Source organism: Actinomadura madurae, from assembly GCF_047130825.1.
GTDB lineage: Bacteria > Actinomycetota > Actinomycetes > Streptosporangiales > Streptosporangiaceae > Spirillospora > Spirillospora madurae.
The window spans coordinates 3,173,239-3,229,143 of sequence record NZ_CP083237.1 but is presented as its reverse complement, the minus strand read 5'-3'; the positions used below and the strand labels follow the sequence as shown (position 1 = coordinate 3,229,143).

52 protein-coding genes and 1 pseudogene (1 of these 53 only partly in view) are annotated in these 55,905 nt (G+C 72.0%); 30 read left to right on the top strand and 23 right to left on the bottom strand.

The genetic code is table 11. From position 1 onward, the window contains the following. Positions 1-51: 51 nt before the first annotated feature. The 5 genes from K8Z49_RS14585 to K8Z49_RS14565 form a co-directional block, all read right to left on the bottom strand. Positions 52-1,584 carry a TY-Chap domain-containing protein gene (locus tag K8Z49_RS14585; RefSeq protein ID WP_412519215.1) on the bottom strand — a complete coding sequence of 511 codons (1,533 nt, stop codon included), beginning with the start codon at positions 1,582-1,584 and terminating at the stop codon, positions 52-54. Between the two features lie 97 nt (positions 1,585-1,681). Continuing rightward, positions 1,682-3,220, bottom strand: coding sequence for a hypothetical protein (locus K8Z49_RS14580; protein ID WP_412521059.1), 1,539 nt, complete (start codon positions 3,218-3,220; stop codon positions 1,682-1,684). 186 nt (positions 3,221-3,406) lie between these two features. Further along, positions 3,407-3,655, bottom strand: a complete 249-nt coding sequence (locus K8Z49_RS14575; RefSeq protein ID WP_021594729.1) for a hypothetical protein — start codon at positions 3,653-3,655, stop codon at positions 3,407-3,409. Positions 3,656-3,790: 135 nt separating this feature from the next. After that, complete coding sequence (locus K8Z49_RS14570; RefSeq protein ID WP_412521057.1) at positions 3,791-4,498, bottom strand: cytochrome b/b6 domain-containing protein; 708 nt, start codon at positions 4,496-4,498, stop codon at positions 3,791-3,793. After that, positions 4,485-5,192 (bottom strand): molybdopterin-dependent oxidoreductase, encoded by a 708-nt coding sequence (locus tag K8Z49_RS14565; RefSeq protein WP_024936156.1) that lies wholly within the window; start codon positions 5,190-5,192, stop codon positions 4,485-4,487. Before K8Z49_RS14565 ends, K8Z49_RS14570 begins: the two co-directional genes overlap by 14 nt. A 94-nt stretch (positions 5,193-5,286) precedes the next feature. On the opposite strand from K8Z49_RS14565, the gene K8Z49_RS14560 reads away from it, so the two are divergent. From K8Z49_RS14560 to K8Z49_RS14550, 3 genes are all read left to right on the top strand, one after another. Further along, positions 5,287-5,877 (top strand): HhH-GPD-type base excision DNA repair protein, encoded by a 591-nt coding sequence (locus tag K8Z49_RS14560; protein ID WP_021594732.1) that lies wholly within the window; start codon positions 5,287-5,289, stop codon positions 5,875-5,877. A gap of 452 nt (positions 5,878-6,329) precedes the next feature. Next, entirely contained in the window at positions 6,330-8,417 is a 2,088-nt protein-coding gene (locus tag K8Z49_RS14555) for a SpoIIE family protein phosphatase (protein ID WP_177287901.1), read from the top strand. A 253-nt stretch (positions 8,418-8,670) separates the two neighbouring features. After that, positions 8,671-10,344: an RNA polymerase sigma factor gene (locus tag K8Z49_RS14550; protein WP_075024343.1), complete on the top strand. Its 1,674-nt coding sequence runs from the start codon at positions 8,671-8,673 to the stop codon at positions 10,342-10,344. A 120-nt stretch (positions 10,345-10,464) separates the two neighbouring features. On the opposite strand, the gene K8Z49_RS14545 is transcribed toward K8Z49_RS14550, so the two are convergent. Further along, on the bottom strand, positions 10,465-11,217 hold the full coding sequence (locus K8Z49_RS14545; RefSeq protein ID WP_111829725.1) for a YaaA family protein: 753 nt from the start codon (positions 11,215-11,217) through the stop codon (positions 10,465-10,467). A gap of 24 nt (positions 11,218-11,241) precedes the next feature. On the opposite strand from K8Z49_RS14545, the gene K8Z49_RS14540 reads away from it, so the two are divergent. Continuing rightward, positions 11,242-11,967: a GNAT family N-acetyltransferase gene (locus K8Z49_RS14540; protein WP_412519212.1), complete on the top strand. Its 726-nt coding sequence runs from the start codon at positions 11,242-11,244 to the stop codon at positions 11,965-11,967. Positions 11,968-12,150: 183 nt separating this feature from the next. On the opposite strand, the gene K8Z49_RS14535 is transcribed toward K8Z49_RS14540, so the two are convergent. The 3 genes from K8Z49_RS14535 to K8Z49_RS14525 form a co-directional block, all read right to left on the bottom strand. Then, the gene (locus tag K8Z49_RS14535; RefSeq protein ID WP_021594737.1) at positions 12,151-12,381 is read right to left on the bottom strand and encodes a DUF7455 domain-containing protein; all 231 of its coding nucleotides are present in this window, start codon (positions 12,379-12,381) and stop codon (positions 12,151-12,153) included. Positions 12,382-12,500: 119 nt separating this feature from the next. Next, a complete protein-coding gene (locus K8Z49_RS14530; protein WP_083598456.1) occupies positions 12,501-13,574 on the bottom strand; it encodes an ABC transporter permease in 1,074 nt (357 codons plus the stop codon). Beyond that, positions 13,571-14,473, bottom strand: a complete 903-nt coding sequence (locus tag K8Z49_RS14525; protein WP_021594739.1) for an ABC transporter ATP-binding protein — start codon at positions 14,471-14,473, stop codon at positions 13,571-13,573. The genes K8Z49_RS14530 and K8Z49_RS14525 overlap by 4 nt, the downstream gene beginning before the upstream one ends. 212 nt (positions 14,474-14,685) lie before the next feature. Between K8Z49_RS14525 and K8Z49_RS14520 the strand changes: the two genes are divergently transcribed. From K8Z49_RS14520 to K8Z49_RS14505, 4 genes are all read left to right on the top strand, one after another. Beyond that, positions 14,686-16,776 carry a DNA gyrase/topoisomerase IV subunit B gene (locus K8Z49_RS14520; RefSeq protein ID WP_412519209.1) on the top strand — a complete coding sequence of 697 codons (2,091 nt, stop codon included), beginning with the start codon at positions 14,686-14,688 and terminating at the stop codon, positions 16,774-16,776. Between the two features lie 154 nt (positions 16,777-16,930). Then, the gene (locus tag K8Z49_RS14515; RefSeq protein WP_021594741.1) at positions 16,931-18,067 is read left to right on the top strand and encodes a sensor histidine kinase; all 1,137 of its coding nucleotides are present in this window, start codon (positions 16,931-16,933) and stop codon (positions 18,065-18,067) included. 14 nt (positions 18,068-18,081) lie between these two features. Continuing rightward, positions 18,082-18,741: a response regulator gene (locus K8Z49_RS14510; RefSeq protein WP_021594742.1), complete on the top strand. Its 660-nt coding sequence runs from the start codon at positions 18,082-18,084 to the stop codon at positions 18,739-18,741. Between the two features lie 73 nt (positions 18,742-18,814). Beyond that, positions 18,815-19,177, top strand: a complete 363-nt coding sequence (locus tag K8Z49_RS14505; RefSeq protein WP_412519206.1) for a hypothetical protein — start codon at positions 18,815-18,817, stop codon at positions 19,175-19,177. A gap of 46 nt (positions 19,178-19,223) precedes the next feature. Here K8Z49_RS14505 and K8Z49_RS14500 read toward each other — a convergent pair whose 3' ends face one another. Next, positions 19,224-19,790, bottom strand: a complete 567-nt coding sequence (locus K8Z49_RS14500; protein ID WP_412519204.1) for a thioredoxin family protein — start codon at positions 19,788-19,790, stop codon at positions 19,224-19,226. Positions 19,791-19,843: 53 nt separating this feature from the next. Here K8Z49_RS14500 and K8Z49_RS14495 point away from each other — a divergent pair, with 53 nt between their 5' ends. Together K8Z49_RS14495 and K8Z49_RS14490 are read left to right on the top strand one after the other, a co-directional pair. Then, positions 19,844-20,209, top strand: a complete 366-nt coding sequence (locus K8Z49_RS14495) for a nuclear transport factor 2 family protein (protein ID WP_021594745.1) — start codon at positions 19,844-19,846, stop codon at positions 20,207-20,209. A gap of 34 nt (positions 20,210-20,243) precedes the next feature. Beyond that, positions 20,244-20,792 carry a flavoprotein gene (locus K8Z49_RS14490; protein ID WP_021594746.1) on the top strand — a complete coding sequence of 183 codons (549 nt, stop codon included), beginning with the start codon at positions 20,244-20,246 and terminating at the stop codon, positions 20,790-20,792. 193 nt (positions 20,793-20,985) lie between these two features. On the opposite strand, the gene K8Z49_RS14485 is transcribed toward K8Z49_RS14490, so the two are convergent. Next, positions 20,986-23,475, bottom strand: a complete 2,490-nt coding sequence (locus K8Z49_RS14485) for a DNA gyrase/topoisomerase IV subunit A (RefSeq protein ID WP_075024337.1) — start codon at positions 23,473-23,475, stop codon at positions 20,986-20,988. 147 nt (positions 23,476-23,622) lie between these two features. Here K8Z49_RS14485 and K8Z49_RS14480 point away from each other — a divergent pair, with 147 nt between their 5' ends. The 5 genes from K8Z49_RS14480 to K8Z49_RS14460 all read left to right on the top strand — a co-directional run bounded on the left by K8Z49_RS14480 (position 23,623) and on the right by K8Z49_RS14460 (position 28,605). Further along, positions 23,623-24,786, top strand: coding sequence for a lactate 2-monooxygenase (locus tag K8Z49_RS14480; protein ID WP_075024336.1), 1,164 nt, complete (start codon positions 23,623-23,625; stop codon positions 24,784-24,786). A gap of 35 nt (positions 24,787-24,821) precedes the next feature. After that, positions 24,822-26,099, top strand: a complete 1,278-nt coding sequence (locus tag K8Z49_RS14475) for an alpha-amylase family glycosyl hydrolase (RefSeq protein ID WP_412519201.1) — start codon at positions 24,822-24,824, stop codon at positions 26,097-26,099. Positions 26,100-26,191: 92 nt separating this feature from the next. Further along, on the top strand, positions 26,192-26,836 hold the full coding sequence (locus K8Z49_RS14470) for an ABC transporter ATP-binding protein (RefSeq protein WP_021594750.1): 645 nt from the start codon (positions 26,192-26,194) through the stop codon (positions 26,834-26,836). 42 nt (positions 26,837-26,878) lie between these two features. Further along, complete coding sequence (locus K8Z49_RS14465; RefSeq protein ID WP_075024334.1) at positions 26,879-28,003, top strand: sensor histidine kinase; 1,125 nt, start codon at positions 26,879-26,881, stop codon at positions 28,001-28,003. Next, positions 28,000-28,605: a response regulator transcription factor gene (locus K8Z49_RS14460; protein ID WP_021595642.1), complete on the top strand. Its 606-nt coding sequence runs from the start codon at positions 28,000-28,002 to the stop codon at positions 28,603-28,605. Before K8Z49_RS14465 ends, K8Z49_RS14460 begins: the two co-directional genes overlap by 4 nt. 394 nt (positions 28,606-28,999) lie before the next feature. Here the strand turns inward: K8Z49_RS14460 and K8Z49_RS14455 are convergent, their stop codons facing one another. The 4 genes from K8Z49_RS14455 to K8Z49_RS14440 form a co-directional block, all read right to left on the bottom strand. Continuing rightward, entirely contained in the window at positions 29,000-29,689 is a 690-nt protein-coding gene (locus K8Z49_RS14455) for a class I SAM-dependent methyltransferase (RefSeq protein ID WP_412519198.1), read from the bottom strand. A gap of 37 nt (positions 29,690-29,726) precedes the next feature. Further along, positions 29,727-30,476, bottom strand: coding sequence for an SDR family NAD(P)-dependent oxidoreductase (locus K8Z49_RS14450; RefSeq protein WP_412519196.1), 750 nt, complete (start codon positions 30,474-30,476; stop codon positions 29,727-29,729). An 81-nt stretch (positions 30,477-30,557) separates the two neighbouring features. Continuing rightward, positions 30,558-31,139, bottom strand: a complete 582-nt coding sequence (locus tag K8Z49_RS14445) for a TetR/AcrR family transcriptional regulator (protein ID WP_412519194.1) — start codon at positions 31,137-31,139, stop codon at positions 30,558-30,560. Between the two features lie 33 nt (positions 31,140-31,172). Next, on the bottom strand, positions 31,173-31,748 hold the full coding sequence (locus K8Z49_RS14440) for a hypothetical protein (protein WP_021595638.1): 576 nt from the start codon (positions 31,746-31,748) through the stop codon (positions 31,173-31,175). A 543-nt stretch (positions 31,749-32,291) separates the two neighbouring features. On the opposite strand from K8Z49_RS14440, the gene K8Z49_RS14435 reads away from it, so the two are divergent. The 10 genes from K8Z49_RS14435 (at position 32,292) to K8Z49_RS14390 (ending at position 41,334) form a co-directional block, all read left to right on the top strand. Then, on the top strand, positions 32,292-33,296 hold the full coding sequence (locus tag K8Z49_RS14435; protein WP_111829731.1) for a methionine ABC transporter ATP-binding protein: 1,005 nt from the start codon (positions 32,292-32,294) through the stop codon (positions 33,294-33,296). Then, positions 33,293-33,949 carry a methionine ABC transporter permease gene (locus K8Z49_RS14430; protein WP_075024330.1) on the top strand — a complete coding sequence of 219 codons (657 nt, stop codon included), beginning with the start codon at positions 33,293-33,295 and terminating at the stop codon, positions 33,947-33,949. Before K8Z49_RS14435 ends, K8Z49_RS14430 begins: the two co-directional genes overlap by 4 nt. Before the next feature lie 20 nt (positions 33,950-33,969). After that, entirely contained in the window at positions 33,970-34,785 is an 816-nt protein-coding gene (locus K8Z49_RS14425; protein WP_412519191.1) for a MetQ/NlpA family ABC transporter substrate-binding protein, read from the top strand. An 87-nt stretch (positions 34,786-34,872) separates the two neighbouring features. Continuing rightward, positions 34,873-35,844, top strand: coding sequence for an STM4015 family protein (locus K8Z49_RS14420; RefSeq protein WP_021595632.1), 972 nt, complete (start codon positions 34,873-34,875; stop codon positions 35,842-35,844). Then, on the top strand, positions 35,841-36,794 hold the full coding sequence (locus tag K8Z49_RS14415) for an STM4015 family protein (protein WP_412519189.1): 954 nt from the start codon (positions 35,841-35,843) through the stop codon (positions 36,792-36,794). The genes K8Z49_RS14420 and K8Z49_RS14415 overlap by 4 nt, the downstream gene beginning before the upstream one ends. Beyond that, the gene (locus K8Z49_RS14410) at positions 36,791-37,873 is read left to right on the top strand and encodes an STM4014 family protein (protein WP_021595630.1); all 1,083 of its coding nucleotides are present in this window, start codon (positions 36,791-36,793) and stop codon (positions 37,871-37,873) included. The genes K8Z49_RS14415 and K8Z49_RS14410 overlap by 4 nt, the downstream gene beginning before the upstream one ends. Beyond that, entirely contained in the window at positions 37,861-38,661 is an 801-nt protein-coding gene (locus tag K8Z49_RS14405) for an STM4013/SEN3800 family hydrolase (RefSeq protein WP_181663074.1), read from the top strand. The genes K8Z49_RS14410 and K8Z49_RS14405 overlap by 13 nt, the downstream gene beginning before the upstream one ends. Next, positions 38,658-39,953: an STM4012 family radical SAM protein gene (locus K8Z49_RS14400; protein ID WP_412519186.1), complete on the top strand. Its 1,296-nt coding sequence runs from the start codon at positions 38,658-38,660 to the stop codon at positions 39,951-39,953. The genes K8Z49_RS14405 and K8Z49_RS14400 overlap by 4 nt, the downstream gene beginning before the upstream one ends. Then, positions 39,953-40,807: an STM4011 family radical SAM protein gene (locus K8Z49_RS14395; protein ID WP_412519184.1), complete on the top strand. Its 855-nt coding sequence runs from the start codon at positions 39,953-39,955 to the stop codon at positions 40,805-40,807. The genes K8Z49_RS14400 and K8Z49_RS14395 overlap by 1 nt, the downstream gene beginning before the upstream one ends. A 140-nt stretch (positions 40,808-40,947) precedes the next feature. Further along, entirely contained in the window at positions 40,948-41,334 is a 387-nt protein-coding gene (locus K8Z49_RS14390; protein ID WP_033333332.1) for an ATP-binding protein, read from the top strand. 82 nt (positions 41,335-41,416) lie between these two features. Here the strand turns inward: K8Z49_RS14390 and K8Z49_RS14385 are convergent, their stop codons facing one another. Genes K8Z49_RS14385 through K8Z49_RS14375 form a run of 3 tightly spaced genes read right to left on the bottom strand, consistent with a single transcriptional unit; the run spans position 41,417 to position 44,273 of the window. Beyond that, entirely contained in the window at positions 41,417-42,568 is a 1,152-nt protein-coding gene (locus K8Z49_RS14385; protein WP_412519182.1) for a DUF6745 domain-containing protein, read from the bottom strand. A gap of 10 nt (positions 42,569-42,578) precedes the next feature. Beyond that, complete coding sequence (locus tag K8Z49_RS14380; RefSeq protein WP_021595624.1) at positions 42,579-42,905, bottom strand: hypothetical protein; 327 nt, start codon at positions 42,903-42,905, stop codon at positions 42,579-42,581. 39 nt (positions 42,906-42,944) lie between these two features. Continuing rightward, positions 42,945-44,273, bottom strand: coding sequence for a threonine/serine ThrE exporter family protein (locus tag K8Z49_RS14375; protein WP_021595623.1), 1,329 nt, complete (start codon positions 44,271-44,273; stop codon positions 42,945-42,947). A gap of 196 nt (positions 44,274-44,469) precedes the next feature. On the opposite strand from K8Z49_RS14375, the gene K8Z49_RS14370 reads away from it, so the two are divergent. Continuing rightward, positions 44,470-46,563, top strand: coding sequence for a RecQ family ATP-dependent DNA helicase (locus K8Z49_RS14370; RefSeq protein ID WP_412519180.1), 2,094 nt, complete (start codon positions 44,470-44,472; stop codon positions 46,561-46,563). Positions 46,564-46,746: 183 nt separating this feature from the next. On the opposite strand, the gene K8Z49_RS14365 is transcribed toward K8Z49_RS14370, so the two are convergent. Beyond that, on the bottom strand, positions 46,747-47,253 hold the full coding sequence (locus tag K8Z49_RS14365; RefSeq protein ID WP_021595621.1) for a pyridoxamine 5'-phosphate oxidase family protein: 507 nt from the start codon (positions 47,251-47,253) through the stop codon (positions 46,747-46,749). 6 nt (positions 47,254-47,259) lie between these two features. Further along, positions 47,260-48,378 (bottom strand): serine hydrolase domain-containing protein, encoded by a 1,119-nt coding sequence (locus tag K8Z49_RS14360; RefSeq protein WP_075024323.1) that lies wholly within the window; start codon positions 48,376-48,378, stop codon positions 47,260-47,262. Positions 48,379-48,848: 470 nt separating this feature from the next. On the opposite strand from K8Z49_RS14360, the gene K8Z49_RS14355 reads away from it, so the two are divergent. Next, the gene (locus tag K8Z49_RS14355; protein WP_200871946.1) at positions 48,849-49,874 is read left to right on the top strand and encodes a LysR family transcriptional regulator; all 1,026 of its coding nucleotides are present in this window, start codon (positions 48,849-48,851) and stop codon (positions 49,872-49,874) included. Positions 49,875-49,920: 46 nt separating this feature from the next. Here the strand turns inward: K8Z49_RS14355 and K8Z49_RS14350 are convergent, their stop codons facing one another. Further along, positions 49,921-50,109 (bottom strand): hypothetical protein, encoded by a 189-nt coding sequence (locus tag K8Z49_RS14350; RefSeq protein WP_021599642.1) that lies wholly within the window; start codon positions 50,107-50,109, stop codon positions 49,921-49,923. 149 nt (positions 50,110-50,258) lie between these two features. Beyond that, a complete protein-coding gene (locus K8Z49_RS14345) occupies positions 50,259-51,182 on the bottom strand; it encodes a carbohydrate kinase family protein (protein WP_021599641.1) in 924 nt (307 codons plus the stop codon). Positions 51,183-51,350: 168 nt separating this feature from the next. On the opposite strand from K8Z49_RS14345, the pseudogene K8Z49_RS14340 reads away from it, so the two are divergent. Continuing rightward, positions 51,351-53,787 (top strand): annotated as a pseudogene (locus K8Z49_RS14340) (GNAT family N-acetyltransferase). Positions 53,788-53,789: 2 nt separating this feature from the next. Here K8Z49_RS14340 and K8Z49_RS14335 read toward each other — a convergent pair. Next, complete coding sequence (locus K8Z49_RS14335; protein ID WP_143118799.1) at positions 53,790-54,095, bottom strand: hypothetical protein; 306 nt, start codon at positions 54,093-54,095, stop codon at positions 53,790-53,792. Positions 54,096-54,180: 85 nt separating this feature from the next. Between K8Z49_RS14335 and K8Z49_RS14330 the strand changes: the two genes are divergently transcribed. Together K8Z49_RS14330 and K8Z49_RS14325 are read left to right on the top strand one after the other, a co-directional pair. Further along, the gene (locus K8Z49_RS14330; protein WP_024936637.1) at positions 54,181-54,762 is read left to right on the top strand and encodes a DUF5998 family protein; all 582 of its coding nucleotides are present in this window, start codon (positions 54,181-54,183) and stop codon (positions 54,760-54,762) included. Positions 54,763-55,037: 275 nt separating this feature from the next. After that, positions 55,038-55,905, top strand: partial view of an alkaline phosphatase family protein gene (locus K8Z49_RS14325; RefSeq protein WP_412519177.1) — the 5' portion only. The gene runs 254 nt beyond the window's last position; the window shows 868 of its 1,122 coding nt (coding positions 1-868); its start codon is at positions 55,038-55,040; its stop codon lies beyond the right edge, outside the window.

Sequence of the window (55,905 nt, the reverse complement as noted above, 5' to 3'; positions counted from 1 at the left end):
CTTTCACGTCCGCGGGGAGGATGCCGTACTCGACGGTAGCCGAACGCTGGGTCACTCGGTCCAGGGAGCCGGAACGGCGTCCGCCCTCACCGGCGCCCAGATGCCGCCCACCGCGTCGAAGATCGCGAGCGGTGTCCGGTCGCCTTCGCCGGTCGTACGCCAGAGACGGGTGCCGTGAGGTGGCCGCATGGGGACGCTGGCGGGCCGCTTGCCGTGGGCCGGCGCCCTTCGCGGAGCCGGCGGATCCTCGGCCGGGAGGGCGGCCGGGATTTCGGCCGGGATTTCGGCCGGGATTTCGGCCGGGGAGTTGGCCGGGGGATCGACCGGGGAGTTGGTCGGCGCGCCCAGGGGGGCCGCCGCCGGCTCGGGCCGCGTGCGCTCCGGCTCAGGCTCCGGCTCCGGCTCCGGGCGTGGACGTGGCGGCTCCGGGGAACCGGCTTCGAGCGCCGCCCGCAGGTCGGCCGCCGTGTACGGATCGATCGCGGTGTGGGAGTCGTCGAACGGGCCGTCCTCGACAGGGCCCGAACCGTTGACCGCCGGCGCGGAACCGCCGGCGACGGGGTTCGGCCCGGCGAGCGCGTTCGGTTCGACCGCACCGTACGGGTTGGGGACGTCCGGTGCCGCGGCGGGCGTGACGTCCTGACCGGTGTGCAGCCGGCCGATGACGGACGAGTCCAGCAGGACCTCGCTCGGCAGGCCCCAGTTGATGGCCAGCCGCCAGGCGGGGTCGGGCCAGCCGGACGCCAGCTGCCCGAAGGACACGCGCCGGTACAGGCCGGGGTGGCGGTCGCCGGCGCGCGCGAGGGCACCCGGCGAGGTGAACACCGTGATGTAGGTGTCGCCGCCGATCGTGATGGTGGGGAACTCGGCGCGGTCGGGGTCCTCCACGGCCGAGGCGGTCGCCGGGAGAACCAGGTCGGCGCTCGCCAGCAGCCTGAAGTAGGTGGTGTTGTCGCCGTTCGCCTTGGCCTCGGCCAGGCGGGGTTCGAGCAGTTCGGCGTTCATGCCGGGCACCGCCTGCTCCGGCAGCGGCATGGGGGTGCCCGTGGAGGGAGGGCCGGCGGGCAGCGGGTTCGCCTCCGGGACGGCGCCGGACGACGCGCGGCGCTTGTTCACGCGCGACGGGTCGGCCACGTCGATGCCGAAGCCGAGGAGTTCGATCAGGCCGTTCCCGTGCCGGTGGAACGACTCGTACACGAGGTCCGACGGGCGCCGTACGCCCTGCACGTCCCTGAGCGCGGTGACCATCACGTCCGCCAGCCGCGAGTAGTCGGCGTCGGTCACGGCCGGCATCCCGCCGGGCATGCCCGTCTCCGGCAGCTCCGTCCACCAGTTGCGCGGGGCGGGGTCGGCGGGCGGGCGCCAGCCCGCGTCGCTCATGACCTCCTCGTCGGCCAGGGTGAGGAGGAGCGGCCCTTCCAGGAAGTTGTTGCTGACGGCCTCGGCGTAGAGCCGGTCGGGCTCGCGCATGGCCTGGACGTAGTGACGGCTCTCATCGCGCTCGCGCACGATGAGGATCGTGTCCGTTTCGAGACCCGCAAGCTCACGTCCCAGCCGCCGGGCGAACTCGGACCACTCCAACAAGATCACTCCCTACGACCGGGGGCCTGACCCGGGTCCCGCGAGACCATGCCCGGGAACCGATGATTGTCGCCGGGAGCGCCGCGCGCAAACCGGGAGTTCACTCGGGCGGTGGTTCGTGACGAAGCACACGCAGACCCTCGCGCAGGGCTTCTGGATCACCCCCGGAGCGGTCGAGGACGTCGATGAGTTTGTGCAGGATTTTGTGGCGTTCGTAGCCGACGTCCAGGAGCGACTGGGCGGTGTCCCACAGTTGCGGGGGATCACCGTCCCACAGCCTCTCCGCGAGGCGGACGTGCGCGTCGAGGTGGTCCTCGTCGCCGCCGGGGTGCTCGAACTCCAGGATGACGCGGCGGTCGTCGGGATCGGCGGGATCGAGCTTCGACAGGTCGATGAAGCCGTGCCGGCCGGAGTGCCGGTGCGTGCCCGAGAGGAACGGCAGGGCGAACGCCCGGCGGGGCAGCGCCTCCAGGTCGCCGTCGGGCAGCAGGCGGTCGACCAGTTCACGGTCGAGACCGAAAGCGGACGGGTCGCGGTACGCCTCGGCGAACTTCGCGGTCGCGTCCCAGAGGGCGTCCAGCGTGGCTCTGATCCCCTCTTCCGGCAGCCCCGTGCGCCTGCCCGCCCAGCGCACCCACGCGGCCAGCACGTGGGGGACCGCTTCCTGTTCCGACGGGGAGAGGAGAACCTTCCGCGGAAGCCAGTCGAGCAGGAACATCTCGCACTTGATCGGGCTGACCCGCAACGGCCGGCCGAAGTCGTGGGTGCAGCCGTAGTCGATGATGCGGTCCACGCAGCGGCTCGCCGCGGAGAGGTCCGACAGCTCTTCCGCTTCATCGGAGGCGAGGAACCTGGCCGCGATCGTCGCGCGCCTGTCCCGCCCGTACACCGGCGGCTGGGGCAGCCGCCCACCCGGCGGAAGGATGTCCACCCGCGCGCGCACGAACGCGTGGTAGGAGCCGAAGTTCTCGCTCACCGGCGGGTCGTCGGTTGTGTTGGTGAGATCGAGGGCGCTCCGCAGTAAGGCCTTTGTGTCGCGTGAGTCCAACTGCTCGAAGCGCATCAGCGGGTTGTCGCGGCCTTCCCTGCGGCAATGGTCGAGGAGCTTCTCCACCTGGGACGAGACCCAGGCGTCCCTGACCATCCCGCTCGTGGGCGGGCGTCCCGCATGTGCCGCGGGAGTGAACGGGCCGGTGGACGGCTGGACGGCTCCGGCCTTGTTGCGGTCCACCAGGATGACCAGGGCGTGCCGCTCGGTGCCCCCGTAGGTGTAGGTGCAGATGACGGAGTCCTGGTCGCCGTAGACGTCCCTGGACACGTAGCAGGCCTCCGGTTCGACCATGCCCACCCGGTCGGCCCATCCGGGCCTGGCGACGCCGTCGGCCATCAGTTCCAGGGCCGCGCGCTCGGCCATGGCCGCCTGCCTGGAAGTTCCCATGTAGGCGACCCCGGTGAGCAGCGCGAGCGCGGCCGGCGTCCGCGCGGCCCCGGCATGGGCGACCAGGGCCTCGCCGATGACCTCCTCGACGTCCCCGTCGGGCACGCGCTGCCCCCACCACGAGCCGAGGATCTCGCTGACGATGAGTTCGGCGTCCAAAGGACTGCGGACGGCGAGCAGTTCCCGGGCGTGCCGGAGCATGCCGTCGAAAATCGCCGAGATCTCGTTCGAGGGTGTGGGGCCGTCCCAGGCCGGGTCCCCGGAGGAGCGGTTGCGGCTGCGGGGACTCACCGTCCTAGCTTCTCAGATCCGGCGAGGCCGGTGTGAAGGACACCGGTGAAGGCCGGAATGGGCCGCCGCGCCACAGGCCTCCCATCGGTCGGCCGCTCAGCCGTCCACCCCACCGGCGGGCGCACGCCCGGAGGGCGGCTCCGATTTAAGGATTCCGGTGAGATGCTCGCGGGCCATCCGCTCGACCCTGGCGGGCGTGGCATCGAGCCCCAGATGGGCCATGCACGCCTGGACGTCGGCCACGCACCGGTGCACCGCCTCCGACGGGAAGGTCGTGAACTCGTCACAGAGCCGTCGTGCGAGCGCGTCGCGGATCTCGCTCCGGTGATCGGCCAGTGCAGGCATCTGCGCACACCTCCGCGCACGGGGTTCCGGCGGACGGGGATGCCGCCGGCCGAGACGCGGCACCACCTACGGCCGCCATGGAAGCGTCCGCGAACCCCGCCTCGATGTCCCATTCCAGCGTTTTTGCGGGGCAAGTCAAGACGTACCGGGACGTCGTTTCGCAAATTCTGACCCCCGGTCACCGGAGGTTTCGTCCGGATCGCCGGTCCGAGCCCTGACCTGCGCGTCCGCCCAACGGGAGTGATGCCGCGCCGCCCAGCCCGGATCGACCCGTCCCGTGAGCATCCCGTTGAGCGCGCCACGGTCCCGCAACGCCTCCCACAGGTGCCCCGCGGTCACCACGACGATGATGAGGAACAGCCAGTCATGGACGAACGTCGCGCCCGTCCGCCACCGGTCGCCCCACGGCCCGGGGAAGGTCATGATCTCGCCGGTGCCGAGCATGATGAGGATCGCGCCCGCCGTGAACGCCGCGTTCAGCTTCTGTCCTGCGTTGAACTTCCCCACGGGAAGGATCCCGCGGCCGCCCTGCACGGTCCGACGGTCGCTGCGTTTGAGCCAGTCCCAGTCCGCTGGGACGAACCTGTTGAACTGGCGGAGGTCGGCCCTGAACGCGCGGGACGCGAGCCCGAGCAGGACCGGCACAGGCAGCGCGAAGCCGCACCACACGTGCACGGTCTTCACCATCTCCCTGCGGCCCACCAGTGTCGACAGCATCGGCAGGTAGAGCATTGCCGCGGTCACCAGGCAGATCAACATCAAGAGCGCGGTGGCATGGTGAATCGAACGTTCGGCTCTGGTGAACCGGACGAGCCACCTCGGAGGGTGGTCAGGTCGGCTCATCATCACGCCCGTTCGACCGTCCGACCCACGCGTCCACGTCGTAACCGAGGTTCTCCCAGTAACCGGGCCTCACCTTGTCGGTGAGTTCGATGCCGTCGAGCCACTTCAGCGACTTGTAGCCGTACATGGGCGCCACGTACAGCCGCGTCGGCCCGCCGTGGTCGTGAGTGACCGGCTTGTCGTCCATCATCTGGGTCGCCACCAGAACGTCTCGGCGACGCGCCTGTGCCAGCGTGAGTGACTCGGTGTAGACGCCGTCGAACGACGTGAACCGCACCGCGCGTGCCTGGGAGGACACGCCGACCGCGTCGAGCAGATCGGGCAGTGCCACGCCCACCCACCGCACATCCGGCACACGCCAGCCCGTCACGCACTGGAAGTCCCTGTCGAGCACCGTCTGCGGGAACCGCGCCAGGTCGGCCATGCCGAACGACTGCGGCTTGTCCACGAGGCCGGTAACGGTCACCCGGTGGGTCGCGGCGCTGTGACGCTTCACGCTGGGGGTGACGGAGTAATACCGGAACCCGCCCGCCGCCGGTAGGACGTCCCCGATCGGTCCTACCGGCGCCAGGGTCCGGCTCACCTTGTCCTGGACGGACGCTCCGACGGCGACCCCCGCGGCGCCGAGGCCGAGCATCGTGAGCACGACCCGCCGTCCGACCGGGCTGCCTTCCGCTCGTTCCTCCTCTTTCACCCCTCCATTCGAACACCGCGGCCTGCGGCCCGCCAGGTTTCCGTGATGTCCGTAAGACTTCTGACAGATTCGGAGCCCGCCCTAAGCTGGGCGCATGGCCACGAAGGTTCATCTCACGCAGCGTCCGGAGGCCGACGAGCTCCTCGGGCGCAGCCCGCTGGCCGCGCTGGCCGGCATGCTGCTCGACCAGCAGGTTTCGATGGAGTGGGCCTTCACCGGCCCGTACACCATCGCCCAGCGGCTCGGCACCGATGATCTGGACGCGCACGAGATCGCCGCGCAGGATCCCGAGCGGTTCGCGGCGCTCCTGTCGGAGAAACCGGCCGTCCACCGCTACCCGGGTTCGATGGCCAAGCGCCTGCAGCAGCTGTGCCAGTACCTCGTCGAGCACTACGACGGGGACGCCGAGAACGTGTGGAAGGACGTCGAGAGCGGCAAGGAGCTGTTCAAGCGCCTGAACGGTCTTCCAGGGTTCGGCAAGCAGAAGGCGCAGATCTTCCTCGCGCTGCTGGGCAAGCAGTACGGGGTCCGGCCGGAAGGCTGGCGGGAGGCCGCCGGCGCGTACGGTGAGGAGGGCTCGCACCGGTCGGTCGCCGACATCACCGGCCCCGAGTCCCTCGCAAAGGTGCGTGCCTTCAAGCAGGAGATGAAGGCCGCCGCCAAGGCCACCAAGGCCGCCAAGTAAGCGAACAAGATCGCCAGGAAGGCGAGCAGGGCCGCTGGAAAGCGGATACCGCCAGGCAGGACGCTTGCGGAGACGGCCGACCGGCCTGTCAACTCGCCGAGCGAGGCGGGTTGACACCCTGTGATGCCGAGGCGCCGTAACATCTCCTACTCGCCGTCCGGACGGCCGCCTCGCGCGTCCTTCCGGGACGGCGTCCGAAACCGACGCGTTCGTCCGGGGCCGAAGGGACAAGGATGTTCATCAGGGCTTCCGTACGCGGCGAACCATCGGGATGATGATTACCTGACTCCGACCGGTGTTGTGATGGAGGCGGGAGCGCTAACCTGCTCCCATTCACTCATAGTGATGAAAACTTGCCGCGCGGTACGGGACCCTCTGGGGCGGAGGTGTTGTCCTTGAGCACCGAGACGTCCGTCCCGCATCCCCGCGTCTCAGGGGTGGAGGGGCAGCCCATGGATGCGTCCGACGCCGCACTGTATGCGACCCTTCTGAAGGAGGCCCCCGGCGGGCTGGCGTTCTTCGACGGCGACCTGCGCTGCCGCAGGGCCAACGACGCGCTGGCGGCACTGCTGGGCGTGGCCGTCCGGGATCTGCAGAAGCGCAGGCCCTCCGAGGTGCTGCCCGAGGCCGTGGCCGCCGCGTTCGAGACGGCCCTGCGCAAGGTGATCGACGAGGACCGGCCGGTGAGCGACCTCGATCTGGTCGTCCCCGCGGACACCCCGGAAGGGCCGCCCGGCGACGCCTCCGGCGTGGCCACGGCCGTCGAGGAGCGCATCCTGGCGTGCACGTGGCTGCCCGCCAGGAACGGCGACGATGAGCGCCCGGGGGTCGTCCTGACCGCCTTGGACGTCACGGAGCGGCGCCGGGCCGAAGAGGTCATCCGCCGCAAGGAGCAGCGCTACCGGTCGCTCGTGGAGGCCAGCGCTCAGGTGGTGTGGGTCGCCGCGCCGGGCGGCGGTGTGATCGACGACGCGCCCGAGTGGCGCGCGATCACCGGCCAGACGCCGGACGACTACGCGGTCGGTGGCTGGCTGTCGGTGGTGCATCCGGAGGACCGGCCGCGCATCGAGGCGGTCTGGCGCGAGTGCGTCGAGGAGAACCGGGTCTTCGAGACCAACTACCGGATCCGCACCAAGAGCGGCACCTACCGCCATTTCGACGTCAGGGCCGTGCCCATCTGGCAGGGCGACGCGGTGATCGAGTGGGTCGGCGCCAACACCGACGTCACCGGGCAGCGCGAGGCCGAGGAGATGCGGGGCCGGCTGACCGAGCAGCTGTCGGCGGCGGCGCTGCGCACCGCGCGGCTCCAGCAGGCCACCTCGATGCTCGCCGAGGCCCTGACCGTCTCCCAGGTCGTCCAGGTCATCACCGAGGTCGGACGGTCCGCCATCGGCGCCGACTACTCCGCGGTGGCGCTGCTGGACGACGACAAGCTGCGGCTCAGCATCGTGGCCCCGTCCCAGCCCGGGACGGACGGCGAGACGGCGTCGGCCTCGGCGTCCCGCGACGCGATCAAGGTCAGCGACCAGACCGTGATGTCGGTGGCGGTCCGCGAGAGTCGGCCGTTTCTGGCCGAGCATCCCGACAGCCTGCGCCTGCAACTCGGTCACGGTGAGCGCGATCTGTTCGCCCAGCACACCGAGGAACGCGCCTGGGTTGGCCTGCCGCTGCTCGCGGCGGGCGCCCCGATCGGCGCGCTGCGTTTCTCCTTCACCCGGCCCAGGGAGATCACCGAGGAAGAGCGGGTCTTCCTGGAGGCGCTCGCGGGCCAGTGCGCGCTGGCCGTGGAGCGGGCGCTGCTGTTCGAGCGCGAGCACAAGACGGCCGAGGAACTGCAGCGCAGCCTGCTGCCGAGCGACCTGCCGCAGCTGCCGGGCATGGTCCTGGCCGCTCGCTACAACCCCGCGACGCGCCACGTGCAGGTGGGCGGCGACTGGTACGACGTCTTCCGCCTCCCGGACGACCGGCTCGCCGTGGCCGTGGGCGACGTCATGGGCAAGGGAGTCCTCGCCGCGGCCGGAATGGGACGCGTCCGCAACGCCCTGCGCGCGCTCGCGCTCAACGATCCGCGTCCCGCCGCAGTACTGGCCGGGCTCGACCGGCTGTTCAGCGCGACCGAGGACGAGGAGCAGTTCACCACCGTCGCGTACGTGGTCATCGACCCTGAGACGGGGCAGGGGGAGTTCAGCAACGCGGGCCATCCGCCGCCTCTTCTGATCTCGCCCGACGCGCCCGCGCGCGTGAGCACGCTGGAGCCCGGAACGCCGCTCGGCTGGCCGAGCCAGCGGCAGCAGACAAGTTTTTCCATCGAGACCGGCAACACTGTGGTGTTCTATTCCGATGGACTTGTGGAGAACCGTAGGCGTGGGGTGGACGCCGGGCTGGAGGAGCTCGTCGCCGTGGCGGCCGACGCCCCACCTGAAGTGGTAGGAGATCCCGAAAGACTCGTCGACTTCCTGGTCGATCGGATGCTTGCCGGATATGAGCAGGTAGACGATGTGACCGTGCTTGCCCTGCACGTCCCGCCCAAGCCCGCGTGAAGCCCGCCGAAGACGGCGTGAAGACGGTGGAGCGCGTTCGAAGGACCGTCCCGCGCCCTCTAAGGTGGAGAGTTACCGGGTAGGACTCCAAGGCGGAATGCGCAGCAGTGCCAGAATGCTTGACCCAGAGAGAGCGGGTACGCTGCGGTCCCGCACCGGGAGGTCCGCTCCGTGTGTGGTCCCACCCAGTGTGAGGCCGGGCCCGTCAGGGCACTTGGGTCAACCAAGCCACACGTTCGTTCGAGAGGTATTTGTGTCGCCTGCTAGCTCGACCTCGAAAGCGTCAGATCTGCACGATCACGTCATCGCGCAACTGATCGAGCGTGGACGGTCCCAGGGTTACCTCGACGCCGACGACGTACGACGTACGTTCGAGGAGGCCGACATCCCCGTGTCGAAGGCCTCCAGCATTCTGCGGAGCCTCAGCAAGGAGGGTGTGACCGTCATGGTGAGCGCTGCCGACTCCGCGGCGCCCAAGCGTCCGCGCAAGCGCGCGACGCAGCCGGCACGCAGGCCCAAGACCGCCGCCGCCGCCAAGGAGCAGCCCGACACGGTGACCGCCGTCGTCGGCGACGACGCGCCGGAGGAGGCCGTCGCCGAGCCCCGCCCGGCGGCCCCCAAGCCCGCGCCGCCCAAGGGCAGGAAGGCCGCGCCCGCCAAGGGCGCCAAGGCCAAGGGCAAGAAGGCGGCGCCCGTCAAGAAGGCCGCGGCCCCGGCCGCCGCGCCGGCCGCCAAGGCCGCGCCGGCCAAGAAGGGCGACGCGCCGGAGGTCGACGACGAGGTCGACGTCGACGTCGACCTCGACGAGGACCTGACCGACCTCGACGTCGAGCTGGAGGACGACGCGGCCGCCGAGGTCGAGGAGCCCGAGGCCGAGGGGGACGAGGCGCCGGCCGCGCCCGCCGCCGCCAAGCCCGCGCCCGGCGCCAAGCCGGACACCCCGACCGAGGAGGAGGGCTTCACCCTCGGCGACGACGACGAGGACGCGCCCGCCCAGCAGATCGCGGCCGCCGGCGCCACCGCCGACCCGGTCAAGGACTACCTCAAGCAGATCGGCAAGGTCCCCCTGCTGAACGCCGAGCAGGAGGTGGAGCTCGCCAAGCGGATCGAGGCCGGGCTCTTCGCCGAGGAGCGGCTCGCCGTGTCCGGTCCCGCGATGTCCGAGGAGGACCTCGAGGACTTCGAGTGGATCGCCGAGGACGGCCGCCGCGCCAAGAACCACCTCCTGGAGGCCAACCTCCGCCTGGTGGTCTCGCTCGCCAAGCGCTACACCGGGCGCGGGATGCTGTTCCTGGACCTGATCCAGGAGGGCAACCTCGGCCTGATCCGCGCGGTCGAGAAGTTCGACTACACCAAGGGCTACAAGTTCTCCACGTACGCCACCTGGTGGATCCGGCAGGCGATCACCCGCGCGATGGCCGACCAGGCCCGCACCATCCGCATCCCGGTGCACATGGTCGAGGTCATCAACAAGCTGGCGCGGGTGCAGCGGCAGATGCTTCAGGACCTGGGCCGCGAGCCCACCCCGGAGGAGCTGGCCAAGGAGCTCGACATGACCCCGGAGAAGGTCGTCGAGGTCCAGAAGTACGGCCGCGAGCCCATCTCCCTGCACACGCCGCTCGGCGAGGACGGCGACAGCGAGTTCGGCGACCTCATCGAGGACTCCGAGGCGATCGTCCCGGCGGACGCGGTCAGCTTCACGCTGCTGCAGGAGCAGCTGCACTCCGTCCTGGACACGCTCAGCGAGCGTGAGGCGGGCGTGGTGTCGATGAGGTTCGGCCTCACCGACGGGCAGCCGAAGACGCTGGACGAGATCGGCAAGGTGTACGGGGTGACCCGCGAGCGCATCCGGCAGATCGAGTCCAAGACCATGTCGAAGCTGCGTCACCCGTCCCGTTCCCAGGTGCTGCGCGACTACCTGGACTGAGAACACGCGTGAGGCAGGGCCCCGCCTGGTGCGGGGCCCTGCTCCTATGCCGCGTTGTTCTTGCGCTGCGTTCTTCTTCCGCCGCGTTCTTGCGCCGCCCTGCGGGGCGTGTCGCGAGCGTCAGTCGTGGAGGACGATGTCGAGGTTCGTGCCGTTCAGCTCGGCGGTGTGGCCGAGGTCGGCCACGGCCTTCAGCAGCGCGTCCGGAGTGCGCGGCGACGCGCCCGCCTTGAGCAGGTCGTGCGCGATCCGCCCGCGGGTGGCCTTGGCCATGTGGCTGACGACGGTCCGCTTCGGGACGCCCCGGACGAGCCGTTCCCGGAACACCCGCACCGCGACGGCGGGCCGCGGCGCCTTCCACACCGACGCGTACGGGCCGGAGCGCATGTCGACGACCAGGTCGCCATCCTGGAGGGCCTCGTGCATCACCTGGCGCATCGCCGGGCGCCACAGCGCTCCCAGACGTCCCGCAGGCGGCAGGGACACCGCCATGGCCAGCCGGTAGGGCGGGACGCGGTCGGTGAGCCTCAGCGCGCCCCACAGGCCTGAGAAGACGATGATCTGCTCGGCGGCGGCCTCGGCGTCCAGGGCGGCGAGGTCGAGATTGTCGTAGAGGACGCCCGTGTAGAGCCGGGCCGCCGGCAGCGCGGGCGCCTCGTGCAGCGCCCTGTTGCGGGCGAGGGCCTCGTCCGCCTGCCCGGGGGAGAGGCCGAGCACGTCCGGTGCGTCGTCCCGCCGGCACACCTCGGCGAGGGCCGCGAGGACGCGCTCACGGACGGGCGTGAGGCCGGGGAAGCTCAGCGAGGCCAGGTCGAGGGGCGGACCGTCCCCGCCAGTGGCCTTCTTCTCCGACGGCGGCAGCAGGATGTGCACGATTCCCCTCGAAAGCGGTGGCTGATGGAACAGCTCCTGGAGTTCGGCCGGCTCGTCGCCGAGGCGTGGCCCGCGCCGTCCAGCCAGGATATTGGCGGCCGGCTGCTCCGCCATGCGGAGGGCGTGACCAAGCGTGCCAACTCCGTCCTGCCCCTGGACGATCCAGGGGATCTGGAGCATGCCGTCGATCGGGCGGAGCGTTTCTACAGCGCGCTGGGGCTGCCGACCGTGTTCTCGATGGACGCCCATGCGAGGCCGGCGGGCCTCGACGCGTTCCTGGAGGCACGGGGCTACGAGATCGCCGATCCGACGCTCGCGATGGTGGCGGACGTTCCGGACGCCTCCGGACGCGCGGACGTGGAGATCGTGGACGAGCCGAGCAGGGAGTGGCTCGATCTCTGGTGGTCGGTGGACGGCCGCTACGCCCACCAGCTGCCGATGGCGGAGAAGATCCTCACCGGTGTGCCGGCCGGCTATGCGTCGCTGGACGGCGTGGCCGTCGGGCGCGGCGTCCCCCAGGGTGAGTGGCTCGGCGTCTACGCGATGGCCGTGGCCCCGGAGGCGCGCGGGCGTGGCCTGGGGCGGCGCGTCCTGCGAGCGCTCCTCGCCTGGGGACGCGAGCAGGGGTGCGAGCGGGCGTACCTGGTCGTGGTCGAACGGAACGCCCCGGCCCGGTCCATGTACGCGGCGGAGGGCTTCGTGCCCGCCGGGGGCTATCACTACCGCGTGAAGAATGTCACGGCCGGGTGAGACTCAGGCGTCCCTCGTGATCAGCATCACCTGAATCCCGATTTCCGCTACGTTAAGTGATTGTGTAATCACACTGCGGAGTGGGTGTCCATTTGGCTCTGCGGAGTGACGAAGGGGCGGAAATGTGAACGGCGGCCACCGTGTCCGGTGGCCGCCGTTCCGGGGCTCGTGCTATTTCGAGGGCTACCGCTCGTCGTCCACCGCGGTCGCCGGGGTTTCGTTGAGCCGATCGGTCTCGTCCTGAATGTCGGCCCCGTTGGCGCGGAGAGCCTCTGCGTACTTGCGCCCGTGGTGGGCGCAGAACAGAAGGTCGCCGCCGCCTACAAGGACTGCACGGACGTAGGCCTGAGCGCCGCAGCGGTCGCATCGGTCGGCGACGGTCAGCGGCTTGGTTGGGGCAAGGGCTCCAGTCACGGCACCTTCCTCATGCTCGGGGTCGGTACTTAGGACAACATCTAACCCGACGCTGGCGTTCCCAACCTGGTTCTTCGTACGCCCACAGCAGAATGGCCCAATAAGTGACCGAGGTCACATTAGACGGAGTCCCACCGGAACAGGCGCACGGCGATCAGCGCGCCGACGACGGCGACGCCGAGCAGAACGGCGATCTGGGGCAGCGCGGAGGTCGGCCCGAGGCCCCGTCCCATCACATTGAGCATGCCCTCGTTCAGGTACCGCAGCGGGAAGATGTACGACAGGGCCCTCATCCAGCCCGGTGATGCGTCCAGCGGGAAGAACGAGCCGCCGAGAAACGCCATCGGGAGCACCACGAGCTGCGTCACGCCCTGGGCCGTCTCCTGCGTCTTGGCCCACGCGCCGATCAGCATCCCGATCGACAGGAAGGCGAGCACCCCCGCGAGCACCATCGGGATCGCCATCCACCAGGCGCCGTTGAGCTGGAGCCCGAACACCGGCAGCTGGGCCACCAGCACGAACAGGGCGAACTGCACGAGGGCTATGACGAGGCTGACCGCGACCCGCGCGGCGAACACGGTGGGGATCGGCGCGGGGGAGAGCTGGAGCCGGCGCAGGATGCCCTTGGTCCGCCAGGACACGAGCGTCTGGGAGGCGCCGAAGACGCCCGCCGACGCCAGTGCCCAGCCGAGCAGGCTCGGCGTGAAGAATTGGATGGCCTTCAGGGAGTCGTCCTCCACCTGCCGGTCGGTCACGTGGTAGGCGGGCGGCTTGCCGCTGGCCGCGATGTTCGCCGACTGGACGATCGAGTTCATCAGCCCCCGCACCGTCCCGGACTTGACCTGGTCGGCCGCGGAGTAGTGGACGACCAGCTGGTCGCCGTGCTGCTCGACCACCGCGTCCGCGTCGCCCTTCTCGACGGTGCGCAGGGCGCCCGCGAGGTCGGACGACTTCTCCACCTGCATGACCTTGCCGATCTCGCCGGAGCCCCCCGCCACGGCCTGGTCGATGATCGACGCCTGACCGACCTCCAGGATCTTCACCTTGGACGTCGTCTGGTTGCCGAAGACCCCGCCGAAGATGACCAGGAACATCAGGGGGAACAGCACGGTGAAGAACAGCGCCGACCGGTCGCGCCAGAAGCCCAGGAACATGGCCCTGGACAGGCTCTTGAAGCTGTCGTATGTGCTCACGCTCTGTACTCCCGTCCGGTGAGCTCCAGGAAGACGTCCTCGAGGGTGGCGCCGCGGATCTGGACGCCGTCCAGAGCGTCCTTCGCGGCCATGGCCGCGACGACGGCGGACGGGTCGCGAGTGGAGAGGGTCAGGGAGACGCCGTCGTCGTCCGCGCCGTCCACGCCCGGAAGCAGCCGCGCGTCCGCCAGCCGCAGGAGGCCGCTCGCGACGCTGATCCTGGCCGGTGCGTCCAGACCGCGCACCAGCACTGCCGGGGGACCGAGCTTGAGGATCCTTCCCGAGTCCATGATGGCGACGCGGTCGCAGAGGTTCTCCGCCTCGTCCATGTAATGCGTGGTCAGGACGATGGTGCGGCCTTCGGTGTTGATGGTCCGGAGCACGTCCCACAGGTTGCGGCGCGCCTGCGGGTCCAGCGCCGCGGTGGGCTCGTCCAGGAACACCAGCTCCGGGTCGTGGACGAGCGCGCACGCGATGGACAGGCGCTGCGCCTGGCCGCCCGACAGCTTCTCCACCCGGACGTCGGCCTTGTCGTCCAGGCCGACCAACTCCAGCATCGCGTCGGCCTTCTTGGCCGGGACGCCGTACAGGGAGCCGAACGTCCGCAACTGCTCCCGCGCCGTCAGCCGCTCGAAGAACGACGACGCCTGCAACTGGACGCCGATGCGGGGCAGCAGCTTCGCGTTCCGGGGCCACGGCGGCAGCCCCAGCACCCTCAGCTCCCCCTCGTCGGGTTCCCGCAGGCCCTCGATGATCTCCAATGTCGTCGTCTTGCCCGCGCCGTTCGGGCCGAGGATGCCGAAGAACTCGCCCTCCTCGACCGCGAACGTCACCCCGTCCACGGCCCGGACGTCCCCGTATCGCTTGCGGAGGCCCGTGACCTCGATCGTTTGCGCCATGCAGAGGACGGTAAGGACGAAACTTCTCCGAGCACACCCACCTAAAGGTGGACGTTCAGGTCTAGAAGTCGGAGTCCGGGTACGCTGGCGAACCGTCCGGGCCCGCCGCACGGACGTGCCCGAACGTCGGTGGCGGCGAGCCTTTCGGTGGATTGTCGGCAGGCGGGGGTACCCTTCTGCCGACCGTCCTACCCCCGAGGAGCACACGCACGTTGACCGCCGCCACCGCCGAAGTGCCAACCGAAGACCCGCACGGCTACTCCGCCCGGCACCTGTCGGTGCTGGAGGGGCTGGAGGCCGTGCGCAAGCGACCCGGCATGTACGTCGGGTCGACCGACAGCCGGGGCCTCGCACACTGCCTGTGGGAGATCGTCGACAACTGCGTCGACGAGGCCCTCGCCGGCCACTGCACCCACATCAGCGTGACCCTGCACGCCGACGGGTCCTTCGAGGTGGGCGACAACGGCCGCGGTATCCCGGTCGACCTGGAGCCCAAGACGGGCCTGCCCGGCGTCGAGCTGGTCATGACGCGGCTGCACGCGGGCGGCAAGTTCGGCGGGGTGTCCTACACCGCGTCCGGCGGCCTGCACGGCGTCGGCGCGTCCGTGGTCAACGCGCTCTCCGCCCGCCTCGACGTGGAGGTCGACCGCGACGGGCACACCCACGCGATCAGCTTCCGGCGCGGGCTGCCCGGCGAGTTCGCCGACGACGGGCGCCCCAACACCCGGTTCAAGAAGAAGTCGGGCCTGCGGCAGATCCGCAAGGTCGCCAAGAAGGTCACCGGTACCCGTGTCCGCTTCTGGCCCGACCTGCAGATCTTCCTGAAGGACGCCACGGTCGAGCAGTCCCTCGTCCTCGACCGGATGCGCCAGACCGCGTTCCTCATCCCCGGCCTCACCATCGACGTCCGCGACGAGCGCGGCGAGGAGGTCGTCGACGAGAGGTTCCGGTTCGACGGCGGCATCGGCGAGTTCTGCACCTACCTCGCCAAGGACACCGCGATCGTCGACGTGCTGCGGCTCCAGGGGCGCGGCCACTTCACCGAGACCGTTCCGGTCCTGGACGACCAGGGCCACCTGACGCCGACCGACGTCGAGCGCGACCTCGAGGTCGACATCGCGCTGCGCTGGGGCAACGGCTACGACACGATCACCAAGTCGTTCGTCAACGTGATCGCCACCCCGAAGGGCGGCACCCACGTGCGCGGCTTCGACCGCGCGGTCCTGCGGGTCGTCAACGAGCAGCTCCGCGCGACGAAGCTGCTGAAGAACGGCGACGAGGACGTCATCAAGGAGGACGTCCTGGAGGGCCTCACCGCCGTGGTGACGGTCCGCCTGCCCGAGCCGCAGTTCGAGGGCCAGACCAAGGAGGTCCTCGGCACCTCCGCGGCGACCCGCATCGTCTCCCAGGTCGTGATGCGGGAGCTGCGGGCGATCTTCGAGAACCCGTCGCGCGGCCAGAAGCAGCAGCTCAGGGCGGTTCTGGAGAAGGTCGTCGGCGCGGCCAAGACCCGCATCGCCGCCCGCACCCAGCGCGACAACCAGCGCCGCAAGAACGCCCTGGAGAACTCCGCCCTCCCGGCCAAGCTCGTCGACTGCCGCACCGCCGACGACCGCAGCGAGCTGTTCATCGTCGAGGGCGACTCGGCCCTCGGCACCGCCAAGCTCGCCCGCAACTCCGAGTTCCAGGCGCTGCTGCCGATCCGCGGCAAGATCCTCAACGTGCAGAAGGCGTCCGTCGCCGACATGCTGAAGAACGCCGAGTGCGCCGCGATCATCCAGGTGCTCGGCGCCGGCTCGGGGCGGACGTTCGACATCGACGCCGCCCGCTACGGGCGCGTGGTGATCCTCGCCGACGCCGACGTCGACGGCGCCCACATCCGCACCCTGCTCCTCACGCTCTTCTACCGCTACATGCGGCCCATGCTGGAGGCCGGCCGGATCTTCTCCGCCGTCCCGCCGCTGCACCGCATCGAGCTGATCAAGCCGAAGAAGGGCCAGGACAAGTACATCTACACCTACTCCGACGCCGAGCTGCGGCAGCGCCTCGTCGAGCTGGAGCGCAAGGGCCAGCGCTGGAAGGAGCCGATCCAGCGCTACAAGGGCCTCGGTGAGATGGACGCCGACCAGCTGGCCGAGACGACCCTCGACCCGCGGCACCGAGTGCTCCGGCGCGTCCGCATCGAGGACGCCGAGGAGGCGGGCAAGGTGTTCGACCTGCTGATGGGCAGCGAGGTCGCGCCGCGCCGCGCGTTCATCACCGCGGGCGCCACCGAGCTGGACGCGGAGCGCATCGACACCTGAGCGCGGGGCGCGGCGTCCACCCTGCGGTGGAGAATCGGAAGTACAGCCGCGCGCCGATCCGCGCGGAGCGCGGGTGTCCTACCGTCTTGGGCATGAACACGCTGGACAACGTGCTCCCGGCCCCCGGCGGAGCCGCCTCGGTTAGCGTCGTGGCGTGAAGTGCGAGGCGAACACGATCGAGCGGCTGACCCGCGCGCTCGTCGTCTGCGTTCTGGTGATGTGGGGCGTCTACGCCTACGTCCGCGGCCTGATCCACGAGGAGCCCGCGCCGGCGCTGCACGGGGCGGGGCTCGCCGTCGCGATCCTCAACGTCGTCATGTTCTCGCTGCTCGGGACGGGCATCTGGGTCGTGCGGCGCGACGGCGCCCGCTGGCGGAGGATCGGCATCGGCCTGCTGCTCGGGGCGATGGCGGCGGCGATGGCGCTGTACGCGCTCGCGCCCCACGCCGGCGGCGGCTTCTTCTTCTGCATGGCGGGGCTCTGGGTGCTGCTGATGCGGCTGCCGCTGCCCTGGGGCCTCTCGGTCAGCGGCCTGACCATCGCCTCGATCGGCGTGCTGGGGGAGGCGTTCCGGTCCGGCGGCGCCGATCTCGGCCTCATGTCGGCGTTCGTGGGCCTCACGCTGGGCGCCGTCGCGAGCCGCCAGGGCGTCGCCGCGCAGGAGGCCACCCGGCGCGCCGAGGCCGCCAACGCGGTGCTCGCCGAACGGTCCCACCTCGCACGGGAGATCCACGACATCCTCGCCCATTCGCTGTCGGCGCAGATCGTCCATCTGGAAGGGGCGAGGCTGCTGCTCGCGCGGGACGGCGACCGCGTCCAGGCCCTGGACCGGGTGGAGCGCGCGCGGAACCTCGCCCGCACCGGTCTGGACGAGACACGGCGGGCCCTCGCGACCCTCCGGGGCGAGGTGCCGGAGCCCAAGGAGGTCATCGCGGAGCTCGCCGAGGAGTTCTACGCCAGCACGGGCCGTCCCTGCGACGTCGAGGTGACCGGGCAGCCGCGCGAGCTGACGCCCCAGGCGGGGCTGGCGGTCGTCCGCACCGCGCAGGAGGCGCTCACCAACGTCCGCAAGCACGCGCCCGGCGCGCGCGCACGTGTCACGCTGCGCTACCTCGCCGACAAGGTCGAGCTCGAAGTGACCGACAGCGGCGGGACGGAGGCCGTGGTGCAGCTCGGCGGTGGCGGCTACGGCCTGGTGGGGATGCGGGAGCGCGCCGAGCTGATCGATGGCACCCTGGTCACCGGACCGGAGGGCACGGGGTTCCGCGTGTCCCTCCGGGTGCCGGCGTGACGGGAGACGGAGCGGTGAGCGACAAGACGAGGATCCTGGTCGTGGACGACCAGACCGTGGTGCGCGAGGGCCTGGTCCTCCTGCTGGAGCTGCTGCCCGGCATCGAGGTGGCCGGCGCGTGCGGCGACGGGGAGCAGGCGATCGCCATGGTCGAGGAGATGCGTCCCGACGTCGTCCTCATGGACCTGCGGATGCCGCGCGTGGACGGCGTGGAGGCGACCCGCCGCATCAAGGAGGCGCACCCGGACGTCGGGATCGTCGTCCTCACCACCTACGCCGACGACGAGTCGATCTTCGCGGCGCTGCGCGCGGGAGCCCGCGGCTACCTGACCAAGGACGCCGACGCCGACGAGATCGCGCGCGCCGTCACCGCCGTCCGCGGGGGAGCGTCCCAGCTCGACCCGGCGGTCCAGCGGCGCCTGGTCGAGGCGGTCGCCACCGGCGAGAGCCCCCGCCGGGCCGCCCGCGGCGAGCTGCCGGACGGTCTGACCCGCCGCGAGGCGGAGGTGCTCACCCTGATCGCGCAGGGGCGCTCCAACGCCGAGATCGCCGGTGACCTGTTCATCTCCGAGGCGACGGTGAAGACCCACATCAACAACCTGTTCGCCAAGGCGAACCTCCGCGACCGCGCGCAGGCCGTCACCTACGCCTTCCGGCACGGCCTCACCGGCTGATCATCGGTCAGCGTCCGGCAAGGACCGGGTCAAGGTGCGGGCGCCCGCGCCCGCGCGGCTCCAGCATGAGGACGTGCTCAGAACCCTCATGATCGTGGAGTACCTGCGCCCGTACGCGCAATGGCGGATCAACCGCCCGGACCCCTGCGACGGCGGCCGCAACGCCCGCGCCGCGATCGGCCTGATCGACGCGGCCGCCTACGTGAGCCGGCTGGACGACAGCGAACGCGTCATCGTCCGCATGGCCATCGCCGGATGCTTCGCCCTCGGCCGCTTCAACCCGGGCGCCGAGGGCGAGAACCTCATCCGCTTCTGGCACTACGACGACGCCACAGGCGGCCCGGCCGACCTCCTCGAAGCGCTGGCCGACTGCGCCGAGCGCGGTCTGCGGCATCCGGTGCCGCAGCCCCGCAAGGGCCGGAAAACGGTGGCGTGACTCGCCCGCCGTGATTCAGGCCGCGTCATCGGTTCAGGCCGCGTGATCACGCCGGGTCGTTGCCCGGCTTCCACTTGATGCCGCAGCCGATGCTCGGCGTGTGCGGTTCGGGGACGTCCTCCCCGGCCAGCACCAGATCGAGCGCGGCCCGGAGCGAGGCGCCGTCCACCTCGACCTGGTTGCCGGGCCGGGCACCGTCGAACTCGCCCCGGTACGCGAGCGTGCGCTCCCGGCCGTAGAGGAAGAAGTCGGGCGTGCAGGCGGCCCGGAACGCCTTCGCCGCCTCCTGCGACGCGTCCACGAGGTAGGGGAACCGGAACCCGGCGCGCTCGGCCTGCTCGCGCAGATGATCGGCGTCGTCGTCGGGGTAGTTCGCGACGTCGTTGCTGCACACGGCGACGGTGGCCAGCCCCCTCTCGGCGTACTCCGTGGTGACTGCGCCCAGGCCGGCCTCGATCCGCCGCACGTACGGGCAGTGGTTCGACAGGAAGACGACCAGCAGGGCGGACGCGTCCGCGAAGTCGTCGGCCGCCACGACCTCCCCGCCGACGGACGGGAGCTTGAACGCGGGCACGGGTGAACCGAGGGGAACCATGAAGGATGCGATCGCCATGAGGCCATCCAACACCCGTAGATCGGTAAGCAACCGCTTGCTAGGCTTCGCGCATGCCGACCCAGGAGCACATGAAGCAGGTCCTCCAGACCTACATCGACGCCTTCAACGCCGGTGACGCCGCGGCCATATCCGGCCTGTACGCCGAGGACGCCGTCATCGAGGACCCGGTCGGCAACCCGCCGATGTCCGGCCGCGCCGCGATCGAGGAGTTCTACACGAACGCCATCGCCGGCGGCGCCAAGCTCAGCCTGGACGGCCCCATCCGCGGCTCCCACGGCGACCGCGCCGCGATGGCCTTCACCATCGACATCCCCGGCATGCGGATCCGCGCCATCGACGTCATGACCTTCGGCGCCGACGGCAAGATCGTCCGGATGGACGCCCACTGGGGCCCGGACGACATCGCGAAGACCTGATCGGCACCTCCCGGCCCCGTGGCAGGGTGGGGAGGTGCCCGTGCTCTATGTCATCGCCTGCGGCGGCCGTCCCGCCGCGGACCTCCCCGCGTTCGTCGAAGGGCTCCGCTCGGACGGCTGGACGGTGTGCGTCGTCTCCACCCCGTCCGGCCTGAAGTTCCTGGACGCCGCGCGGCTCGCCGGCATCACCGGCCATCCCGTCCGGTCCGACTACAAGCGGCCGGAGGAGCCCGACGTCCTGCCGCCCGCCGACGCGATGGCGGTCGCGCCCGCCACGTTCAACACCGTCAACAAGTGGGCCCACGGGACCAGCGACACCCTCGCGCTCGGCCTCCTCAACGAGGCCGTCGGCCTGGGCCTGCCCATCGTCGCGGCGCCCTGGCCCAACGCGGCCCTGGCCCGCCACCCGGTCTTCGGGCGCAGCATCGCCGAACTCCGCGCCTGGGGCGTCACCGTCCTGCTGGACCCGTCCTGGCTGCCGGCGCCGGACTCGGAGGGCGGGACCGCGGGCACGTTCCCCTGGGCGCGGCTCCGCGACGTCCTGTCCGAGACCTTGACCCGCCTCGGACCCGCCTCCGCGTGAGGTTTCCCGCGCCTCGGCGCCTCCGACGTCCTGATCGACGTCTTCGGCGAGGAACTCGGCACGCCCGCCCGCATCGCGCTCTACCAGCCCGACCTGCCGGGTGAGGCCCCGGTCGCCGCCGAGCTGACCCTCCACCTCCACGACGCCTCACGCTGAGTCAAGGCCCCGGAGCGGTGTCCGGGGCCTTGACGGGTCACTCGTCGGGGGTCTCCTCGTCAGGGGGCGGGGCGCCGATCGGGCCGCTGATGGCGGTCAGGGGCTTGTCCAGTCTCTCGCCGGACCCGTCCCGGCGGCCCATGGCGACGTTCAGCATCGCCGGTTTGCCGTTGGCGGCCCCGGCGCGCAGCGGAGTCGGCGCCGCCCAGGCCTGGATCAGCACGTCCTCGCCCTTGAGGAAGCGGTGGGCGCGGACGCCGCCGGTGGCGCGGCCCTTGGACGGGAAGTCGGCGAAGTCGGCCAGCTTGATCGCGCCGGTCTGGGTGCCGGGCAGGGCCGAGGACGAGCCGGAGACCGTGATGACGCGGGCCTCGCGGGACGGGTCGAGGGCGCCGAACCACAGCACGCTCGCGTCCGCGCCCAGCTTGATGCCCGCCATGCCGCCGGCGGCCCGGCCCTGCGGGCGGACGAGGGACGCGGCGAAGTGCAGCAGCTGGGCGTCGGTGGTGATGAAGACGACGTGCTGCTCCTCGGAGAGCAGCTGGACGGCGCCGACGACGCGGTCGCCCTCCTTGAGGCCGATCACCTCGAACTCGTCGCGGTTGGCGGGGAAGTCCGGGACGACGCGTTTGACCACGCCCTGCGCGGTGCCGAGCGCCAGCCCGCCGCCCTCCTCGCCGACGGCGGCGATGCCGACGACCGTCTCGTCCGGTTCGAGGTCGACGTACTCGGTGACCGGTGCCCCGCCCGCCAGGGACGGGGGCGTGGCCGAGGGCGGCAGCGTCGGCAGGTCGAGGACGTCGACGCGGATCATCCGGCCCAGCGACGTCACCGCGCCGACCTGGCCGCGCGCCGTGGACGGGACGACCGACGTCAGCACGTCGTGCGCCGCGCGGGGGCCGCTGTCGGGCAGCGGGCCGGCGTCGTGGGTGCGGGCCATGAGCCCGGTCGACGACAGCAGCACCGTGCACGGGTCGTCCGCGACCTCCAGGGGGACCGCCGCGGCGGCGGTGTGGCCCGAGGATTCGAGGAGGATCGTCCGGCGCGGGGTGGAGAACTCCTTGGCGACGTCGCCCAGCTCCTTCGAGACGACCCCGCGGAGCTTGCGCTCCGACTCCAGGATCGCGGTCAGCTTGGCGATCTCCTTGGCGAGCTGCTCCTTCTCCTTCTCCAGCTCCAGGCGGTCGTAGCGGGTCAGCCGGCGGAGCGGGGTGTCCAGGATGTACTGCGACTGGATCTCCGACAGCTCGAAGATCTGCATGAGGCGCTGCTTGGCCTGGGCGGCGTCGTCGCTCTGCCGGATGACCTGGATGACCTCGTCGATGTTGAGCAGGGCGACGAGCAGGCCGTCCACCAGGTGGAGGCGGTCCTCGCGCTTCTTGCGCCGGAACATCGAGCGCCGGCGGACGACCTCGATGCGGTGGTCGACGTAGACCTGGAGCATGTCGCGCAGGCCGAGGGTGCGGGGCTGGCCGTCGACCAGGGCGACGTTGTTGATGCCGAACGTCTCCTCCATCGGCGTGAGCCGGTAGAGGTCGGCCAGCACCGCCTCGGGGTTGAAGCCGTTCTTTATCTCGATGACCAGGCGGAGGCCGACGTTGCGGTCGGTGAGGTCCTTCAGGTCGGAGATGCCCTGGATCTTCTTGGCGTTGACCAGTTCCTTGATCTTCGCCTTGACGCGCTCGGGCCCGACCGCGTACGGCAGCTCGCTGACGATGATGCCCTTGCGGCGGGGCGTGACGCTCTCGATGGTGACCGTGGCGCGGGTGCGGAACGTGCCCCGGCCGTTCGCGTAGGCGTCGCGGATGCCGTCCAGGCCGACGATCTTGCCGCCGGTGGGCAGGTCTGGGCCGGGGACGAAGCGCATCAGGTCGTCCAGGCCGGCCTCGGGGTTGTCGATCAGGTGCCGGGCCGCGGCGATGACCTCGCCGAGGTTGTGCGGCGCCATGTTGGTGGCCATCCCGACCGCGATCCCGGACGCGCCGTTGACCAGCAGGTTCGGGAACGCGGCGGGCAGCACCTCCGGCTCCTGCTCCTGCCCGTCGTAGTTCGGGCGGAAGTCGACGGTGTCCTCGTCGATGGACTGGACCAGCAGCATCGCCTCGCGGGACATCCGGGCCTCGGTGTACCGCATGGCGGCGGGCAGGTCGTCGCCGCCGAGCGAGCCGAAGTTGCCGTGCCCGTCCACGAGCGGCATCCGCATCGCCCAGGGCTGCGCCATCCGCACCATCGCGTCGTAGATGGCGCTGTCGCCGTGCGGGTGCAGCTTGCCCATGACCTCGCCGACGACGCGGGCGCACTTGACGTGCCCGCGGTCGGGGCGCAGCCCCATCTCGTTCATCGAGTACAGGATGCGGCGCTGGACGGGCTTCATGCCGTCGCGTGCGTCGGGCAGCGCCCGCTGGTAGATCACCGAGTAGGCGTACTCGAGGAAGCTGCCGCGCATCTCGTCGGAGACATCGACGTCGACGATGTTCTCTTCGAAGTCCGGCGGCGGTGGAGGGGCTTGGGATCCGCGTCGTGCCATGCCCCACATTGTGGCCGGTCCCGGGGACATCTTGGGCCCCGCCCCACCGGTGTGGCGCCCGGCCCGGCGGATCGATCCCGTTTCGTCACCTGCGCGGACCTGGCAGATTGAGCACCGACGGTTTCGGTTTTTCCGGTGGAGGTTTCCTTGAGCGGCCTGGCCGACTTCCAGAACTCGATCTATCTGCAGGGACTCGGGGACGTCCGGCCCGCGCTGCCCACGGACCTGACGAAGCTGGAGGGCCTCGCGGAGCGGTCCCTGTCGGCGCGAGCGTTCGGCTACGTGGCGGGGGCCGCGGGAAGCGAGGCGACCGCGCGGGCGAACCGGGCCGCGTTCGACCGGTGGCGGATCGTCCCGCGCATGCTGCGGGACGTCGCCGAGCGCGACCTGTCGGTGACCGTGCTCGGGACCGCGATGCCGTCCCCGGTCCTGCTCGCCCCCATCGGCGTGCAGTCGATCCTCCATCCGGACGGCGAACTGGCCGTCGCGCGGGCCGCCGCCGCCGAAGGGCTGACCATGGTGCTGAGCACGGCGGCCTCGTACAACATCGAGGACGTTGCGGAGGCGAACGCCGACGGGTCGCGCTGGTACCAGCTCTACTGGCCGAAGGACCGAGAGCTCGCCATCAGCTTCCTGGAGCGGGCCAAGGCGGCCGGGTACACGGCCCTCGTCGTCACGCTCGACACGTTCACGATGGCGTGGCGCCCGCGCGACCTGGACCAGGCCTACCTGCCGTTCCTGAAGGGGAACGGCGTCGCGAACTACTTCAGCGACCCGGTCTTCCAGAAGGCCGTCGGCGGGCCCGTCACCGGCGCCAACCGGGACACCGCGCTCCTGCACTGGGTCGCCAACTTCGGGAACCCCAGCCTGACCTGGGACGACCTGATCTTCCTGCGGGAGCACTGGGACGGCCCGATCGCCCTCAAGGGCATCCAGCACCCCGACGACGCCCGCCAGGCCGTGGACGCCGGAATGGACGGCGTCATCGTCTCCAACCACGGCGGGCGGCAGGTGGACGGGGCGGTCGGCTCGCTCGACGCGCTGCCCGGCGTGGTCGACGCCGTCCGCGACCAGGCGACCGTCCTGTTCGACAGCGGGATCCGGACGGGATCGGACATCGCCAAGGCCCTCGCGCTGGGCGCCAAGGCCGTCCTGGTCGCGCGCCCGTACGCGTACGGGCTGGCGCTGGGCGGCCAGGCGGGCGTCCAGCACGTCCTGCGCTGCCTCCAGGCCGAGCTGGAGCTGACCATGGCCCTGTCCGGCGTCAAGCGGCCGGACGACCTGAACCCGGACATTCTCGTGCGCGCCTGAACTTACGCGCCCGCGATGCGGGTAGGGAGACGCGCATGCGCTGGCCTGATCACGCCATCTGGTGGCACGCCTACCCGCTCGGGTTCACCGGCGCCGAACGCGAGGCCCCGCCGGGCGGCGCCTCCCCGGCGCCGCGGCTGGCACGGCTCGAAGGCTGGCTCGACCACCTCGTCGGGCTCGGCTGCAACGGGCTCGCGCTCGGTCCGGTGTTCGCGTCCGAGACGCACGGCTACGACACCGTCGACCACTACCGTGTCGATCCACGGCTCGGCAGCGAGGACGACCTGCGAAGGCTCATCGACGCGGCGTCCCAGAGGGGTGTCCGGGTCCTGCTCGACGGCGTCTTCAACCATGTCGGACGCGGTTTCGGGCCCTTCGCCGATGTGGCGGCCCAGGGCGAGGCGTCCCCGTACAGGAACTGGTTCCACCCGGACCTGCGCACGTTCGAGGGCCACGACCGTCTCGTCACGCTCGACCACGGGGAGCCCGAGGTCGCCGACTACGTCACCGGCGTCATGACCCACTGGCTGGAGCGCGGCATAGACGGCTGGCGCCTGGACGCCGCTTACGCCGTCCCGCCGGCCTTCTGGCGGACGGTCACGGACCGCGTCCGCGCGCGCTTCCCCGAAGCCTGGCTCGTCGGCGAGGTCATCCACGGCGACTACGCGAGCTTCGTCGACCAGACCGGCGTCGACTCGGTCACCCAGTACGAGCTGTGGAAGGCCGTCTGGAGCTCCCTGAACGACGGCAACCTCTACGAACTGGCCCATGCACTCGACCGCCACAACGGGATGCTGGCCTCGTTCGTCCCGCAGACGTTCGTGGGCAACCACGACGTGACCCGCATCGCCAGCCGCGTATCCGAACGTCACCTGCCCCACGCGCTCGTGATCCTGCTGACCGTGGGAGGCGTCCCGTCCATCTACGCCGGGGACGAGTTCGCCTTCGAGGGCATCAAGGAAGAACGCGAAGGCGGAGACGACGCCATACGGCCGGCCTTCCCGGACCGTCCCGCCGAAACCCCCGGCCATGGGGGCGCGCACCACCGCCTCCACCAGGAGCTGATCGGTCTGAGGCGCCGCCATCCATGGCTCGTCCGCGCACGGACCACGGTGGCCACCTTGACCAACACGGCCCTCTCCTACACCGTGGGTCACGGAGCAGAGCGGCTCGCGGTCGTCCTCAACCTCGGCGACGAACCCGCGGGGGTCGATCTGCCCGCCGCCGACTGGACGTGCATCGCCGGCGAAGCCTCCTTCACCAAGGACGGCGCCGCCATCCCGCCCACCGGGTGGGCGATAGCCGAACCATGACATTTGTCAGTGGCCACCCCTGAATTCCTCACGATCGCCTTCTGACGCCTGTGACTGCACGTCCGCACCGGCCACCGGACAGCATGGACGCCATGAAGGCACCCGTGATCGAGGTACGCGACCTGGACCTGAACGAGGCCGTCCGCAACGTCTCGTTCACGGTGGCGCGGGGAGAGGTCTACGCGCTGCTGGGCCGCTACGGCTCGGGGAAGACGACGCTCCTGGAAATCCTCGCGGGACTACGGTGCCCGACAAGGGGAACCGTGCGGCTCCGCGGCGTGGACCCTTACACCGATCGCGACGCCGCCCGCGCCGGGACCGTCTGGCACGACGGCGGCCTGTTCCCCGGGCTGACCGTCGCCGAGGTCGTCGACACCTGGCGGCGCTGGACGCTCGACCCGCTCACCCGCGACGAGGCCCTCCGGCTGGCGCGCCTCACGCACCTCGCCGACGTCCCCTTCGAACGCCTGACCGCGGGGCAGCGGCGCATGCTCGACCTGGCCCTCGCCCTCATCGGACGGTCGGACGTGCTGTTCCTCGACGAACCCACCGCCGGCCTCGACGCCGCCGCCGCGCGCGAGGTGTGGTCCGTCCTGCTGACGCTGGCCGCGCACGGCGTCACCGCGGTGGTCGCGACCCGCGACCCCGACGAGGCGTGCCGCGCCGACCGGGTCGGCGTCCTGGACGAGGGACGCCTCGTCACCGGCCGGGACGCCGCCCGCCTCCGGGCCGCCTGAGCGCCGCGCCCGGTCCCCGTGCCGCGCGCATACGCTGGGCGCGTGCAGCCCAGGATCCCGCGCCCCACCGCCATCGCCGCGATCATCGTGGGGATGACGGCGTTCACGCTGGCCGGGTTCCTGCTGCCCGCGCTCTGGTACGAGATCGCACACCGGAGGGACCCGGGGCTCCTGATCATCGCCCTCACCGGGACCGGCGCCGTCTTCGCCCTCTACGCCCGGCTCCTGTGGCAGAACCTGATGCGCCGCACCGCCCCCGCGCACCGGGTCGGCCTCGCCGCGATCGGCGCGATCTGCTGGGCGCTGCCGCCGCTGCTCGGCACCGGCCAGGGCTGGGGCAACGCGCTCCTCGTCCCCGCCGGGCTGATCGCCGTCGTCCTCCCGCTGCGCGAGGCGGTCGCCGTGACGGCCGCGGCGACCGTCCTGACCCCCGTGTACGGGGTGTTCCTGGGTCTTCCGGCCCTCGCCGTGCTGTACGAGGTGACGGGCGTGCCCCTCGCCGCCTTCTCCGGATACGTCACCGTCTGGCTGTTCCACGTCGTCCAGGAACTCCGCGAGGCGCGCGCCGAGCTGGCCCGCTCCGCGGTGGGGGAGGAACGGCTCCGCTTCGCCCGTGACCTGCACGACGTCCTCGGCCACAGCCTCCAGGCCGTCGCGCTGCGCGCCGAGGTCGCCGAGCGGTTCGTGGAACGCGACGACGGGCGCGTCCGCAAGGAGCTGACCGAGATCCAGACCATGGCCCGGGACGCCGTCCGCGACGTCCGGGAGGTCGTCCGCGGCTACCGCACCACGTCCCTGCGCACCGAGCTGGACGGCATGTCGGCCGTCCTGCGCGCCGCCGGCATCCGCTGCGAACGCCCCGAGGTGTCGCCGTCGCTGCCCGCCCACGTCCACGAGCCGCTCGGCTGGGTGGCCCGCGAGGCCGCCACCAACGTCCTGCGGCACTCCAGCGCCACCTGGTGCGAGATCACCGTCCGCACCGGCCGGGACGGCGTCCGGCTGGAGATCGTCAACGACGGCGCCGCGCGCCGCGCGTCCGCCGGCGGCACCGGCCTGGCGGGCCTCGGCGAACGCCTCGCCGCCGCCGGCGGCGAGTTCGCGGCCGGTCCCGCGGGCGACGGGACGTTCCGGGTGACCGCCGCCGTCCCCGCGAAGGGAGACGCATGATCCGCGTGCTGCTGGCCGACGACCACCTGCTGATCAGGGAGGCGCTCGTCCTGCTGCTGGAGACCGAGGACGGCATCGAGGTCGCCGCCGACGTCGGCCGCGGCGACGAGGCCGTCGAGCGCGCCCTCGCCCTCAAGCCCGACGTCGCCGTCCTCGACATCGACATGCCCGGCCTCGACGGCCTCGCCGCCGCCGAGCGCCTCGCCCGCGACCTGCCCGGCTGCCGCCTGGTGATCGTCACCGCGCACGGCCGCCCCGGCAACCTGCGCCGCGCCATGTCCGCCGGTGTCCGCGGCTTCCTCGGCAAGGACGCCCCCGGCCGGCGCCTCGCCGAGGTCATCCGGCAGGTCGCCGCCGGCGCCCGCTACATCGACCCCCAGTTGGCCGCCGACGCCCTCGCCGCCGAGGAATGCCCCCTCACCCCGCGCGAACTCGACACCCTCCGCGCCGCCGCCGACGGCGCCCCCGTCTCCCGCATCGCGCGCACCCTCGGCCTCTCCGAGGGCACCGTCCGCAACTACCTCTCGGCCGCCGTCACCAAACTCGGCGCCGACAACCGCCACACCGCCGCCCGAACCGCCCGCGAGTTCGGCTGGTTTTAGCCCTCTCTCCTCCTTCGGGCCTTGGCGGCCCTGCTGCGTTTATTGCAGCGCCCTCCTCCTTCGGGCCTGGCGGCCCTCTATCGTCGGGCACTGCGGGCGATCGCTGCATCGCTCCGACTCGCCTTGCGGCTCGCTGCGCGATCAGGGTCTCGCTTCGCTCGTCCCTGCCTTCGGACGCGATCGCGGCCGTTGGGGTTGTCGCGTGGTTGCGGTACCGGCTGAGGTCAGGGGGGTAGTGGGTGCAGTTAGTCCCGCACGTGCGGGTGATCGATCGCTCCGGCTCGCCTTGCGGCTCGCTGCGCGATCAGGGTCTCGCTTCGCTCGCCCCTGCCTTCGGACGCGATCGCAGGCGTTGAGGTCGTTGCGTGGTTGCGGCGGTGGCTGGGGCTGTTGTTCAGCGGCGGGCTAGGACTAGGGAGCCTCTTTTGGTTACGGGGAGGGGGGTGTTGAGCTGGGTGGCGGCCTCGGCCGCCTGGGGGCGGGGGACGTGGCGGGCTATCAGGTAGTCGCGGACGGCGGCCGGGTCGGGGAGGGTGAGCAGCGGGGCGTCCCAGCGCTCCACCTCGACCTCGCCGAAGACCTCGCAGACGCGGGCCGGGGCGTCCTCGGCGTCGAACGTGGTCGGCTCGGGGCGCCAGACGGGGGCCAGTTCGGGGCTGTCGGTGCGGCAGATCGCGGTGACCAGCAGCAGCCCGCCCGGGGCGAGGACGCGGCGGGCCTCGCGGAGCGCGCCGCGCGGATCGTCCAGGTGGTAGAGCATGTTGAGGGCCACGGCGGCGTCGAACGTGCCGTCCCGGAACGGCAGGCGCAGCGCGTCCGCCTGGACGCGCGGGGACGGGTGGGTCCGCAGCAGGACGCCGGACGCGTCAAGGCCCACGAGCCGGAACGGCGGCGGGTGGGGGAGCGCGCCGGCGAGGGCGCCCTCCCCGCAGCCGATGTCCAGGACGCGGGACGCGCCCGAGTGCAGCAGCTTCGAGGCGATGTGGTCGTGCAGGCTCCGCGCCCCGATCAGGTACCTCCTGGTGACCCTGGCGGCCAGGCGGAAGCGCTCCGGGTCGGAGTCGTAGTCGGGTGTGAGGGCCATGCCGTGAGTCTGCCCGATGAACCGCTCCGAAAGCGTGTCAGGCGGTGACGCCGCCGTCGACGACGAGGTCGTGCCCGACCACGTGGGACGCGGCGTCCGACGCCAGCCACAGGATCGTCTCCGCCACCTCCGAGGTGTCCGCCACGCGGCCGGACGGGGCCGACGCGCGCATCCGCTCCGCCCGGTCGGCCGGGGTCTCCCCTGGGCGGAGCGACATCGGCGTGTCGCTGGCTCCCGGGCTGACGGCGTTGATGCGGATGCCGTCGGCGATGTGGTCGAGGGCGGCCGTGCGCGTCAGGACGCCGACGCCCGCCTTGGACGCCGCGTACGCCGCCAGCCCGGGGCGGCGCCCGTGCGAACCGATGTTGGACGAGACGTTGACGATCGTCCCGCCGCCGTGGGCGCGCATGTAGGCGACCTCGTGCTTCAGCGAGAGGAACGTGCCGGTCAGGTTGGTCGCGAGGACGGTGTCCCAGGCGGTGGTGTCGATGTCGGCGACGGGACCGGCGCCGGCGAGGATCCCGGCGTTGTTGACCGCGACGTGCAGGGCGCCGTGGCGCGCGGCGACCGTCTCGACCATCCGGGCGGTGGAGGCGGGGTCGGTCACGTCCGCGACGACGTGGTCGGCGTGATCCGGGCCGATCTCCTTGACGGCCTCGGTGAGGGTCGTCGCGTCGCGTCCGGCGAGGACGACCGTGGCGCCCTCGCGGGCGAACGCCCGAGCGGTGGCGCGGCCGATGCCGCCCGCGCCGCCGGTGATGAGGACGACGGCGTCCCTGAATCGCATGGTGGGCTCCGAATACCAGATCGATCGTTCTTGAATGAGAGTCGAAGGAAGCCCCAGCGGGGGCGGCGGGGCGGTGGTCGGTCAGTCGAAGAGGGCGATGGCCTGGTGGGTCGCGTCCCGGAGGCGGTTGTCGTCGGCCGGTGCGCGCCCGAGGACGCGCATGCCCTGGAAGAGGACGAGCAGCAGGCGGGCCAGCGCCCGGGGGTCCTTGCCGGGAGGCAGCTCTTCCTGGGCCCGCGCGCGCATCAGGGCGGAGGTGAGCGACGCCTCCAGGAAACTCCAGCTCGCCTCGACGAGGCGTGCGGCGTCGGCGTCGTGCGCGGCCAGTTCGACGGCCGTGTTCACGACGAGGCAGCCGCGCCGCGGACGGTCGCGCCCGGATTCCTCGGCGAAGCGCTCGATCAGCTCCCGCACCGCCGGCAGCACGGGACCGGGGCGCGACAGCGCCTCGGCGATCTGCGGGTCCGTGAGCTGGAGGTAGCGTTCGAGGGCCTTCAAGTACAGCTCGTGCTTGCCGCCGAACGTCGCGTACAGGCTGGCGCGGGCGACGCCGAGGTGGGCCACGAGGTCGGCCATGGACGTCGCCTCGTACCCGCGCTCCCAGAACAGCTCCAGGGCCCGCTGCAGCACCGCGTCCGGGTCGAACTCCTTCGTCCGCGCCATGGCACGGACCTTAGACCGTTCCAGAACGAACGGTCAAATATCGGCCTTGGGGTGCGCCGCGACGAACGGGCGGTCGAGGTCGAGGGCGTCCAGGACGGACCCGTCGGCGGCCAGCGCCTCGACGACCGGGCCGCGGCGGGCGCCCCACACCACCACGACGTGCCCGTGCTCCGGGACGTCCAGGATCCGCTTGCCCACCCGGACCCGCACGACCTCCGCCGAGGCCCGCAGCCGCGCCTCGTTCACCCACTTGGCGCCCCACGGCAGCAGCCGGTTGGAGTTGCGGACCGTCCGGCCGGAGCCGTACTTCAGCAGGTGGCGCCCCATCTCGCCCGATGAGCGCCGCGCCAGCGGCTCGGCGGGGGCCGACCCGCCGGCGCCGCCCAGCTCCCGCCACTCGCCGTCGCGGCGATGGAACGTCCAGCCCTCGATGAACGCGGACGCGGCGTCCCCCCACTGGTGCAGGAACGTGACGACGGCGACGTCGCCGTCCATGTCGAGCCCGAGCGGAAGGAAGTCCCGGCCCTCCTCGAAGGCGGCGGGAGCGGGGACGGGGAGGCCGTCCCTGAGGAGCCGCATGCACTCCTCGTGCACCTCGTGGTCGTTCATCTGGGGGACCTCTGATCATGCAGGCAGGGCAAAGGGCCCTCTCGCGAGAGGGCCCCCACGTGGCACTCACTCTAGAGGTCCGGCTCGTCTGGTTTCACCCGTCTGAGGTACTCCCGTCAAGGCTTTGCCATCCGGACTTCATCCTCTGGACGATCTTGTGCTCACCCGCGCGGCCAGGGCACTCGCCGCCGGGGAACGGAGAGCGATCGGTGTCACACCGGATGGATTTGCGGTCAGCGGCGTAGAGCCGGTTAACTGCTGACATGCCTTCCGTACGCCCGTGCCGCGAGCACCGCCCGCCCATGCCGCGGGCCATGCGGCGTACGTGTTGCCGGCGAATGTGTGACCGCTGAGGGCCCCTGCCTGAGCCTCGCGCCCCGAAGCGAGCCCGTCCCGACACCCGAGTCACGCATGAGCATCGAACGCCATCTGCTGGGCCACGCGCCGTACCCGCCCGGTCTCTCCTGAGCGCCCCGCGCCGCCCGGCCCCGTCCTGATCCACGCCGCCCGTCCGGTGGCCCCCGTCCGCATGGGTGATTCCCTGTGATTCAGATCGAAAAACTGCGTAAGGTCCACCGCGACCGAGGCCGCGAGGTGACCGCCGTCGACGGCGTCGACCTGGCCGTCGCCGAGGGCGAGGTCTTCGGCGTGCTCGGCCGCAGCGGCGCCGGCAAGAGCACCCTGCTGCGTTGCGTCAACCTCCTGGAACGTCCGGACGAGGGCCGCATCGTGGTCGACGGCCGGGACCTGCTGGCCCTGCGCGGCGGGGAGCTGCGCAGGGCGCGCCAGGGGATCGGCATGATCCACCAGCACTTCGGCCTGCTCGGCAGCCGGACGGTCGCCGGGAACGTCGCGTTCCCGCTGGAGGTCATGGGCGTCCCGCGCGCGGAGCGGGCGCGCCGGGTCGCCGAGCTGCTCGACCTCGTCGGGCTGACCGAGCACGCCAGGGCCCATCCGGCGCAGATCTCCGGCGGGCAGAAGCAGCGCGTCGGCATCGCCCGCGCGCTGGCCGGACGCCCCAAGGTGCTGCTGTCGGACGAGGCGACGTCCGCGCTCGACCCGGAGACGACCGCGTCGATCCTGGAGCTGCTGCGCGACCTCAACCGGCGCCTCGGCCTCACCGTCCTGCTGATCACCCACGAGATGGACGTGGTCAAGCGCATCTGCGACTCGGCCGCGGTCATGCGGGACGGCAGGCTCACCGAGTCGGGACCCGTCCGCGGGCTGCTCGCCCGGCCCGGCTCCGAGCTCGCCCGCGGCCTGTTCCCGCTGCCGCCGGCCGAGCCCCGCGACGGCACGACCGTCATCGAGGTCACGTTCACCGGCGAGGCGACCGGGGAGCCGGTCGTGTCGGCGCTGGCCCGCAAGTACTCGGTCGACGTCAACATCCTCGGCGGCGCCGTGGAGAGCGTCGGCGGCGAGCGCGTCGGCCGGCTCCAGCTCGAACTGCCCGGCGACCCGTCGCTCAACGCCGCCCAGCTCGCGTTCCTGCGCGAGTCCGGACTGGCCGTGGAGCTGAAGAACCCCCCACAGGAGGACGCCCGATGAGCTGGGACGAGGTCATGCCGCTGCTGTGGCCGGCGACCGTGGACACCCTCTACATGACCGGCGTCGCGACGCTGCTCACCGCCGCCTTCGGGCTGCTGCTCGGCGTGCTGCTGGTGGTGACCGAGCGCGGCGGCCTGCTGCCCGCCCCGCCGCTCAACGCGGTGCTCGGCGTGGTCGTCAACGTCGGCCGCTCGCTGCCGTTCCTGATCCTGATGGTGGCGATCATCCCGTTCACCCGGATCGTCGTCGGCACCAGCATCGGCAACGCCGCCGCGATCGTCCCGCTGACCGTGGGCGCCATCCCGTTCTACGCCCGGCTCGTCGAGATCGCGCTGCGCGAGGTCGACCCGGGCGTGCTCGCCGCGGCGGACGCGATGGGCGCCACCCGCCGGGAGATCGTCGGCAAGGTCATGCTGCGCGAGGCGCGGCCCGGCCTGGTGTCCGGCCTGACCGTCACCGTCATCGCGCTGATCGGCTACACGGCCATGGCCGGGACGGTCGGCGGCGGCGGGCTCGGAAATCTCGCCGTCGTCTACGGCTACGAGCGCTTCGAGACCAAGGTCATGGTCGCGACCGTGGCGCTGCTGATCGTCCTGGTCCTGCTCATCCAGGCCGCGGGGGACCTCGTCGCCCGCCGCCTCACCCACAGGTAACGCACAGAAGGGCACTCCTCGTGCTTCGCAAGATCACCACCGCGCTGGCCTCCGCCCTGCTCCTCGCGGGCCTGACCGCCTGCGGCTCGTCGTCGGCGTCGGACGACCCGGACGCCCCGCTGAAGGTCGCGGTCAACCCCGTCCCGCACGGCGACATCCTCACCTACGTGAAGGACGATCTCGCGGGCAAGGCCGGCCTCGAACTCGACATCGTGACCTTCAACGACTACCAGCAGCCGAACACGGCGCTGAAGGAGAAGCAGGTCACCGCCAACTACTTCCAGCACGTGCCGTTCATGGAGGAGTTCGAGAAAAAGGCCGGGACGAAGCTGGCGTTCGTCGCGCCCGTCCACCTGGAACCGCTCGCCGTGTACTCCAAGAAGGTGAAGGACCTGCGGGCCGTCCCGCAGGGCGCGACCGTGGCGGTCCCGAACGACCCCGCCAACGAGGGGCGCTCGCTGAAGCTGCTCGCCGGCAACGGCCTGCTCACCCTCAAGCCGGGCGCGCCCGCGAGCGCGACCGAGCGGGACATCGCGAGCAACCCCAAGGGCCTGAAGTTCAAGCCCCTGAAGGCCGCGCAGCTGCCCCGCTCGCTGGAGGACGTCGACCTGTCGGTGATCAACGGCAACTACGCCATCGAGGCCGGGCTGGCGCCGAACAAGGACGCGCTCGTCGCGGAGAAGGCCGAGGGCAACCCGTACGCCAACGGGATCGTCACGCTGCCGGAGAACAAGGACGACCCGCGCGTGAAGAAGCTCGTCCAACTGCTCCAGGGGCCGGAGGTCAGGAAGTACGTCGAGGACAAGTACAAGGGGTCGGTGCTGATCGCGTCCTGAGCCGGTGATCCCTTCCGCGCGGAAAGCGGCGCCGGATGTCCGCCCGTCCTGATAGGACATGTGCCGACGATCTCGCGAAAGGGAACCATGAGCGTATACGAGCACCTTGAGGAGTACTTCGGCCTGCCGGTGGCCACGTTCAACGAGGACACCGGCGCCGAGGAGGAGGACGACGACGGGGCCGGGTCCGGTCCGGTCGCCGGAGCGGACCTCCCGCCCGCGGGCGAGGTCGCCTGGTTCGTCGGGACGTCCTTCGACGAGGAGGGGTTCGGTGACGTCTTCGCCCGGTTCCTGAAGACCGTCGACACCACCGAGATCACCGCGTTGATCATCGGGTACTGGGGCGCGTCCTACGACGACGGCGTCGCCGACCCGGTGGCGCTGCTGACCGAGGCGGCCGCGTCCTTCCCGAAGCTGCGGGCCCTGTTCCTCGGGGACATCACCGGCGAGGAAGCGGAGATCTCCTGGATCGAGCACTCCGACATCACGCCCCTGTTCGCCGCGTTCCCCGGCCTGGAGCGGTTCGACGTGCGCGGTTCCCAGGGGCTCGTCCTCGAACCGGTCGGCAGCGAGCGGCTGAAGGTGCTGCGGTTCGAGTCGGGCGGGCTGCCGGCCACGATCGTGCGGGCCGTCGCAGCGAGCGATCTGCCGAACCTGGAGCACCTCGACCTGTGGCTCGGCGAGGACGGCTACGGCGGTGACACGACCGTCGCCGACCTGGCGCCGCTCCTGAGCGGCGAGCGGCTGCCCGCGCTGCGCCACCTCGGCCTTGAGGACAGCGAGATCGAGGACGAGATCGCGGCGGCCGTCGCGGGCGCGCCCGTGGTGGCGCGGCTGGAGTCGCTCAGCCTGGCGATGGGCATCCTGACCGACCAGGGCGGGGAGGCGCTGCTGTCCGGCCAGCCGCTCACCCACCTGCGCAGGCTCGACCTGCACCACCACTTCCTGTCCGATGCGATGGTCGAGCGGGTGCGGACGGCGCTGCCGGGCGTCGAGGTCGACCTGGACCACCAGGAGACGAACGACACCGACTGGCACTACATCGCGGTCTCCGAATGATCCAGGAGCGGCTCTCCACCTTCGCGGGCCTGCCCGTGCACACCTTCGACGGCGAGCCGGACGGCCCGCTGCCCGCGCCGAGCGACGTCGCCTGGGGCGTCTACCACCACGTCGCCGACAACGGCGTGTGGGGCGCGGAGGTCCCGGAGAACCTCGGCCTCTTCCTGGAGACGGTCGACACCGCGAAGGTCACCCACCTCGTCATCGGCTTCTGGGGGTTCGATCCCGAGGAGTTCTCCCCGGTGGACTGGCTGGTCGGCAACGCCGGGCGCCTGCCGAACCTGCGGGCGGTGTTCCTCGGTGACATCCTCGACTGGGACCTGCACATCTCCTGGATCAAGAACGGTGACATCTCGCCGCTGTTCGAGGCGTACCCGGGCCTGGAGCACTTCGAGATCCGCGGGGCGTCGGACCTGCGGTTCGAGCCGATCCGCAGCGAGCGGCTGAAGGTGCTGCGAATCGAGTCGGGCGGGCTGCCGGCCGAGGTCGTCCGGACGGTGATGGCCGGCGACCTGCCCGCCCTGGAGCATCTGGACCTGTGGATCGGGTCCGAGTGGTATGCCGGGTCGTCGGAGGCCGACGACTACGCGCCCGTCCTGACCGGCGAGCGTTTCCCCTCGCTGAGGCACCTCGGCCTGGAGAACGGCCCGTTCCAGGACGAACTGGCGGAGGCCCTCGCGAGCGCACCGGTCGTCCCGCGGCTGGAGTCGCTCAGCCTGGCGATGGGGATGCTCAGCGACCGGGGCGCCGAGGCGCTTCTGGCCGGGCAGCCCCTCACCCACCTGCGGAAGCTTGATCTCCACCATGCCTTCCTGAGCGAGCCGATGGTGGAGCGGCTGAAGGCCGCCCTGCCGGGCGTCGAGCTCGACCTCCGCGACGCGGTGGGCAATGCGGAGTGGGTCGGTGACGAATGGGCCTCAAGCGCCCTCTACGTCGCGGTGTCGGAATGACGTTCGCGGTGGTCGGGACGCCCGGCGACCGGCGTCCCGCGCTGTTCGCGCGGGCGTGCCGTTCCGCCGGGTTGCCCGAGCCGCGGCTCATCCCCTGGACGGACGTGCTGAGCGGTGCCCCGCTCGCCTTCGAGGCGGGCGACAAGGTCCGCATCGACTCGCCGGGTGAGGATCCCGCGGCCGACGCGCTGCTGCGCGGTCCCGGCGAGCCCGCGCGGGTGGGCGGCGGGGCCCGCTGGCACCGGACGTTCACGGCCGCTCTGCGCCGCCTGGCGTCGTCGGCCGCGGCGTCCGGGGCGTGGATCCTCGGTGACGTCGAGGAGATCGGGGTGATGTTCGACAAGCGGCGCTCGCACGCCCGCCTGCTGTCGGCCGGGGTGCCCGTCCCGGCCGCCCTGTCCGATGTCGACGGGTACGCGGCGCTCCGCTCGCGGATGGACGAGGCGGGGGAGCGGCGGGTGTTCGTGAAGCCGGCGCACGGCTCGTCCGCCTCCGGGGTGGTCGCCCTGCAGACCGCTCCGGGCCGGGTCAGGGCCGTGACGTCGGCGTTCATGGCGGGGGACCGGCTGTTCAACTCCCTTCGCGTGCGCTCGTACGAGACCGAGGAGGAGGTCGCGGCGCTGATCGACCTGCTCGCGCCGGACGGCCTGCACGTCGAGCGGTGGCTGCCGAAGGCCACTCTCGGCGGGCGCGTGTTCGACCTGCGCGTGGTCGTCGTCCACGGGGAACCCACGCACGCGGTCGTCCGGACGAGCCTTTCCCCGATGACCAACCTGCATCTGGGCGGTGCCAGGGGAGATCTCGGCGCCGTGCGGAGCGCGCTGGGGGAGAACGGCTGGCGCCGGGCGCTGGACGTGTGCGCGCGGGCGGCGGCCTGCTTCCCGTCCAGCCCGATGGTCGGGGTCGATCTCCTTGTGGGGCACGGGCTGAAGCGGTTCTCGGTGTGCGAGGTGAACGCCTTCGGCGACCTGCTCCCGGGTCTGACCGGCTTGCCCGGAAGCTCCGCCGAGGGGCTCGATACCTATGCTGCCCAGGTCAAGGCCGTCTTGCCGGAGATCGTCACCGCATGTACGACATGAACGAGGTCATCGGCAGCCACGACGTGCTGCTGGTGACCCTCGACACGCTGCGCTACGACGTGGCGGCCGAACTCGCCGCGTCGGGCGGGACGCCCACGCTCACCGGGCTCCTGCCGGGCGGCCGCTGGGAGCGCCGCCACACGCCGGGCAGCTTCACCTACGCCGCGCACGCCGCGATGCTGGCCGGGTTCCTCCCGACCCCCGCGTCGCCCGGGCCGCATCCGCGCCTGTTCGCCGGAGCGTTCCCGGGCAGCGAGACCACCGCCCCCGGCACGTGGACGTTCGACGCCGCCGACCTGCCGTCCGGTCTCTGCGCGGCCGGCTACCACACGGTCTGCGTGGGCGGCGTCGGGTTCTTCAACAAGCTGACGCCGCTCGGTTCGGCGCTGCCGTCGCTGTTCGCGGAAAGCCACTGGGAACGCGCGTTCGGCGTCACCGATCCGGACGCCCTGCCCAACCAGATCGACCGCGTCGCCGACATCGTGGCGCGGCAGCCCGCCGAGCGCCGCCTGTTCCTGTTCCTGAACGTCGCGTCCCTGCATCAGCCCAACTGGTTCTACCTGGACGGTGCGGCAAGCTCGGACGGCGACACGCGCGCGAGCCACGCCGCTGCGCTCCGGCATGTCGACACCCATATCGGCCGGTTGTTCGAGCTGATGCGCCGTCCTTGTTTCGTCATCGTCTGTTCCGACCACGGGACGGCGTACGGGGAGGACGGCCATGTGGGTCACCGCATCGGCCACGAGGTCGTCTGGACCGTTCCTTACGGGGAGTTCGTTCTGTCGTGAAGCCCTACCAGGGGTACGTGTACGCGTACCCGCACAAGACCGCCTACCATCCGCTGCGACCCGCGCCCGCCCTCCGGGACGTGTGGGCGGGGGAGCGGCTGGACGCGCTCTTCCTCTACCTGCACGTGCCCTTCTGCGAGATGCGGTGCGGCTTCTGCAACCTCTTCACCCGCACCGGTGCCCCCGACGAGCTGACCGGTGCCTACCTGGACGCGCTCGACCGGCAGGCCACGAGCGTCCTGGACGCCCTGGACGAGGGCGGGCGCGACGGACCGGTGTTCGCCACCGCGGCGTTCGGCGGCGGAACCCCCACCTACCTCACGGCACCCGAACTGGAACGGCTCTGCGACATCGCCGGACGGTTCGACGGCTTCGGCTCTGGTCCGCTGGGCGTGGAGACGTCCCCGGCGACCGCCACCACGGACCGGCTGACCGTCCTCGCCGACCGCGGGACGACACGCGTCTCCATCGGAGTGCAGAGCTTCCTGGACGAGGAGGCGCGTGCGGCCGTCCGCCCGCAGAAGCGCGCCGAAGTGGAGGCCGCGCTGGACCGGATCAGGGCCGTCGGCTTCCCGACCCTCAACATCGACCTCATCTACGGCATCGACGGGCAGACGCCCGCGACATGGACGCAGTCCCTGGACGCCGCCTTGGCGTGGCGTCCGGAGGAGGTCTACCTGTACCCGTTGTACGTCCGTCCGCTGACCGGCCTGGGACGCCGGGCCCGCGATTGGGACGACCAGCGCCTCACCCTCTACAGGATCGGACGTGACCACCTTCTGGCCGAGGGCTACGAGCAGGTGTCGATGCGCATGTTCCGGCTGCCCTCCGCTGACGCGGGTGGGACGGAGTACTGCTGCCAGACGGACGGAATGGTCGGGCTGGGATGCGGGGCTCGCTCCTACACGTCGCGCCTGCACTACTCCTTCGAATACGCGGTCGGAGCCGGTCAGGTGCGTTCCATCATCGACGACTACGTGCGCGAGACCGACTTCACCACCGCCCGTGTGGGTTTCGAGGTGGATGACGAAGAGCGCCGGCGCCGGCATCTCATCCAGTCCCTTCTGCAGGCAGAGGGGATGGACCGGGACGCCTACCGTGCACGCTTCGGCTCCGACCCATTGGACGACTTCCCCGCCGATCTCAAGTCGTTCGCAGACCGCGAGTGGCTGGAGACGTCCGAAACCACAGTGCGACTGACACCGGAAGGGCTCGCCTACTCAGATGCCATCGGCCCGGCCCTGTTCTCGTCCCGTGTCCTAGCGTTGATGGACTCCTACGAGGCGCGGTGATGGAACACCTGACGATCCTCTACCGGGGGCCGCTCGCGAGCTGCGACTACGACTGCCCGTACTGCCCCTTCGCAAAGCGCCGCGACACACCGGAGCAACTCCGCGCCGACCGTGCCGCGCTCGAACGCTTCACAGAGTGGGTCGCCGAGTGCGACCATCGCATCTCCGTCCTGTTCACGCCGTGGGGAGAGGGACTCGTACGGTCCTGGTACAGGCGCGCCCTCACCGAGCTGAGTCACCTTCCGCACGTCGAACGGGTCGCGATCCAGACGAACCTGAGCCACCGCGGGTCCTGGACGGACGGCGCCGACCTCACGCGGCTGGCGCTGTGGGCGACCTACCACCCCGGCCAGGTCCCGTACGAGCGGTTCCTGGGCAAGTGCCGCGACCTGGCGGCCCGCGGCGTTCGCTTCAGCGTCGGGATCGTCGGGCAGCCCGACCACCTCGGCGCCGCCCGCCGCCTGCGCGCCGACCTGCCGGACGGAACCTACCTGTGGGTCAACGCCGCCGAGGGACGCGTCTACGACGACGCCGAGGCAGCGTCCTGGACGGAGATCGACCCGCTGTTCCCGGTGAGCCGCCGCCCGCACGCCAGCCGCGGGCTCCCGTGCCGGACCGGCGACAGCGTCGTGTCGGTGGACGGCGACGGCACGGTGCGCCGCTGCCACTTCGTCCCGTCCGTGCTGGGCAACCTCTACGACGGCTCGTTCCGGGACGCCCTGGCGCCGCGCCCCTGCCCGCTGGACACCTGCGACTGCCACATCGGCTACGTCCACCTCGAACCGCTGGGCCTCTACGGCACGTTCGCCGGAGGCGTCCTGGAACGCATCCCCGCCCTGCTCGGGCAGGCTTGACCCCTCCGGCCCTCGGGCTGCCGGCTCGGCCCCGGCGGCCGGGCGTCGGCCCGAGCCGGTCATCCCGGAGCGCGCGGATCCCGTGCACGACCGCCCCGGAGGGCGCATGCTTGCGTTAGCCGGCGAGCCTAGGCGGTTCCGTGGACCATCGAGAACGACCCCACTTCATCCTCGCGCTGAAACCCGTGGACGCGGCCGTGCGGGCCGCGCGCGACACGGTGCGCGCGGCGCTGGACGGCTGGAACCGCGCCGACGTCAACGGCGACCTGGAGCTCATCACCAGCGAGCTCGTCACCAACGCGATCCGGCACGCGAACACGATCACGCTCGTCCTCTACCTGCTCGACGACGCGACCGCCATGGTCGAGGTGTGGGACGACAACCCCGAGGGCCCCGCCGCGCCCATCGTCGACCTCCACGCCGAAGGCGGGCGCGGGCTCATGCTCGTCGGCGCCCTCGCGCGCTCCTGGGGCTGGCGTTCGACCGCCGGAGGGAAGGTCACCTGGGCGCAGACCATCACGTCGTGAACGGGCGGGCGTCCTCTGGTTACTGGGGAAGTGCGACCAGGGGACGCCCGCCGGGCCGGGTGCGCCCCGGCCGTCGAGGGGCTCAGGTCTGCTTTTCTGGGCGGTAGTCGTCCTCGTCCACGCCGAACGTCCAGGCGACCCCCGCGCGTGCTGTGCGGGTACCGGGCGGGACGCGCAGGTAATAGGTGCGGTGCGTGCCGTCCGGCTCGGGAGTGGAGTTGACCACCTCGACCATCACCACCGGCTCGTCGCCCGGCAGCTCGATCGACCACAGGACGCCCGTCTCGTCCCGGTGCAGGGGACGCGCGCCGGTCTCGGCCAGGTAGCGGTCGTAGCCGAAGATCTCCAGCATGACGCGGCGCAGCTCGGCGTTCTGCTCCGACGAGATGCGGTCGGGCGTGAGGCCGGTCAGCGACGCGACGAAGTCGTGCGGGATCGGCATGCCGCGCCAGGCGTGCAGCGCGAACCCGTCCGGGTAGGCCAGGGCGGGGCCGTCGCCGCGGTGCAGCCGGCCCGGCTCGTCGCGGTGCAGCTCGCTCGGCCGCTCGGTGAGGATCGCCAGCCGCTCGTAGGGCCACCACCATCCCGCCGAACGGGCGGCCTCCGCCAGGCCGGCGAGCGGGCCGTCCAGCCGCCCGAGCGACTCGAACAGCGCGAGCCACGGCGCGTCGTGCTGGCCCAGGACCGCGTCGAGCGTGACGGCGCGCAGCAGGGACTCCGCCGCGCTCTGCTGCGGGGTCTCCTCCCGGTTCCCGGCGCCGCCCGGCCGGCCGTGCGCCTGCTCGCCGATCGCGCCGCGCACCCGCGCGACCAGCGCCTGCACCTGGTTCCAGAGCAGGCCGCCGGTCTCCGCCCATGTGCGCGGCCACTGCTCCGGCCCCTGTTCGGAGCAGGCGGCCGCACGTTCCTCCTCCCAGGGGCGGGTGCGCACCTCCGGCAGGACGCTCCCGCCCGCCTCGCCGTCACCGAGGTCGGCCCGCGCCTGTTCGACGAGGCCGCCGAGACCGGCCGCCTCCAGCGCCTCGCCATGCCCGGCGATGACGGCCGCCGCGACGGCCCCCCGCGCGGGGGAGGGCACCCAGACGTACCGCTCCGGCGCGTCCAGCCCCGCGGACGCGTAGGCGGCGGCCACGCCCGCCTCGGCCCGGGCACGGTCGGCGGGAGCGGCGGTGAACGCCACCGCCTGCCAGTCGCCGACCACGAAGTGCGTCTCGCGTACCGTTCCGGTGAGCATCGCGGCCACCTCAGTCCGCCACGACGCGGACGGACCCGGGCACGTACTCGCGCTGCCGGATCACCCGGTACCAGCCCTTGGGCAGCGTGATCGGCGCGTGCTCCTCGTGCACCAGCCGCCCGCCGGACGGCAGGTGCAGGTGGTCCGGGACGAGCGGGTCGGGCGTGCGCAGCAGCGAGCCCGGCGCCGTCAGCGCGTGCGCGTGCCCCGTCGCCTCGCCGAGCGCGAGCACCATGCGGCCCCTCCCGTCGCGCGGGGACGGCGGCAGGCCGCGCACGGACTGCGGGACCGCCTCCTCGGGCACGGGCAGGATCAGGACGTCTCCCTGTCGGTACATGCGGCGAACGTAACGTCCGCCACCGACAAAACGGCGGGCTCAGAAGCCGCGGGTGCGGCGGGCGGCGGGGCGCGCCCAGCGCCCGGACGCGCTCAGGCCCACCCGCTGGAACGCCCGGACGAGCTCGCCGCCGAGGTTGACGCCGGCGCCGAGCGCGAGGGCCACCGACACGGCGGTGATGAGGCTCAGCACGCCCGCCTGCGGCGAGCCGGTGTTGAGCTCGACCATGCCCCGGTAGAGCGCGGTCCCCGGCAGGAGGGGGCCGATCGCCGGGACCACGTACGGCATGACGGGCTGCCCGTGCCTGCGCGCGAGCCAGCTCGCCGCCACACCGACGATCGTGGCGGCCACGGCCGAGGCGAGGACCGGCGGCACGTCCCACCCGCGGGCCAGCACGTACAGCACCCAGATCAGCGCGCCGCCGAGCGCGGTGGCCGCCAGCACGTCCCGCGGCGTCGCCAGGGACACCGCGAACGTCAGCGAGATCGCGGCGGCGGCGATGACCGCGACGGGCTCCAGCTTCGCCGACGGGGTGGGCAGGTGGCGGACGTCGATCGGCACGCCGAGGCTGACCGCGAGGTAGACGACCGCGCCGAGCCCGGCGACGATCGCCGCGATCATGAAGAAGACCTCCAGCACCCGCGCCCCCGCGCTGACCAGGTCACCGGTGATGCCGTCCTGGATGCTCGCCACGAGCGGGCGCCCCGGCAGCAGCGCCAGGATCGCGCCGGTCACGATCGTGGCGGCCTGGCCGGGATTGCCCATCGCCACCACCAGCACCGCCGCGGTGGCGCCGATCGCGGCGGCCACCGCCAGCTGGAAGAACTCGGCGACGCCGCGGCGCGCCAGGTAGGCGGCGGCGCGGTCGCCGAGGAGGGTGGCGACGAACGCGGTGGTCGCGACGAGCGGTCCACCGCCGGACAGCACACTGCCGGACGCGGAGATGAGCCCCAGCGACACCACGAGCAGCCAGGCCGGGTACGGGGGGCGGCCCCGCTTGATCTGCGCGAGCCGCTTGTGCGCGTCGTCCAGTTCCAGCATGCCGATGGACGCGTCCTGCACGAGCTGGTGGAGTGCGGTGAGCCGCCAGTAGGCCGGGGTCCGGCGGCGGATGGCGCGCGTTCCCGTCATGGGCGGCGCGCCCCCGCCCGGGTGGGCCGACACCAGGAGGCTGGTCAGCGTGACCTGCACCTCGCAGCGGGGGAGCTCGTAGGCCACGGCCAGGCCGAGCATCGCCTCGTTCACGCGCTCCGTCGTCTCGCCGCTGGCCAGGAGCAGTTCACCGACCCGCAGGACGAGGTCGACGGCCCGGGGATCGACGACCTCGCCGGGCTCTTCCTCGTGGGGTTCCGGGGTCGACCCGTCCATCAGGACCTGCCACGTTCGCCGCAAACGTTCAGCCGCGCCCATACCCCTGCCCGTGCCCCTTTCCGCCCTGGAAGCCGATCTTGACTGGCAGGCTACCCACGTCCCCGGTGTCCGAAATCCGCGCCGCCCGGCCTTACCCTTTGCACAGAACGTGATTCTGGTGCGGTGTCTTCCACGGCGCTGGTACCAAGGACGCATGAGCACTTCGGACGGACTCCGGGACGAGGCCGAACGCTGCCTGCGCGCCCTCGCGGGCGACCACGCGCGGCTCCGCGACGACCAGTGGACGGCGATCAGCGCGCTCGTCGTCGAGCGGCGCCGGGCCCTGGTCGTCCAGCGGACGGGCTGGGGCAAGTCCGCCGTGTACTTCGTGGCGACCAGGCTGCTCCGCGAGCGCGGCGCCGGCCCGACCGTGATCGTCTCGCCGCTGCTGGCGCTGATGCGCAACCAGATCGACGCGGCCGACCGGGCGGGCATCCGCGCCCGCACGATCAACTCGTCCAACACCGGCGACTGGGACCAGATCTTCGCCGAGGTCGAGGCGGGCGCGGTCGACGTCCTGCTGGTCAGCCCCGAGCGGCTCAACAACCCCGACTTCCGCGACCTCGTGCTGCCCAAGCTCGCCGCCGGCGCCGGGCTGGTGGTCGTCGACGAGGCGCACTGCATCTCCGACTGGGGCCACGACTTCCGCCCCGACTACCGGCGGCTGCGCACCCTGCTGGCCGACCTGCCGCCCGAGATCCCGGTGCTCGCCACCACCGCGACCGCCAACGCCCGCGTCACCCAGGACGTCGCCGAGCAGCTCGCGGGCGCCGACGCCCTCGTCCTGCGCGGCCCCCTCGAACGCGAGTCGCTGCACCTCGCCGTGGTGACGCCGCCCACCGCCGAGCAGCGCGTCGCCTGGCTGGGCGAGCACCTCGGCGACCTCCCGGGCTCCGGCATCGTCTACACCCTCACCGTCGCCGCCGCCCACGAGATCACCGGCTACCTGCGCGACCGGGGCCACGAGGTCGCCGCCTACTCCGGCCAGACCGAGCAGGCCGAACGCCTCCAGGCCGAGCAGGACCTCCAGGACAACAAGCTCAAGGCCCTCGTCGCCACCAGCGCCCTCGGCATGGGCTTCGACAAGCCCGACCTCGGCTTCATCGTCCACGTCGGCGCGCCGCAGTCCCCGGTGGCCTACTACCAGCAGATCGGGCGGGCCGGACGCGGCGTCGACCGCGCCGAGGTGATCCTGCTCCCCGGCCGGGAGGACCGCGACATCTGGGCCTACTTCGCCAGCCTCGCCTTCCCGCCGGAGCACATCGTCCGCGCCACCCTCGACGTCCTGGACGCCGCCGACCGGCCCCTCTCCACCGGCGCGCTGGAGCCGCTCGTCGACCTGAACCGGGCCCGGCTGGAGATGATGCTGAAGGTCCTCGACGTGGACGGCGCCGTCCGCCGCGTCAAGGGCGGCTGGACGTCCACCGGCGAGCCCTGGTCCTACGACCGGGAACGCTACGAGCGCGTCACCGCCGAACGCCGGCGCGAGCAGCAGGCCATGCTCGACTACATCTCGACCACGGCCTGCCGCGAGGAGTACCTGCGCACCCAGCTGGACGACCCCGCCGCCGCCCCCTGCGGCCGCTGCGACAACTGCACGGGCCGCCACCGGCCCGCCGAGGTCACCCGCGAGAGCGTCACCCGGGCCCGCGACCGGCTGCACCGTCCCGGGGTCGACATCGCCCCCCGCCGCATGTGGCCCACCGGCGTCAAGGACGACCTGGGCGTCTCCGGCCGCATCAAGCCGGAACTCCAGGCCGAGACCGGCCGCGCCCTCGGCCGCCTCACCGACATCGGCTGGGGCAACCGCCTGCGCGACCTCTTCGCCGCCGACGACACCGACGTCCCCGCCGACCTCGTGGACGCCGTCGTCCAGGTCCTCGCCGCCTGGGACTGGCCCGCCCGCCCCACGGGCGTCGTCACGATCGGCTCCCGCTCCCGCCCCCGCCTGGTCACGACGTTCGGCCAGAGCATCGCCCGGATCGGCCGCCTGCCGTACCTGGGCGAGCTGACCCCACTAGGCGACCCGACCCCACGCCGCCACAACAGCGCCCAACGCCTCCGCTCCGTCTGGCACTCCCTGGCCGTCCCCACCGACCTCGCCACCGCCCTAGCAACCAACCAGGGCCCCACCCTCCTAGTAGACGACCGCATAGAAACCGGCTGGACCATGACCACAGCCACCCGCCTCCTAAAAGAAGCAGGCGCCACCGAAATCCTCCCCCTGACCCTGGCCACCCCCTCCTAACCCAACCCGCCCCTCTCATTTGGCAACCACGTAAAGACGGGTGGACCATGACCGCCGCCACCCGCGTCCACGAGGACACCGGCGATGGCGCGGGCCCTTCCCTGGTGCTGGCGGCGTCGTAGTGACCCCTCGTGGACCCACCCGCACCGCGCATCGCGCATCGATTGCTGCGGGTGCGGGGGGTCAGTCCGTGGGGAGGTAGCGGGTCTGGCCGAAGGTGCCTTTGGCGAAGGCGAGGATCTTGGTCGGCCGCACCGCCAGGACGAGCGCCTCGCCCACCTCGTGGGCGAAGCCGGTGTCGGTCACCTGGTACTGCCACTCGCCGTTCCATTTGGCGGCCCAGGCGGTGGCGAGGCGTTCGAGGAGGGCGCGGTCGGTGACGCGCCGGGCCTCGCCCTCGACCATCACGTCCAACCCCCGGTCCCAGTCGTTGCGGCCGGTGGTCAGGACCACATGGGCATTGGCGCGGAGGTTCAGGGCCTTCTGCTCTTCGGGCCCCGTCGTGAAGTACAGGGCGTCGTCGAGCCACACGGCCACGAGCGGCGTGACGTGCGGGCGCCCGTCGGACCGGACGGTCGTGATCCAGAAGAGCTGGGCGCCCTCCAAGGCCTCGCGTGTGGTCGCCCACGGCGTCGCTTCGGCGGCGGGATCACTGAAGCGCTCGTCGAGCCGGGTCACCGGGTTCTGCATGGTCGCTCACTCCGATCGGGTGGGAAAGGCTTCCATCACGATGCGGTCGATCTGCGAGACCGCCGCGAGGTCGAACCCGAAGCGGTTGCGCATGACCGCGACGGCCACCCCGGAGTCGATGTCGGCGTAGGCGGCCGAGCCGTTCATCCCCACCATGCCGAACGTCGTTCCGGGTCGGCCCTGCGCGCCACCGGGCCGGAAGGTGCTGAAACCGAAGGCCGATTCGGTCGGTATGCCCATCACCTCGTCCATGCCCTGGTACTTCACGGCCGCCATGTCCGAGAGGCGGGCGGCGGAGACGAGACCGACGCCGTCGACATGGCCGAGGAGACCCGCGTAGACGCGGGCCGCCCCGCGTGCCGACATGGTCCCGGCGGACGGGATGTCGGAGCCGAGGACGTCGGCCCGGTTGGCATACGCGGCGTCGGACCTGATGCCCGGCGGGATCGCCCTGTCCGCCGGAGACCCCGGCGCCGGAGGCTCCGGCGGCGCCCCCTCCGGCGGCTCCTGCCGGGCGACACGATCCAGCAGGACGTCCGGAACCCCGAAGTGCACCTCGTCTTCGACACCGAGCGGACGTGTGAGGACCTCCCTCAGCCACCACGACAGGGTCCGCCCGGTCGCCCGCCGCACGATCTCGCCGAGGAGGAAGCCGAACGTCTGGGCGTGGTAGCCGAAGCGTGTCCCCGGCTCCCACCAGGGCTCGGACGCGGCGAGCACCGCGCACATATGTTCCCAGTCGCACAGATCCTCGACCGTGGTGTCGTACGGCGGCCCGGGGACGCCCGCCGTGTGCAGCAGCACGTGGCGAAGCGTCACCCCTTCCTTGCCGTGCGCCCCGAACTCCGGCCAGACGTCCACCGCACGCAGGTCGTAGTCGAGCTCCCCACGCTCCACGAGCACGTGCGCAACCGCCGAGGCGATGCCCTTCGCGGTGGAGGCGGCGTAGAACAGCGTGTCCGGCGCGACGGCCGGCCCCCGCCGCGAGTCGGCGACGCCCCCGACCACGTCCGCCACCACCCGCCCGTCCGCGACCACCGCCACCTGCAAGCCGACCTCGCTACCGGACGCCACGAGCCCATCGACCACCGCCTGAACCCGGCCCTCCACGTCATCGCCGCTCATAAGGCCACAATCCTCATCCACGCTTCTCATTTGACCGCCCACACTCTCCTCCTACCCACGGCCGGGGAGGTTGCGGGTGGGGTGGGGGCGTCCGCCCGCGCGCCCCCGTTGGCGCGGGCGGGACGATTGGGGCCGGCCCGTGCGCGCGGCCCCGCGCACGGGCCGGCGTCCGGTCCCGGCGCCGCGGCGGAGAAGGGCCGCGGCGAACGGGAGTCGGGCACCGGGCGGCGGCCCCGGCGGCCGGCACCGCCGGGGCTCGCCCGGGAACGCCGCCGTCCTGGTGGGACGGATGACGGCGGCGAAGGGAGTGGTCCGTCGAGGTGAAAGTGTTCTAGAGGTCAGGAAAGTCTGTCCAGTTGTTTGGGAGAACATCTTGGGATAAGTTCAGGCGGAAATGTCATCATTTCCCGTTCAGTTGACCGCGCGGCCATTTCCGCGGGGCGCCGGAAGAGGTAGTAATGTCCCTCCCCGTGTCACCGACCCTCGACGCCCTTCTCGACGGCCCGCCAGGGCTTCTCGACATGACGTTCGACCAGCTCCGGACCCTCCTGGTGGTTCACGAGACGGGGTCGGCGCTGAGGGCGGCGCGTGTCCTCGGACGCGAGCAGTCGAGCGTCCAGAAGCAGCTCGACACGCTGAACCGCACCAGCCAGACCCTGTGCGGTGAGGTCCTCACCGTCCGGCAGGGCCGCGGAAGGGACTTCCTCTTCACCCCGACCGGTGAGGCGACGGTGGAACTGGCGCGCGGCACCTTCGAGAAATGGCTGGAGTCCATTCATCTGAGCCGGCGCCGGCTCGGCCGCATGCTGACCGTCGGCACGACCGAGTTCACGCTGCCGATCGTCTCCCGGGCCTGGAACCGCGTCTCGGAGGAGTTCCGGCAGCGCGAAGTGGAGTTCAAAGTCCTGCACGTCCGCACGAAGGACGTGTGGTCGCGGCTGGAGAACCGCCAGGTCGACCTCATCTGCGGCAGCATCGTCAGCACCCAGGAGGGCGACCTGCGGCTGAAGGAGTACGAGGTCATCGAGTACGCGCGGGGCCAGGCGCTGCTGCTCACCAACCTGCCGGAGTCCGAGCTGCCGGACGCGGCCGTGGAGACCAGCGGCCTCGGCCGCGTCCCGCTCGTGGTGCCGCCCGCCGGGCTCGTCGCCGACCTGCTCGCCACCTGGTACGGGACGAACTTCCGCGAGCGCCTCAACGTCGTCGCCGACATCGACGACGTGCACTACGGGCTGTCGCTGCTCAGGTCCGGATTCGTCCGCGGCTGCATGATCGTCACCGGCTCGATCGGCCGCGGAATGGCCGCGCAGGAGGACCCGGACGCCGTTCCCCTCCGCACCATCGGCCTGCACGACGACCTTGAGCCCAAGGCCGAGCTCATGACGGGCGCCTTCGTCCGCCGCGCCGACCTCGAACGCTACGACGCGGGCCATCCCCTCAACCGTCTCTGGGACGCGGTCAAGGAGGACGTCCGCACCTACACCCCCCTCGCCTGACCACCGACACGACTCCTTGCGCGCGTGTGAGGGGCGGAACTCGCGGCTAGCCGCCGGTGATCGGTGATGGGCTCGGCCGGGCGTCGAGCTCGGCGACGAGCGCGCGGAACGCGTCCGGGTCTCCGATGACCTCCTCGACCTGGTCGGGCCGCCGGTACAGGCGGTGGTAGCGGGCACCGATGGCATCAGGATCGGCTTCGCCCCCGCCGGGAACGACACCCGAGGCGATCGTCACCGTGGCCGCGTGAACGCCGGCACCAGATCAACGCCGGCCGGCAGCGCTACGACACAGCCCGTCAAGACAACTGATCGGCACCCCGCGACGCGGCGGAGACCAGCGGCCGAAGGGTCCAGGGGAGGCCCCTGGACCCCACGCGAGCCCGGTTACTTGATCTGGTTGTCGACCACGTCGAGGGTGGGGCGGGCGCCCAGGTGCTGCATGGCGCGGGCGGCCAGGCGGCAGCCGGCGGTGAGGGCGTCGGCGGGTTGCTTGCCGTCCAGCCAGGGCGGGAGCAGGCCGGCGACGAACGCGTCTCCGGCGCCGGTGCCGTCGACGATCTTGTCGACGGGCTCGGCGGAGACGGTGATCGGTTCGGGGCGGCCGTTGGTGTACCAGAGGGCGCCGTCGGCGCCGCTCTTGATGACGACCTGCGGGTACCAGGCGGTCAGCACCTTGGCGGCCTGCGCGGGGGTGTCGCGGCCGGTGAGGATCTCGGCCTCTTTGGCGTTGACGACGAGGAGCCGGGCGCCCTGCGTCCACTCCAGGAAGGGCTCCGCGCCCATCCGCTTGAGCGGGGAGGAGGAGCCGCCGTCCACGGAGACCGACATCTGCGCCTTGCGCGCGAGGTCGAGGGTGTGGATGGCGGCCTTGCGGGAGCCCTCGTTGATCAGCGAGTAGCCGGACAGGTGCAGGTGGGTGCCCTGGGAGAACAGGTCCTTGCAGCGTTCGATGTCCTCGGGGAGCAGCGCGCCGTTGGCGCCGGGGTCCGACAACATCGTCCGGTCGCCCTTGTGGGTGACCATGACGACGCAGGTGCCGGTGGGACGTTCCTGGTCCATGACGAGCCGGGCGTCGACGCCGTAGCCCATCAGTTCCATGTCCCGGTTCCGGCCGGCGATGTCGGAGCCGCGGCGGCCGACGAAGGCGGCGTCGGTCCCTTCCACGGCGAGCCATGCGGCCACGTTGGCGCCGGAGCCGCCACCATGGATCGTCACGGCGGCGGGCGTGTCGCTCCCCTTGGCCAAGGGGTAGGCGGCACGCGCCACGGTGTCGGTCATAAGATCGCCGACCACGACCACGCGCGTCATGGAGTCATCACCTCGATCAACACGGCCCGCGCGAGCGGCAATTCCGGGCGTGTGGTTGACCGTAACAGCTCTCGCGCCCCGATTAGGTCTCGAACGCGCAGCGAAAACCAAGGAAGCCGGTTTTTTCTCGCACGGGCGGCGGCGCCCCCGTGCCTTACCCTCGGGTACGTGACCGAGCGTTACCCGGACCACTGGGAGGCCGACGTCGTCCTCAGCGACGGCGGGACGGCCCATCTGCGCCCCATCCGGCCCGAGGACGCCGGTCTGCTGCGCACGTTCCACGCCCGGCTGTCCCCGGAGTCGATCTACTACCGGTTCTTCTCGCCGCGCCCGCGCCTGTCCGACCGCGAGGTCGAGCACTTCACGACCGTCGACCACGACCGGCGGGTCGCGCTGATCGCCACGATCGCGGGGGAGATGGTGGCGGTCGTCCGGTACGACCGGCTGGCCGACCGCCCGGAGACGGCGGAGGTCGCGTTCCTCGTGGAGGACGCGCACCAGGGCCGCGGGGTCGGCCCGGTGCTGCTGGAGCACATCGCCGCCGCGGCGCGGGAACGGGGCGTGCGCCGGTTCGTCGCGAGCGTCCTGCCCGACAACCGCAGGATGACGCGGGTCTTCCGGGAGGCCGGCTACCGGGCGGAGCAGCGGTTCGAGGAGGGCGTGATCGAGCTCGTCCTCGACCTGGAGCCGACGGAGACGTCGCTGGAGGTCATGACGGCGCGCGAGCACCGCGCCGAGTCGCGGTCGATCCAGCGGCTGCTGTTCCCGCGGTCGGTGGCGGTGATCGGGGCGAGCCGCGCCGAGCACAGCGTCGGGCAGACCGTCCTGCGCAACCTGCTGTCCGGCGACTTCTCCGGCCCCGTGTACCCGGTGCATCCGACGGCCGTGGCGGTGGCCGGGGTCCGCGCGTACGCGTCCGTCCTGGAGATCCCGGACGATGTGGACCTCGCGGTCGTCGCCGTCCGGGCCGACGCCGTCCACGAGGTCGTGGAGGAGTGCGCGGGCAAGGGGGTGCGCGGCCTGGTCGTCGTGTCGTCCGGCTTCGGCGAGGTGGGGGACGAGGGGAGGGCCGCCCAGGAGCGGCTGGTCCGGCTCGCCCGCGCGTACGGGATGCGCGTCGTCGGGCCCAACTGCCTCGGCGTCGCCAACACCGACCCGGACGTGCGGCTGAACGCGACCCTGGCGCCGACCCTGCCGGGACGGGGCCCGGTGGGGTTCTTCTCCCAGTCCGGCGCGCTCGGCATCGCCATCCTGCAGCGGACGGCCGAACGCGGCCTCGGCCTGTCCACGTTCGTGTCCGCCGGGAACCGCGCCGACGTGTCCGGCAACGACCTGATGCAGTACTGGGAGGAGGACCCGGAGACCAAGGCCGTCCTTCTCTACCTGGAGTCGCTGGGGAACCCCCGCAAGTTCACGCGGCTCGCGCGCAGGCTCGGCCGCCGCAAGCCGATCGTGGCGGTGAAGAGCGGCCGCAGCACGCAGGGCGTCCCGCTCGGGCACGCCGCGCGGGCGCTCACCCTGCCCGACCACGCGGTCAGCGCGCTGTTCGAGCAGGCCGGCGTGATCCGGGTGGAGGACCTCGCGGAGCTGTTCGACGTGGCGCAGGTGCTGGCCTACCAGCCGCTCCCGGCCGGCGACCGCATCGCGATCATCGACAACTCCAACTCGCTCGGCCTGCTGGCGCAGGACGAGGCCGTCGCGCTCGGCCTCGACGTCCGGCCGCGCATCGACCTCGGCCCCCGCGCGGACGCCGACGACTACGAGGCCGCGCTCGCCGGGGCGCTGGACGACGACACGGTCGACGCGGTCGTGGCGCTGTTCACGCCGCCGACGATCGGCGGCTACGACGTGCGCGTCCCCGAGAAGATCCTCCGGCTGGCCGCCGAGGGCCGCAAGCCGATCGTGGCGACCTACCTCGGCACCGAGGGGATGCCCGCCGACCTGCGCGTGCCCGGCCCGGACGGGACGGCGGCGGAGGGGTCCGTGCCGTCCTACGCCTCCCCGGAGGACGCCGTCCGGGCGCTGGCGTACGTGATCAGGTACGCGCTGTGGCGGCAGCGTCCCACCGGCCGGACGCCGGTGCTGGAGGACGTGGACCGCGACCGGGCGCGGGAGCTGGTCGCGGGATGGCTCGGGGACGGCGGCCCGGTCGAGGCCACCCCCAAGCAGGCGGCCGAGCTGCTCGGCTGCTACGGCATCGAGGTCGCCGACGGCGGCGACGGGGTGCCGACCCGCATCGTCGTCCGCGAGGACCGCTCGTTCGGCGCGCTGATCTCCTTCGGGATCGCCGACGAGACCGCCGACCTGCTGGACGACCGCGCCTACCGGGCTGTCGCCGCTGGCGGACGCGGAGGCGGCGGAGATGATCCGCGCGATCCGCACCGCGCCGCTGCTGCTCGGGCACCGCGGCGCCGAGCCCGTCGACACCGCCGCCCTCGAAGACCTGCTGCTGCGCGCGTCCCGCCTCGGCTACGACCTCCCCGAGGTGGCGGTGGAGCTGGACCCGGTCGTGGCCGGCGGCGCGGGCGCGACGGTGCGCTCGGCGACGCTCACCCTGGAACGTCCGCTCGGGCCGCGGCCAGAGCTGGGGCCGCGCCGCCTCTGACGTCAGCCCGGGGGCGGCGGCGGGCTCGGCTCCGGCGTCGGCGGGACGGGATCCGGCTCGGGCCCCGGCGGGATCGGCTCGGGAGGCGGCGCGGGCGGCGTCGGCTCCGGCGCCGGACCGGGGGGCGTGGGCTCCGGCGGCGGGCCCGGCGGCACCGGCTCGGGCGCGGGACCGGGCGGAACGGGCCCCGGCGGCTGCGGCGCGGGGCCGGGCGGCGGCGTGGGCGGCACCGGTGGCTGCGGGGGCGGGGCCGGGTCCGGCGTCGGCGGCGGCACCGGCGGCGGAGTCGGCAGGGGATGCTCGTCCATGCCCACCCCCTACCCCGCCCGCGCCCGGATCACCGCGCACCCCGGGTCATGTGCGCGTCCGTCCCGGACAGGGCAGGATGGGGCCATGAGGGAAACCCGAGCGACCGTCAGTGGGCTGCGCACGGCGATCGAGCGCAGCGGTTACTACCCGGCCCTGGTCGCGGACGCGGTCGAGTCGGCGGTCGGGGACGAGCACGTCACCGCCTACGTCGTCCACCACGAGGCGACCTTCGACCCCGCGATGGAGGTGCGCAGGCACGTGACCGTGCTCGTGCTGTCGGCGAGCCGGCTGCTGGTGTGCCACACCGACGAGCACCCGCCGGGCGAGGGGATGACCCGGCCGCACGCGTCCACCACCACCGAGGCGGTGAAGCTGGAGCGCGTCCAGTCGGTCGCGGTCACGCGGGTCGTCCCGGACCCGGCGTCCTACGTGCCGGGCGTCCCGCCCACCGAGGTGGTGCTGACCATCGGCTGGGGGGCCATCGCGCACATCGACCTGGAGCCCGCGACGTGCGGGGACGAGAACTGCGAGGCCGACCACGGCTACACCGGCAGCGTCACGGCCGACGACCTGTCCTTGCGGGTGAGCGAGGCCGCCGACGGCGCCGACGCCGTCCGCCAGGTCCTGGCCTTCGCCGAGGAACTGTCGACCGCGACCGCCCGGTGACCGGAGCGGAGCCTCCGCGCGGCGGAGGACGCCGGGCGGTCCGCTCGTGCGGGGGGTGCGGGGGGTTGTCCCCCCGCGAGGAGGTGGTCCGGTGACCGGAGCGGAGCCTCCGCGCGGCGGAGGGCGCCGGGCGGTCCGCTCGTGCGGGGGGTGCGGGGGGTTGTCCCCCCGCGAGGAGGTGGTCCGGTGACCGGAGCGGAGCTTCCGGGGAGCGGTGGGCGGCGGGCGGTTCGTTGGTGCGGGGGGGGGTTGTCCTCTCGTGAGGGGGTGGTGTGGTGACTGCTGAGGAGCTTTCGGTGGCGCGGTACGGGGGCGGGGCCCTTGCCGATCTGGCGCCCTCCGTGCTGGCGTCGCTGGGCGTCCCGGGTGCGGTGAACGTGCTGGGGGTTCCCGAGGTGTCGCGCGTGTGCGTCCTCCTCGTGGACGGTCTCGGCTGGGAGCAGCTCAGGGCGCATCCCGGCGAGGCGCCGTTCCTGAACGCGATGGCCGGCGGCCCGATCACGTCCGGGTTCCCGGCGACGACCGTGACGAGCCTCGCCTCGCTGGCGACCGGCGTCCCGCCCGGGGAGCACGGGCTGCTCGGCCTCCAGGTCGCGATCCCGGGCGCCGGCCGGCTGCTCAACTGCCTGCACTGGAAGGACGACGACCCCGACCCGGCGGAGTTCCAGCCGGTCCCGACCGCGTACGAGCGGGCGGCGGCGGACGGGGTCGAGGTCGGCTACGTCTCCCTCCGCCAGTACAAGCGCTCGGGGCTGAGCCGCGCCACCGCCCGCGGCGCCGCCTACCTGGCCGCCGAGGGCCTCGGCCAGCTCGTGGGACGGACCGAGCTGGCCCTGCGCCGGGGCGAGCGGTCCTACGTGACCGCCTACCACCCCGACCTGGACTCCACCGGCCACCGTTTCGGCGTCGGCTCGGCGGACTGGCGCCACCAGCTCCGGTTCGTCGACATGCTCGCCCAGCGCATCGCCGAGGTGCTGCCGTCGGGCTCGGCCCTGCACGTGACGGCCGACCACGGCATGGTCGACCCCGCCGAGCGGATCGACGCGGACACCGTCCCGGAACTGCGGGACGGTGTCGCCCTCCTCGGCGGGGACGCACGCGCCCGGTACGTCTACAGCGCGCCGGGCGCCCACGGCGACGTGC

What these genes read in the sequence shown, in the direction of transcription:
- K8Z49_RS14370 (WP_412519180.1), top strand. Translation starts at nt 44,470, where the DNA reads ATGAGCACTTCGGACGGACTCCGGGACGAGGCCGAACGCTGCCTGCGC.
- K8Z49_RS14560 (WP_021594732.1), top strand. Translation starts at nt 5,287, where the DNA reads ATGGCCACGAAGGTTCATCTCACGCAGCGTCCGGAGGCCGACGAGCTC.
- K8Z49_RS14575 (WP_021594729.1), bottom strand. Translation starts at nt 3,655, where the DNA reads ATGCCTGCACTGGCCGATCACCGGAGCGAGATCCGCGACGCGCTCGCA.
- K8Z49_RS14500 (WP_412519204.1), bottom strand. Translation starts at nt 19,790, where the DNA reads ATGGCGATCGCATCCTTCATGGTTCCCCTCGGTTCACCCGTGCCCGCG.
- K8Z49_RS14375 (WP_021595623.1), bottom strand. Translation starts at nt 44,273, where the DNA reads ATGGACGGGTCGACCCCGGAACCCCACGAGGAAGAGCCCGGCGAGGTC.
- K8Z49_RS14360 (WP_075024323.1), bottom strand. Translation starts at nt 48,378, where the DNA reads ATGAGCGGCGATGACGTGGAGGGCCGGGTTCAGGCGGTGGTCGATGGG.
- K8Z49_RS14495 (WP_021594745.1), top strand. Translation starts at nt 19,844, where the DNA reads ATGCCGACCCAGGAGCACATGAAGCAGGTCCTCCAGACCTACATCGAC.
- K8Z49_RS14580 (WP_412521059.1), bottom strand. Translation starts at nt 3,220, where the DNA reads ATGCTCCGGCACGCCCGGGAACTGCTCGCCGTCCGCAGTCCTTTGGAC.
- K8Z49_RS14455 (WP_412519198.1), bottom strand. Translation starts at nt 29,689, where the DNA reads ATGGCCCTCACACCCGACTACGACTCCGACCCGGAGCGCTTCCGCCTG.
- K8Z49_RS14525 (WP_021594739.1), bottom strand. Translation starts at nt 14,473, where the DNA reads ATGGCGCAAACGATCGAGGTCACGGGCCTCCGCAAGCGATACGGGGAC.
- K8Z49_RS14430 (WP_075024330.1), top strand. Translation starts at nt 33,293, where the DNA reads ATGAGCTGGGACGAGGTCATGCCGCTGCTGTGGCCGGCGACCGTGGAC.
- K8Z49_RS14470 (WP_021594750.1), top strand. Translation starts at nt 26,192, where the DNA reads ATGAAGGCACCCGTGATCGAGGTACGCGACCTGGACCTGAACGAGGCC.
- K8Z49_RS14485 (WP_075024337.1), bottom strand. Translation starts at nt 23,475, where the DNA reads ATGGCACGACGCGGATCCCAAGCCCCTCCACCGCCGCCGGACTTCGAA.
- K8Z49_RS14555 (WP_177287901.1), top strand. Translation starts at nt 6,330, where the DNA reads ATGGATGCGTCCGACGCCGCACTGTATGCGACCCTTCTGAAGGAGGCC.
- K8Z49_RS14450 (WP_412519196.1), bottom strand. Translation starts at nt 30,476, where the DNA reads ATGCGATTCAGGGACGCCGTCGTCCTCATCACCGGCGGCGCGGGCGGC.
- K8Z49_RS14460 (WP_021595642.1), top strand. Translation starts at nt 28,000, where the DNA reads ATGATCCGCGTGCTGCTGGCCGACGACCACCTGCTGATCAGGGAGGCG.
- K8Z49_RS14570 (WP_412521057.1), bottom strand. Translation starts at nt 4,498, where the DNA reads ATGAGCCGACCTGACCACCCTCCGAGGTGGCTCGTCCGGTTCACCAGA.
- K8Z49_RS14385 (WP_412519182.1), bottom strand. Translation starts at nt 42,568, where the DNA reads ATGCTCACCGGAACGGTACGCGAGACGCACTTCGTGGTCGGCGACTGG.
- K8Z49_RS14380 (WP_021595624.1), bottom strand. Translation starts at nt 42,905, where the DNA reads ATGTACCGACAGGGAGACGTCCTGATCCTGCCCGTGCCCGAGGAGGCG.
- K8Z49_RS14330 (WP_024936637.1), top strand. Translation starts at nt 54,181, where the DNA reads ATGAGGGAAACCCGAGCGACCGTCAGTGGGCTGCGCACGGCGATCGAG.
- K8Z49_RS14410 (WP_021595630.1), top strand. Translation starts at nt 36,791, where the DNA reads ATGACGTTCGCGGTGGTCGGGACGCCCGGCGACCGGCGTCCCGCGCTG.
- K8Z49_RS14405 (WP_181663074.1), top strand. Translation starts at nt 37,861, where the DNA reads ATGTACGACATGAACGAGGTCATCGGCAGCCACGACGTGCTGCTGGTG.
- K8Z49_RS14415 (WP_412519189.1), top strand. Translation starts at nt 35,841, where the DNA reads ATGATCCAGGAGCGGCTCTCCACCTTCGCGGGCCTGCCCGTGCACACC.
- K8Z49_RS14540 (WP_412519212.1), top strand. Translation starts at nt 11,242, where the DNA reads ATGGAACAGCTCCTGGAGTTCGGCCGGCTCGTCGCCGAGGCGTGGCCC.
- K8Z49_RS14345 (WP_021599641.1), bottom strand. Translation starts at nt 51,182, where the DNA reads ATGACGCGCGTGGTCGTGGTCGGCGATCTTATGACCGACACCGTGGCG.
- K8Z49_RS14420 (WP_021595632.1), top strand. Translation starts at nt 34,873, where the DNA reads ATGAGCGTATACGAGCACCTTGAGGAGTACTTCGGCCTGCCGGTGGCC.
- K8Z49_RS14475 (WP_412519201.1), top strand. Translation starts at nt 24,822, where the DNA reads ATGCGCTGGCCTGATCACGCCATCTGGTGGCACGCCTACCCGCTCGGG.
- K8Z49_RS14395 (WP_412519184.1), top strand. Translation starts at nt 39,953, where the DNA reads ATGGAACACCTGACGATCCTCTACCGGGGGCCGCTCGCGAGCTGCGAC.
- K8Z49_RS14335 (WP_143118799.1), bottom strand. Translation starts at nt 54,095, where the DNA reads ATGGACGAGCATCCCCTGCCGACTCCGCCGCCGGTGCCGCCGCCGACG.
- K8Z49_RS14440 (WP_021595638.1), bottom strand. Translation starts at nt 31,748, where the DNA reads ATGAACGACCACGAGGTGCACGAGGAGTGCATGCGGCTCCTCAGGGAC.
- K8Z49_RS14445 (WP_412519194.1), bottom strand. Translation starts at nt 31,139, where the DNA reads ATGGCGCGGACGAAGGAGTTCGACCCGGACGCGGTGCTGCAGCGGGCC.
- K8Z49_RS14365 (WP_021595621.1), bottom strand. Translation starts at nt 47,253, where the DNA reads ATGCAGAACCCGGTGACCCGGCTCGACGAGCGCTTCAGTGATCCCGCC.